This is a genomic window from Paraburkholderia sp. CHISQ3 (genome assembly GCF_030464945.1).
Lineage (GTDB): Bacteria > Pseudomonadota > Gammaproteobacteria > Burkholderiales > Burkholderiaceae > Paraburkholderia > Paraburkholderia megapolitana.
This window is the reverse complement of the sequence record NZ_JALPRG010000013.1, coordinates 172,622-230,292: the sequence shown is the minus strand read 5'-3', so window position 1 is coordinate 230,292 and position 57,671 is coordinate 172,622. Positions and strand designations below refer to the sequence as shown.

At 63.1% G+C, this 57,671-nt stretch carries 48 protein-coding genes, 1 tRNA gene and 1 pseudogene (2 of these 50 running past the window's edge); 17 read left to right on the top strand and 33 right to left on the bottom strand.

The genetic code is table 11. The features are described 5' to 3' along the window. Positions 1-840, bottom strand: partial view of an undecaprenyl-phosphate glucose phosphotransferase gene (locus M0D65_RS27695; RefSeq protein ID WP_266255418.1) — the 5' portion only. It extends 558 nt beyond the left edge of the window; the window shows 840 of its 1,398 coding nt (coding positions 1-840); its start codon is at positions 838-840; its stop codon lies beyond the left edge, outside the window. Between the two features lie 501 nt (positions 841-1,341). Here M0D65_RS27695 and M0D65_RS27690 point away from each other — a divergent pair. Then, positions 1,342-2,871 carry a mannose-1-phosphate guanylyltransferase/mannose-6-phosphate isomerase gene (locus tag M0D65_RS27690; RefSeq protein WP_266255417.1) on the top strand — a complete coding sequence of 510 codons (1,530 nt, stop codon included), beginning with the start codon at positions 1,342-1,344 and terminating at the stop codon, positions 2,869-2,871. A 443-nt stretch (positions 2,872-3,314) separates the two neighbouring features. Here the strand turns inward: M0D65_RS27690 and M0D65_RS27685 are convergent. Both M0D65_RS27685 and M0D65_RS27680 read right to left on the bottom strand, forming a co-directional pair. After that, positions 3,315-4,130, bottom strand: a pseudogene (locus M0D65_RS27685) (transposase); the annotation flags it as partial. Between the two features lie 608 nt (positions 4,131-4,738). After that, complete coding sequence (locus M0D65_RS27680) at positions 4,739-5,035, bottom strand: YciI-like protein (protein WP_266255416.1); 297 nt, start codon at positions 5,033-5,035, stop codon at positions 4,739-4,741. 200 nt (positions 5,036-5,235) lie between these two features. On the opposite strand from M0D65_RS27680, the gene M0D65_RS27675 reads away from it, so the two are divergent. Continuing rightward, on the top strand, positions 5,236-5,532 hold the full coding sequence (locus M0D65_RS27675) for a PsiF family protein (protein WP_091016710.1): 297 nt from the start codon (positions 5,236-5,238) through the stop codon (positions 5,530-5,532). A 297-nt stretch (positions 5,533-5,829) separates the two neighbouring features. Here the strand turns inward: M0D65_RS27675 and thrH are convergent, their stop codons facing one another. From thrH to M0D65_RS27660, 3 genes are read right to left on the bottom strand one after another with little or no spacing between them, the layout of a single operon-like run. Then, complete coding sequence (thrH, locus tag M0D65_RS27670) at positions 5,830-6,441, bottom strand: bifunctional phosphoserine phosphatase/homoserine phosphotransferase ThrH (RefSeq protein ID WP_266255415.1); 612 nt, start codon at positions 6,439-6,441, stop codon at positions 5,830-5,832. Next, complete coding sequence (locus tag M0D65_RS27665; protein WP_266255414.1) at positions 6,438-7,058, bottom strand: LysE family translocator; 621 nt, start codon at positions 7,056-7,058, stop codon at positions 6,438-6,440. The genes thrH and M0D65_RS27665 overlap by 4 nt, the downstream gene beginning before the upstream one ends. A 59-nt stretch (positions 7,059-7,117) precedes the next feature. Beyond that, positions 7,118-7,897: a 2OG-Fe dioxygenase family protein gene (locus M0D65_RS27660; RefSeq protein WP_301718948.1), complete on the bottom strand. Its 780-nt coding sequence runs from the start codon at positions 7,895-7,897 to the stop codon at positions 7,118-7,120. Positions 7,898-8,029: 132 nt separating this feature from the next. Between M0D65_RS27660 and M0D65_RS27655 the strand changes: the two genes are divergently transcribed. From M0D65_RS27655 to M0D65_RS27645, 3 genes are all read left to right on the top strand, one after another. Continuing rightward, complete coding sequence (locus tag M0D65_RS27655; RefSeq protein ID WP_091016703.1) at positions 8,030-8,914, top strand: LysR substrate-binding domain-containing protein; 885 nt, start codon at positions 8,030-8,032, stop codon at positions 8,912-8,914. Between the two features lie 194 nt (positions 8,915-9,108). Beyond that, complete coding sequence (locus M0D65_RS27650; RefSeq protein ID WP_266255413.1) at positions 9,109-9,549, top strand: hypothetical protein; 441 nt, start codon at positions 9,109-9,111, stop codon at positions 9,547-9,549. Positions 9,550-9,942: 393 nt separating this feature from the next. Beyond that, entirely contained in the window at positions 9,943-10,530 is a 588-nt protein-coding gene (locus tag M0D65_RS27645) for a YSC84-related protein (protein ID WP_266255412.1), read from the top strand. Between the two features lie 137 nt (positions 10,531-10,667). On the opposite strand, the gene M0D65_RS27640 is transcribed toward M0D65_RS27645, so the two are convergent. From M0D65_RS27640 to mltG, 11 genes are all read right to left on the bottom strand, one after another. After that, positions 10,668-11,735, bottom strand: coding sequence for a glycosyltransferase family 4 protein (locus M0D65_RS27640; protein WP_091016696.1), 1,068 nt, complete (start codon positions 11,733-11,735; stop codon positions 10,668-10,670). Between the two features lie 287 nt (positions 11,736-12,022). After that, a complete protein-coding gene (locus tag M0D65_RS27635; protein WP_266255411.1) occupies positions 12,023-13,189 on the bottom strand; it encodes an AAA family ATPase in 1,167 nt (388 codons plus the stop codon). Positions 13,190-13,241: 52 nt separating this feature from the next. Beyond that, complete coding sequence (otsA, locus tag M0D65_RS27630; RefSeq protein WP_266255410.1) at positions 13,242-14,636, bottom strand: alpha,alpha-trehalose-phosphate synthase (UDP-forming); 1,395 nt, start codon at positions 14,634-14,636, stop codon at positions 13,242-13,244. 155 nt (positions 14,637-14,791) lie between these two features. Next, positions 14,792-16,060, bottom strand: a complete 1,269-nt coding sequence (locus tag M0D65_RS27625) for a mechanosensitive ion channel family protein (protein WP_266255409.1) — start codon at positions 16,058-16,060, stop codon at positions 14,792-14,794. A gap of 77 nt (positions 16,061-16,137) precedes the next feature. Continuing rightward, positions 16,138-16,494, bottom strand: coding sequence for a Rap1a/Tai family immunity protein (locus tag M0D65_RS27620; protein ID WP_091016687.1), 357 nt, complete (start codon positions 16,492-16,494; stop codon positions 16,138-16,140). Positions 16,495-16,585: 91 nt separating this feature from the next. Further along, a complete protein-coding gene (locus tag M0D65_RS27615; protein ID WP_266255408.1) occupies positions 16,586-17,347 on the bottom strand; it encodes an ankyrin repeat domain-containing protein in 762 nt (253 codons plus the stop codon). 51 nt (positions 17,348-17,398) lie between these two features. Next, positions 17,399-18,181 (bottom strand): TatD family hydrolase, encoded by a 783-nt coding sequence (locus tag M0D65_RS27610; protein ID WP_266255407.1) that lies wholly within the window; start codon positions 18,179-18,181, stop codon positions 17,399-17,401. A gap of 58 nt (positions 18,182-18,239) precedes the next feature. Further along, a complete protein-coding gene (locus M0D65_RS27605) occupies positions 18,240-18,746 on the bottom strand; it encodes a GNAT family N-acetyltransferase (protein WP_266255405.1) in 507 nt (168 codons plus the stop codon). A gap of 43 nt (positions 18,747-18,789) precedes the next feature. After that, complete coding sequence (locus M0D65_RS27600; RefSeq protein WP_266255404.1) at positions 18,790-19,839, bottom strand: DNA polymerase III subunit delta'; 1,050 nt, start codon at positions 19,837-19,839, stop codon at positions 18,790-18,792. Between the two features lie 93 nt (positions 19,840-19,932). Then, positions 19,933-20,553, bottom strand: a complete 621-nt coding sequence (gene tmk, locus M0D65_RS27595; RefSeq protein WP_266255403.1) for a dTMP kinase — start codon at positions 20,551-20,553, stop codon at positions 19,933-19,935. Then, entirely contained in the window at positions 20,553-21,569 is a 1,017-nt protein-coding gene (gene mltG / locus M0D65_RS27590) for an endolytic transglycosylase MltG (RefSeq protein ID WP_266255402.1), read from the bottom strand. The genes tmk and mltG overlap by 1 nt, the downstream gene beginning before the upstream one ends. Positions 21,570-21,647: 78 nt before the next feature. Between mltG and M0D65_RS27585 the strand changes: the two genes are divergently transcribed. Continuing rightward, entirely contained in the window at positions 21,648-22,703 is a 1,056-nt protein-coding gene (locus M0D65_RS27585; RefSeq protein WP_266255401.1) for a folate-binding protein YgfZ, read from the top strand. A 48-nt stretch (positions 22,704-22,751) separates the two neighbouring features. Beyond that, the gene (locus tag M0D65_RS27580) at positions 22,752-23,564 is read left to right on the top strand and encodes an NRDE family protein (protein WP_266255400.1); all 813 of its coding nucleotides are present in this window, start codon (positions 22,752-22,754) and stop codon (positions 23,562-23,564) included. 36 nt (positions 23,565-23,600) lie between these two features. On the opposite strand, the gene M0D65_RS27575 is transcribed toward M0D65_RS27580, so the two are convergent. The 10 genes from M0D65_RS27575 to M0D65_RS27530 form a co-directional block, all read right to left on the bottom strand. Then, positions 23,601-24,569, bottom strand: coding sequence for an alpha/beta hydrolase (locus M0D65_RS27575; RefSeq protein ID WP_266255399.1), 969 nt, complete (start codon positions 24,567-24,569; stop codon positions 23,601-23,603). A 103-nt stretch (positions 24,570-24,672) separates the two neighbouring features. After that, the gene (locus M0D65_RS27570) at positions 24,673-25,542 is read right to left on the bottom strand and encodes an SDR family oxidoreductase (protein WP_091016667.1); all 870 of its coding nucleotides are present in this window, start codon (positions 25,540-25,542) and stop codon (positions 24,673-24,675) included. Between the two features lie 95 nt (positions 25,543-25,637). Next, the gene (locus M0D65_RS27565) at positions 25,638-26,636 is read right to left on the bottom strand and encodes an NADP-dependent oxidoreductase (protein WP_266255398.1); all 999 of its coding nucleotides are present in this window, start codon (positions 26,634-26,636) and stop codon (positions 25,638-25,640) included. A gap of 59 nt (positions 26,637-26,695) precedes the next feature. Next, positions 26,696-27,187: a PaaI family thioesterase gene (locus M0D65_RS27560; RefSeq protein ID WP_266255397.1), complete on the bottom strand. Its 492-nt coding sequence runs from the start codon at positions 27,185-27,187 to the stop codon at positions 26,696-26,698. A gap of 9 nt (positions 27,188-27,196) precedes the next feature. Continuing rightward, positions 27,197-27,499, bottom strand: a complete 303-nt coding sequence (locus tag M0D65_RS27555; protein WP_266255396.1) for a Dabb family protein — start codon at positions 27,497-27,499, stop codon at positions 27,197-27,199. Positions 27,500-27,655: 156 nt separating this feature from the next. Next, on the bottom strand, positions 27,656-29,623 hold the full coding sequence (locus tag M0D65_RS27550; protein WP_266255395.1) for a PAS domain S-box protein: 1,968 nt from the start codon (positions 29,621-29,623) through the stop codon (positions 27,656-27,658). A gap of 265 nt (positions 29,624-29,888) precedes the next feature. Further along, positions 29,889-31,067: an acetyl-CoA C-acyltransferase gene (locus tag M0D65_RS27545; protein WP_266255394.1), complete on the bottom strand. Its 1,179-nt coding sequence runs from the start codon at positions 31,065-31,067 to the stop codon at positions 29,889-29,891. A gap of 76 nt (positions 31,068-31,143) precedes the next feature. After that, on the bottom strand, positions 31,144-31,770 hold the full coding sequence (gene pncA / locus M0D65_RS27540) for a bifunctional nicotinamidase/pyrazinamidase (RefSeq protein ID WP_266255393.1): 627 nt from the start codon (positions 31,768-31,770) through the stop codon (positions 31,144-31,146). Positions 31,771-31,815: 45 nt separating this feature from the next. Continuing rightward, positions 31,816-33,900, bottom strand: coding sequence for a 3-hydroxyacyl-CoA dehydrogenase NAD-binding domain-containing protein (locus tag M0D65_RS27535; RefSeq protein ID WP_266255392.1), 2,085 nt, complete (start codon positions 33,898-33,900; stop codon positions 31,816-31,818). A 151-nt stretch (positions 33,901-34,051) separates the two neighbouring features. Continuing rightward, the gene (locus tag M0D65_RS27530) at positions 34,052-35,764 is read right to left on the bottom strand and encodes a 3-(methylthio)propionyl-CoA ligase (RefSeq protein ID WP_266255391.1); all 1,713 of its coding nucleotides are present in this window, start codon (positions 35,762-35,764) and stop codon (positions 34,052-34,054) included. A 176-nt stretch (positions 35,765-35,940) separates the two neighbouring features. Here M0D65_RS27530 and M0D65_RS27525 point away from each other — a divergent pair, with 176 nt between their 5' ends. The 5 genes from M0D65_RS27525 to M0D65_RS27505 all read left to right on the top strand — a co-directional run bounded on the left by M0D65_RS27525 (position 35,941) and on the right by M0D65_RS27505 (position 39,812). Continuing rightward, a complete protein-coding gene (locus M0D65_RS27525; RefSeq protein WP_266255390.1) occupies positions 35,941-37,497 on the top strand; it encodes a YdiU family protein in 1,557 nt (518 codons plus the stop codon). A 125-nt stretch (positions 37,498-37,622) separates the two neighbouring features. Next, a complete protein-coding gene (gene msrB, locus M0D65_RS27520) occupies positions 37,623-38,042 on the top strand; it encodes a peptide-methionine (R)-S-oxide reductase MsrB (RefSeq protein ID WP_091016647.1) in 420 nt (139 codons plus the stop codon). A gap of 133 nt (positions 38,043-38,175) precedes the next feature. Beyond that, positions 38,176-38,706 (top strand): septation protein A, encoded by a 531-nt coding sequence (locus tag M0D65_RS27515; RefSeq protein ID WP_091016645.1) that lies wholly within the window; start codon positions 38,176-38,178, stop codon positions 38,704-38,706. Between the two features lies 1 nt (position 38,707). After that, positions 38,708-39,022 carry a BolA family transcriptional regulator gene (locus M0D65_RS27510; protein ID WP_091016642.1) on the top strand — a complete coding sequence of 105 codons (315 nt, stop codon included), beginning with the start codon at positions 38,708-38,710 and terminating at the stop codon, positions 39,020-39,022. A 10-nt stretch (positions 39,023-39,032) separates the two neighbouring features. Continuing rightward, entirely contained in the window at positions 39,033-39,812 is a 780-nt protein-coding gene (locus M0D65_RS27505) for a peptidylprolyl isomerase (protein WP_266255389.1), read from the top strand. A 1,018-nt stretch (positions 39,813-40,830) separates the two neighbouring features. Here M0D65_RS27505 and purL read toward each other — a convergent pair. Further along, positions 40,831-44,916, bottom strand: coding sequence for a phosphoribosylformylglycinamidine synthase (purL, locus tag M0D65_RS27500; RefSeq protein WP_266255388.1), 4,086 nt, complete (start codon positions 44,914-44,916; stop codon positions 40,831-40,833). Between the two features lie 284 nt (positions 44,917-45,200). Further along, positions 45,201-47,378, bottom strand: coding sequence for a hypothetical protein (locus tag M0D65_RS27495; protein WP_266255387.1), 2,178 nt, complete (start codon positions 47,376-47,378; stop codon positions 45,201-45,203). 267 nt (positions 47,379-47,645) lie between these two features. Between M0D65_RS27495 and M0D65_RS27490 the strand changes: the two genes are divergently transcribed. From M0D65_RS27490 to pgi, 3 genes are all read left to right on the top strand, one after another. Continuing rightward, positions 47,646-48,947 (top strand): FAD-dependent oxidoreductase, encoded by a 1,302-nt coding sequence (locus tag M0D65_RS27490; protein WP_266255386.1) that lies wholly within the window; start codon positions 47,646-47,648, stop codon positions 48,945-48,947. 174 nt (positions 48,948-49,121) lie between these two features. Continuing rightward, positions 49,122-50,699, top strand: coding sequence for an NAD(P)H-hydrate dehydratase (locus tag M0D65_RS27485; RefSeq protein WP_266255385.1), 1,578 nt, complete (start codon positions 49,122-49,124; stop codon positions 50,697-50,699). A gap of 186 nt (positions 50,700-50,885) precedes the next feature. Next, entirely contained in the window at positions 50,886-52,511 is a 1,626-nt protein-coding gene (gene pgi / locus M0D65_RS27480) for a glucose-6-phosphate isomerase (RefSeq protein WP_266255384.1), read from the top strand. Positions 52,512-52,651: 140 nt separating this feature from the next. On the opposite strand, the gene M0D65_RS27475 is transcribed toward pgi, so the two are convergent. Further along, positions 52,652-53,338, bottom strand: a complete 687-nt coding sequence (locus M0D65_RS27475) for an ABC transporter ATP-binding protein (RefSeq protein ID WP_091016627.1) — start codon at positions 53,336-53,338, stop codon at positions 52,652-52,654. Positions 53,339-53,384: 46 nt separating this feature from the next. Between M0D65_RS27475 and M0D65_RS27470 the strand changes: the two genes are divergently transcribed. Together M0D65_RS27470 and M0D65_RS27465 are read left to right on the top strand one after the other, a co-directional pair. Then, positions 53,385-54,038 (top strand): arylesterase, encoded by a 654-nt coding sequence (locus M0D65_RS27470; RefSeq protein ID WP_266255383.1) that lies wholly within the window; start codon positions 53,385-53,387, stop codon positions 54,036-54,038. 119 nt (positions 54,039-54,157) lie between these two features. Next, a complete protein-coding gene (locus M0D65_RS27465; protein WP_266255382.1) occupies positions 54,158-54,499 on the top strand; it encodes a hypothetical protein in 342 nt (113 codons plus the stop codon). A 165-nt stretch (positions 54,500-54,664) separates the two neighbouring features. Here M0D65_RS27465 and M0D65_RS27460 read toward each other — a convergent pair whose 3' ends face one another. The 3 genes from M0D65_RS27460 to M0D65_RS27450 all read right to left on the bottom strand — a co-directional run. After that, positions 54,665-56,596, bottom strand: a complete 1,932-nt coding sequence (locus tag M0D65_RS27460) for a SurA N-terminal domain-containing protein (RefSeq protein ID WP_266255381.1) — start codon at positions 56,594-56,596, stop codon at positions 54,665-54,667. Between the two features lie 87 nt (positions 56,597-56,683). Continuing rightward, positions 56,684-56,760 (bottom strand) — tRNA-Asp (locus tag M0D65_RS27455). Between the two features lie 174 nt (positions 56,761-56,934). Further along, a protein-coding gene (locus M0D65_RS27450) for a TonB-dependent siderophore receptor (RefSeq protein ID WP_266255380.1) crosses the window boundary here: on the bottom strand, positions 56,935-57,671 show its end. Its footprint extends 1,414 nt past the window's final position; the window shows 737 of its 2,151 coding nt (coding positions 1,415-2,151); the start codon falls outside the window, past its right edge; its stop codon occupies positions 56,935-56,937.

Sequence of the window (57,671 nt, the reverse complement as noted above, 5' to 3'; positions counted from 1 at the left end):
CAGCCGGTCGAACACGCGCTTGGGCAACACGCGCAGATCGGTGATCGGCGACGCGGCCAGGTTGATCGCGGGCACGCCGAGCAGATCGACCATCGGTTGACTGAACAGCGTCAGACTGCGCACATCCGGGATGAAGCGGATGTTGACGAAGTCATGCCGGAACTCCATGACGAAACGATGAATCGCACGCTCCTTCGAAATCGGTAACGCAAGCCACAGTTCGCGAATCTCGTGGGTTCGCACCAGCCGGATCATCGCCGCGTAATCGCGCTCCACCGGCACGCCTTCGATCGCTTCCGCCGCATCCGGGTCCTCGTGATGATTGCGCGACCCTTCTTCGTCGAACACGACCACCGGGCTGAAACCCGCTTCCGGCCGGCTGCGAATCTGCTCGATCAAAAACTTCCCATACGGCGCACCGCCGACGATGGCCACCGCCTTCAGGTTGAAGCCCTCGCGGCGCAGGCTCTTCAACACCGTGTAGACGAGCACCTTCGTGATCACCAGCAGCAGCACCGTTGCCAGTGCCCAGTACGCGAGCCACAGCCGCGACAGCAACTCGGCACGGTGCAAGCTGAAGCTCATCAGAATGCCTGTGCCCTCCACCATCAGCCAGCCGCCCGTCACACGCCACAGCAGGTCGTACAGCGGCTTGCCGCGCCACGACTGGTAGATGCCTAGCGCCGGAAAGAACACGACCACCAGCAGGCAGTTGAACGTCAGCGTGACGCTCTGCATGTCGTTCAACCAGCCAAACTGCCCGCTGTGGAACGCCGCCGCGAGCCACGCGCCGAGTCCGACCATCGCGATGTCGATGATTCTCGATAACACGCTCAGCATGAGCCGTACCTCAGTTCGTCATTCAAGTTCCGTCACCTGGTTGCGTTGCACGGGAATCGTTGTCCGAATGAGTGAATACCCCTGTACAGGGTTAGATAAAGCGGCATTAAAATTCGCGCTGCAAGGCCGCAAAATATCTCAAAATGTATCGGTAATCCTTGCGCTATTTTTGTCGAATTTTGTTCGGCAATTTTTACCTTTTTACTGATGTTGCAGGGCGGAAACGGGGCTCTGTACGTCACTTCCTGTACGAATTTCCACCATCTGCGGAAACGCTTCCGGAACATGTTGCGTGGCCGCAAAAATTCCAGAAAATTTCCCCACTGGATTTCGTCGATTATTTTTTTCGATTCTATTTTTTATTGAAATAAAACCGTCGCACGTTTACCGGAATTGATCATTTCCTTATTCCATTTCCGATATGGAAATTTCTCATTCTTTTATTGACTATTTACGTCGTGATACAACTCGTCGCATTGACCCAGCCCCGAGGAGTACATCATGACCGCTCCGGTTACGGCGCCCGCCGCCGACACCCGGTTTTCGACTGTCACGTCCCAGAACGTCAAGCTGAAGGTCCATCCGGTGATTCTGGCCGGCGGCTCCGGCACACGCTTATGGCCCATGTCGCGCGAACAGTATCCGAAGCAGCTGATCGGCCTGCTCGGCGACGATTCGCTGCTGCAATCCACGACACGCCGGCTCGACGGACTCGAAGCAGGTCACCCGCTGGCGGACCAGTTGGTAGTGGTCAGCAATGAAGAACACCGCTTCACGACCGCCGAACAGCTGCGCACGAGCGGCAAGACGAGCCGGCTGATTCTCGAGCCTGTCGGCCGCGACACGGCGCCTGCGTTAACGGTGGCCGCCCTGTCGATCGTCGCGGAAGACAGCGACGGCATCATGGTCGTGATGCCCGCCGACCATGCCGTCACCGACATCGCCGGGTTTCATGCGGCCGTGGCCGCCGGCGTGCAGCATGCCTCGAACGGTCATGTCGCGACGATGGGCATCGTGCCGACGCACGCGGAAACCGGCTACGGCTATATCCGCATCGGCGAAGCGCTGACCGGGCCAGTCAATGCGCCCGGCGTCGCTGCGCACCGGCTCGATCGCTTCGTAGAGAAACCGCATCTCGAACTCGCGCAGCGCTATGTCGCCTCGAACGAGTACTGGTGGAACAGCGGCATCTTCATCATGCGCGCGTCGACCTGGCTCGCCGCGATCGCCCACTTCCAGCCCGCGATTCACGATGCATGCATCGCGGCCTATGCCGGCGGCAAAACGGACGGCGACTTCTTCCGGCTGCAACGCGATGCGTTCGTCGCCTCACCATCGAATTCGATCGACTACGCGGTGATGGAGCAGCTCGGCAACGATCAGTCGGTCTGCACCGGCGTGGTCGTGCCGCTGAACGCGGGCTGGTCGGATGTCGGCTCGTGGGATGCGATCTGGCAGATCCTGCCGAAGGACGAAGCAGACAATGTCGGCCGTGGACGTGTGATGTTCGAAGGCGCCAAATCGACCTTCGCGCATTCGGAAGGCCGGTTGATCGCCTGCGTCGGCACGCACAATCTCGTCGTGGTCGAAACCGCCGACGCGATTCTCGTCGCCGACAAGGCGAGCGTGCAGGACGTTAAAAAGATCGTTGGCCGGATTCGCAATGAAGCGGGCCCCGAAGCGGCGAACCATCGCAAGGTTCATCGCCCGTGGGGCCACTACGATTCCGTCGACACCGGCGAGCGCTTCCAGGTGAAGCGCATCGTCGTGAAACCCGGTGCGCGTCTGTCGCTGCAGATGCATCACCACCGCGCGGAACACTGGATCGTCGTGCGCGGTACGGCGCTCGTCACACGCGGTGAAGAGCGCTTCATTGTCTCCGAAAACGAATCGGCTTATATCCCGCTCGGTGTCACTCACCGACTCGAGAATCCCGGCAAGATGCCGCTGGAAATCATCGAGGTGCAATCCGGTTCATATCTCGGCGAAGACGACATCGTGCGCTTCGACGATACGTACGGACGGCAGTAAGTCACATACTCAACGGGTGGTGCGGTAGTGCGAATCCTGCGGCGGCTGCTCCTGCCGTCCGCGGGTTGCTGCTGTGCTCATCCCGCGTGGGAGACGAGTTCTGGGGCTTTCGGGAATCGATCGCCCGCGTTGTTGTTGTCTGCCTGCTCGGCGGCCGGTGTGCCGGTCGGGTAACGGCGTAGCGCGACCCTGCATGCGTGCGTGTATGCAGCGACATGGGCGTTGGCCGAATAACTGTTCACGGGTTCCGGCACGCTGCGGACAGCGGGCAGCGTGCGCGGCGCGCTTTGCACCGGTACTGCGTTGACGCTTTCGTGCCTGGCTTCGATCCTTGTTTCGATCTGCACTACCGCCGGCGCGGCTGCTGCGTTGTGCCCTGCCTCTTGCTGCGCTTCATGCCCTGCTGCGCTGATCGCTTCGTCGATGCCCGCAACGGCCGCGAGCGTGCGGCAATGACGATCGATCCAGTCGTCGGCCCAGCCGAGCGCGAACTCCTGCGCCGCATCGGCCTGCGCGAAACGCGGACCGATCAGACCGGAACGCTCGACGCGCTTGCCGTCCTTCATGATCTCCGCCCATGCCCGGAACATCGCATTGGGCACCTGCTCGAGCGCAACGTAGATCGTATAGCCGCGCCGGTCGACCACCTGCTTGCCGCGCGAGGTCATGTTCATCCACACCGGACGATGCTCGCAATCGAGCGACCGCTCCGCGCCGACATGCGCGCGGTCTTGCAGCAGTTCTTCATCGGTGGATTCGTCGGTTGCCGTGCCGGAGAGTTGTCGCGTGATGTCGGCGATCGGGTCGAGCGAACGCCACTCGTGCGCGGGGTGTGCCGCACGAGGCGAGGTTTGCCACGACTCGGGACTTCTCCAGAACACGCCACGCAAACCATCGTCACGCAGCGCGGGCGTGTGCGGCTGCGTGTCGGCAACTGGTTTGGGTGGTGCGACAGGTACGCCAGGTTCGGGCACATAGGCGAAGCTGCGCCCGACCTGCGATAGCAGACGGATCATCTCGGTCAACGTACCGTTGATCTGCCACTCTTCGAAACGGCGCCGGCACGTCGGACCCGACGGATAGCGGCCTGGCAGTTTCGACCAGGGCTCACCGGTTGTCAGGATCCAGAGGACCGCATTCGCAACGATGCGCGGTTCGGCTCGGGGTCGGCCACGTCTGTTAAGACGGATAGCCGGCTCATCAGAAACAAGCACAGCAAGCTGCGCCCATTCGTCATTGCTTAGCTCATCGAAAAACATGCGTTTCTCCACGCAGCCTGGCCTGGCCGCGGCGAGGGGCACTCGCGATTATTGATCTAGCGTCATTCGCGCTATGCCCCAGGTTGCACAATATGCTTTACGTTTTAGCCCGTTTGCGAAAATCAGCACAGCCTTAGTGCGGACTTTCCCATTGACGAAGCACAAAACATGGTCTCACTCGTGCATGGGAGAATTTGTGCACGAAGCATACCATCCCCAGGGTTTGCGTGAATATGACAGAGACAAGTGTTACTGAAAGAAACAAACTTGTCCTTTTCGCTGCGTCGTTTCCTTTGCTGCCTGGGCAGATGGGCTGGCAGTCCCGGCGGCTCCAGACACGGTGTGGCAGCGCATTGGCCGCCGGATGAGCGGATTGGCGCGCTGCGCGGCCGTTGGGCCGGTGCAACGGCACTTATTAACGGGCGCCGAGCTGTTGTGAACGGCTGGCGCGGTGAGTCTGGTTGATCCTGGCTGGATCCTGGTTATTGCCGGCGGCGGATGCAGCGGCATCGCTGGATCGATGCACGTTGCATCGTTTGGATTCCTGTGCGATTGCTCCGCCGCCCTTCGCCCATGCGCTTCGCACGACCGCTGGCGTTGATAGACCGCTAGCGCACCGGCGTCGCGGCCTGTTCGCCGACGACGGTTGTCCACGGACGCACGCGCCAGCGCGTGACGAGCCCCTCGCGTACATACGGATCGGCTTTCGCAAACGCCTCGGCGACCGCCGGCGACTCGCCGCTAAAGAGCAGTACCGCGCCATCGACGGGATCGGCCAGCGCCCCGGCCAGCAGCAGTTCGCCGCGCTCCGCCGCGGCCCACGCGAGCTGCAGGTGCGCCGCGCGGTAGGTAGCGCGTCGCTCGAGGTAGTCGGCGGCGAGGTCGTAGAACATCAGGTAGTGCATCGTCGGTCTCCTTTCCTTGGTTGGGGATGGGTAATCGCGCTGAGGGAATATCCTGCCTCGCCGCTGTCAACCAATGCAACTATTTAGCCGTTCTGGCAGACAGCTTTGCCATAATGGTCATCGCGCCAGGCTTGGGATGCCGGAGACGCCCTGCTCGTCGCAACGACTACCAATAACGTTCAATATCGTGGGAGTGTCAAATGAAAATCCAATCCGCTATCGCTGCCCTCGTCCTTGGCGGTCTGCTGACCAGCGCGCCTGCCTTTGCCCAGAATGCCCAGCAATCGAAGATGGCCACCTGCAACACGCAGGCCACCGGCAAGAAAGGCGATGATCGCAAGGCGTTCATGAAGAGCTGCCTGTCGAGCGCGCCCGTTGCCGCATCGGGTCCGATGAGCCAGCAGGACAAGATGAAGATGTGCAACACGCAGGCGACCGGCAAGAAGGGCGACGACCGCAAGGCGTTCATGAAGACCTGCCTCAGCAACAAGGGCTGAGCCACGACAGTATTGTTTCTGGGTCCGCTGGGCCGGCTGTCACGCTACACAGCCGGGCCGGCGGGCCTTCTTTGCGTTTCGGACCCGCAGTACGCGGCTCACTTCATCGTCCGTCAAGCCGCCATTTCTTACTAAATACTTTCAATCGCCTGCATACCCGCACCGCGGTGATCGAAACTTCCACAGAATCATCCCCTCGCCGCTCGTCCACCCTAGATCGCACCGATTCGCCGGGCTCAGATTGAGCTTGGGATGCACCCGGCAGTTCTCATCTACCTGGGATCGGCTCGACGGCGTCTAGCGCAGCATCTCCACGATCTCGTCAACATGTTCGACGACACAGATTCGGCTTGCTGCCATGGCGCGCGTGGATTCGGATGGCCGCACCAGAAAACCTCGCGTCGCAAGCTTCAGCATTTCCAGATCATTGAAGGCATCTCCTACCGCTACGACTTCGCTGCCAGCGTCGAGAAACGCCGCCACCACGTCTTCCTTGCCCCGACGGGATGGTGCGAATTCACAGCGCACGATGAATCCATCATCGTCGGTGACAAGGTGGTGACATAACGCCGTCGGCCGCCCGAGCAATCCCAGTACCGGATCCGCCAGCTCGTAAAAACAATCGGAAAGAATCCGCACGCTGTATTGCTCGCCAATCCTGGCGAGAAAGTCCGTCGACTCGGGAAATGGAGCGATCTCCGCCAGGATTTCCTGCGTCTGCGGCAGCGTCACACCGTGACTTCTGAGTGCAGAAATCCGCCTGGCCATTAACAAGCGATACTCCGGAACCTCCCGCGTAGTCTCGTGGAGCACATCGATACCTGTGCGTTGGGCGATATACGGCCACATCTCCGGAACCAGCACACCTTCAAGATCGATACACGCCACTTTCTCGAGTACTTCGCTCATTTGAATCCCACGGCAGTGAAGGCCAGCGACAGTCCCAACGCAATCAACGCTGTCCCGATGATCCGATCGACAATACGCTGCTTCTCCAGCATTGCCTGGCGCAAGACTTCGGATGAGAAAAAGATCGCTACGAGACTGAACCAGGCCAGATGGGCCAGCGACATGAAAGCGCCATAAGCAAAATCGATTGCTAGAGGACTACCCGGTTTGACGATCTGCGTGTACGAACTCACGACGAACAACATTGTCTTCGGGTTGAGCGCGTTGGTCAGAAACCCGTTGCGAAAGGCGACCCACATGCCCAGACGATGCCCTGTCGACAAGTCGAGCGTCAGACGCGACTTGTTCGTCAGCGACCTGTATCCAATGTAGATCAGATAGCCCGCACCGAGAAATTTCATGACCAGAAAGAGAACGGGCGAATGTGCGATAACGACGGCAATACCGAGCACCGTATAGAGCACGTGCAGTTGTACGCCGAGGGCAACACCAAGCGCCGAAATCAGTCCGGAGCGACGTCCATATGCGTAGCTGTTCCGGGTAATCATCGCGAAATCTGGCCCAGGGCTGATGACAGCGAGAATAGTGATCATTGCTACCGCGAGTAATTCGTTCATTGGAGTTCCAGGAAGAGGACGGCGGATGATCTCCGCCGGGATGGTTTCTCGAGCTACATCTATTTTTTGCAGAAGGTGACCACCAGCACGTCGCGATACGCGGGCTGGGCATCGTCCAGCCGCGCGATTGGCGTTACACCGTGCATCACGCGTTCGTCGTTGACGATCGCGGCGTCAAGCGGTGCCATCAACGTGTACGCGGACAAAGGTTGGCGGCCGCGATCGTAGATCTTTGTCTCACCGTTCACGATGTTGCTTCGGCTCACCATCATCATGAACACGAAGTTGACTCCATCGCGATGGATACCTTCTGGCGTCGGATTAGCCGTTGCCTGTGATGCATCGATTCGAAACTGGTGAACCTCGATGTGCCAGCCATAGAAGGGAGCAAGCCTGCCAAACAATTCACAGCAGAACGACAAAATTGCCGTAAGGACATCCCCCTGCGCGATGTCACTCGCGATCGGCGCAAAATCCCGGGCAACCCCGCCGTTCAGATGGTTGTAGTCGAGACTCTGATAGTGCGGCTGGTGCGATTCGCGAATGGCGCAACGCCCGGACGGGAGTGCGCTGAAGGTTGCGTGCCGCCGATAGCGATAGGTGCCGCCGTCGGCCATGTGGAGATCGGGTTCCAGTCGATTCCAGCTATCTTGAAATCGCTCCCAGCTCTCCAGAGTGGTTCCCGTTATTGCCTTCAGCAAACGTTCCGTTTTGGCTGCCGGCAGGAAGCAGAAATCCTTCCGTGCAATAAACTGACATAAATTCTCGGCTTCCCTCGCTGCCCGGTTAGCCTGGTCGCTTGACTGGGCATGAGATTCGTCCTGGTACGCGTGTTCCATTTGGTATCCTCGCTTTCTATAATCTTTGTTCGCCGGTTGCACGACCGGCAAATCATTGTCGAGGACTCCTGCGATTATAAAAATCGATTTGTGGTACATTGAATCGGTGATTTTTTCTCACACAAATAGAAAATGAAACTTCCCCCACTGACCTCTTTTCGGGTGTTCAATGTCGCCGCCCAGGCAGATAGTTTTGTCCAGGCGGCAGAGCAACTGCATGTCACGCATGGCGCCGTCAGCCGCCAGATCAAGCAACTGGAAGATGCACTCGGCACGGCGCTGTTTGAACGACGCAATCGTGCGGTGTTTCTTACCCCAGTCGGTCGCCTGTTGCTGACGACGACCCAGTCCGTCTTCGAGCAACTGGAAGGCACCGTTTATCGGATCAGGCAACAAACCAACCAGAGCGTGATCGTGTTGTCGTGCGAACCAACAATCGCGATGAAGTGGCTGATTCCGCGACTACCGGCATTCGAAGACGCCCATCCCGACATCCAGCTGCATCTGTCGGCGGCGGGAGGTCCTATTGATTTCCAGAAATCGGGAGTTGACGTAGCGCTGCGTCGCAATGATTTCAATTGGGGCAGCGAGATTCATTCGCTGAAAATTAGCGATGAATGGGTCGGGCCGGTGTGTCGAGCCGATCGGCAAGGCTTTTTGCGCGCAAACCCCGTACTGCTGCATACCAGGTCGCGGCCGCTTGCGTGGAAAAACTGGGAAAGCGCCGGTGGAGCGCCGATAAAGAAGGGCAAACGAGTGGACTACGAGCACTTCTATCTCTGCATTCAAGCTGCCATGGCAGGACTTGGCATGGCCATGGCATCGTACTTCATGGTGCAGGACGAATTGCGTGCGCAGCAGTTGGTTGCACCCCACGGCTTCAAAAGGGATCGCTCGGCTTACTACCTGCTCTCGCCCGACCCAATCACTCCTGAATCGAAGCTCGCGCGTCTGGCGAACTGGGTTCTGGGAGAAATGCAGGCGTGCTCTTCCCAGATTGGGAGCAAGGCAGGTTAGGCTTCGCGGCACGCAGTGCCATCCACCCAGCATCGATCGTGCCCGATCGGCGTTCCACTGCAGCGCGACATGCACACCGCCGCCCGATTTCTTCTATGATGGCTGCGGAGACGGCCCACCCCCACATAAAACATCATGCGCCATCGGGCCGCCGTCTTGTCGTTGATGCGAGCGCGCATTGAACGGAGGCAAGAATGGCATGGAGACAAAACCGCTGGTTCACGCGATGGCTGGTTGTCATCGTGTTCTGGGCCGTGCCGGTACTGATCGTTGCGGTCCGCGAGATCCACGAGGAGATGGCCTACAACGCCGTCGATCTCGAGCACGCGCTGACCACCTGGGACTTCACCGATGCGCAGCGCGCCGCGGGGGCACCCGCGCGCTGTCACGGCAAGCCCGACGAGGCACGTGCCGCGGGCTGCCCGGCCGACGTGCTGGTCGCCAACGCACCGCGTCAGCAGGAAGCCATCGACGAGTATTCGGTTCGCCGCAGCACGCTCGCCGGTTACCTGTGGCATGCGTTCGTCGGCTACTGGGTGGTACCCGCCGCAGTGCTGTTCGGCTTCGGTCTGGTGATTGCCGGCGTTCGCCGCGCACTGCGCCGACCCGCTGTAAAAAGCAGCACGCCGCATTGAAATGCGGTAATCGATGCCGGATCACGTTGCGAAAAACCTACGCGTGGGGAAGCTCGCCAGACTTTCAAAGTCTTTTCATCGAACGTGCAAATCACCCGCTTCCGGTAAAAAAAACCGGCACCGGCGGCGTTCGGGCAGGCCGTAGACGGGGCGTCGAAATCAGGGCGATAGCAGGCGAAATCGCTGCGAACTGCCAGTTGCCGCATCGCTTCGACGCATCCTCAATTCGGTCAAAGTTACGTTGCACGATTTGCGCATTTTCCCGCAAACGCCCGTCCGACAAGGCTTTTCGCCGGTCAGGCACGCGCATTGCTGCGCTTCTCATGTGTTATAACCCAATGGCCAACCGTCACCACTGATCAGGTTGCCCTGGAACCACGATGGAGAAAAAAGATGCAAAGACGAAACTTCATTCTGAAAACCACCGCTGCACTTGCTTTCGGAGGCCTTACGCTCGCGGGCTGCACCACGACGCCCAATAGCACGCCCACTGCCTCGGGCAATGCGTCGAAGCGCGACTCGATCAACGCCAGCGTCGACGGCGCGATTTCCAAGCTGTATTCGACGGTACCAGGCTCCCGCGAACTCGTCTCGAAGTCGCGTGGCATCCTCGTGTTCCCGTCAGTCCTTCAGGCAGGCCTGATCGTCGGTGGCCAGTATGGCGAAGGCTCGCTGCGCGTCGGCGGCAGCACGGTCGGCTACTACAGCACGGCGTCGGGCTCGTTCGGTTTGCAGGCCGGTGCGCAGTCGAAGGCAATCATCTTCCTGTTCATGACGCAGGACTCGCTCGACCGGTTCCGCAACTCGGACGGCTGGGCAGCCGGTGGCGATGCTTCCGTGGCGCTCGTGAAGATGGGTGCGAACGGCTCGATCGACACGACGACCGCGACGGCTCCCGTCGAAGTCTTCGTGATGACCAATGCCGGGCTGATGGGCGACATCTCGATCGCCGGTACGAAGGTGACGCGTCTGAACATCTGACGCGCTATCGTTCCAGTGTGTTCCGGCGGCAGCGTCGCCGGAGCACTGCCTCTACGGAGGGGCTGCTGCAAAGCAAAACGGCGTTACCGCAAGGCAACGCCGTTTTTTATGCGCGTTTTGTCTGTGCGCCAGCAGATCTAGTTCGACGACGTATCGATCACCTTGAACCGCGAACGCTTCTGCGCGCGAATCACCGACTGATACGCCTCGACGTATTGCTGCGCCATCCGGTGCGACGTGAAGCGTTCCTCGAAGCGCTGCCGCACACCTGCGCGCGGCACCTTGTGCAGGCGATTCACGGCGGCCACGGCGCCGATCTCGTCCTCGACGATGAAGCCCGACACGCCGTCGTCCAGCACTTCCGGCACCGAGCCGCGATTGAAGGCGATCACCGGTGTGCCACACGCCATCGCTTCGATCATCACGAGACCGAACGGCTCCGGCCAGTCGATCGGAAACAGCAGCGCGTGTGCGCCCGACAGAAACTCGGCCTTCTGGTTGTCGGCGATCTCACCGATATATTCGACATACGGAAGATCGAGCAGCGGCTTGATATCGCGTTCGAAATATTCGCGATCGGCCGCGTCGACCTTCGCGGCGATGCGGATCGGCATACCGCACCGGCCCGCGATGCGAATCGCCGTATCGACGCGTTTTTCCGGCGAAATACGGCCGAGGAACGCGAGGTACTTCTGCTCGACCGGCTGCGGCGTGTAGAGCGCCTCAGGCAGGCCGTGATAGACCGTGGTCAGCCATTTCGCCTGCGGCAGCGGATGGCGCTGCGCATTCGAAATCGAAATGACCGGCGCGGTGTTGAAGGTATCGAACACCGGCTGCTGCTCGGGCAGATCGAGGCGGCCATGCAATGTCGTCACGAACGGCGTGTCCTGCCGCTTGAAAACCGAAAACGAGTAGTAGTCCATGTGGAAATGCAGCACATCGAACTCGTCGGCCTGACGGCGCACCAGTTCCATCAACAGCATGTGCGGCGCCACGCGATCGCGAATACCGGGGTCGAGCCGCAACGCGCGCGGCCAAACGGCTTCGAGCTTCGCGCTCGTGACCGAATCGCCGCTGGCGAACAGCGTTACGTCGTGGCCGAGCTCGACCAGCGCCTCGGTGATGTACGACACGACGCGCTCGGTGCCGCCATACAGCTTGGGAGGGACCGATTCGGTCAGCGGGGCGATCTGGGCAATTCTCATTGAGTGTCTCCATGAATCTGATGGCCGCCCGTTCGGGGCGTGCCTCGTGCGCGCCAGGCGCTAATGTGCCAATCAGGCACCAGCGGCGGCGCCCGAGTATGCCAGCGCCGCGGCAACCGATCAATGCAGCCAGATGTGGCCAATGCCGATCGATCACGCCGGGCCTGTTGCAGGACAGGTACCTTCAGCTACGCCTCGTACCTGACGAGTATTGTCAATTGTGCACGCAAACGCGCGACGTATTGCATTTCCTGTGCGCTGTTACAGTCGCGAAACATCTGCGGCGCTCAGCGCGATGGCCACTTCCACGCGGGAATATCAAGCTCGTCGCTGTTGGCAATCCGCGTCGAACCGAGCTGCTTTTCGAGCATCACCGATTGGCTACCCGCCTCGCGTTCGAGTGCAGCGATCAGCCGTGTCGCGTGCGACACCACCAGTACCTGCGAACGCGTCGACGCATGCGCGATCAACCGCGCGAGCGCCGGCAGCAGGTCCGGATGCAGGCTCGTCTCCGGCTCGTTCAGGACCAGTAATTGCGGTGGACGCGGCGTCAGCAGCGCGGCGACCAGCAGCAGGTAGCGCAGCGTCCCGTCGGACAGTTCCGCGCCGCTCAGCGCACGCAACAGGCCATGCTGCCGCATCGTCACTTCGAAGCGGCCGCTGTGATTGACGATTTCGATGCGCGAGCCGGGAAATGCGTCTTCGATCGCGGCGTCGAGTGCGGTCGCTTCGCCGATTTCGGCGATCGTCTGTAGTGCGGCAGCAAGATCGGTGCCGTCGTCGCTGAGCACCGGCGTATGCGTGCCGATTTGCGGCAACCGCACGGGGGCCTCGGCGTCGGTGCGAAAGTGATCGTAGAACCGCCAAGAACGGATCTGCTCGCGCACAGCAATCATTTCGGGCGCGCTTCGCGGGTCGGAGAACTCGGTCATCATGCTGTCGAAGCTCGCCACGGGCTGCGGCACCGTCTGCCATTCGCCGTCGGCGTCGCGTGCGCGCAGCACCGCACCGTGCCGCTCGACCAGCAGCGCGGACGGCCGCAGCACCGGCCCGTTCCAGATGCACTCGCGCTTGATCACCGGGTCGAGCGAGAATTGCGAGCTCTCGGCGGGAACAGGCAGTCCGAGATCGATCGCGTAGCCGAAGGTGTCGCCGGCAAAGCCAAGCCGCAGGCTCACCGGTTCGTGGCGGCGCACGCCCGTGACCGGCTCTACGCCGGCCAGCATTCCGCGCGAGAAACGCTCGGGGCCTGCCCACAACGTGGACTGCAGACCGCCCTCGCGAGCGAGCGATGGAATCACGCCGCCGCGCGCCGTAACCGCAAGCAGCCTCAATGCACGATAGACGCTCGATTTACCGCTACCGTTCGGGCCCGTCACGACGTTCAGCTTGCCGAGCGGCATGATCAGCTCGCGCAGCGAGCGGTAGCCGGCGATGGCGAGTGTGGTCAGCATGCGCGGCCCATGATCGCCAGTGTGCGAATGAAAATGAACGTAGCGCCGCGCATCAACGTCCCTCGCCTGCCGGCACATTGCGCAGATCGCCCAGGAACGAATCGCGCCACACGCCGAGATCGTTCTTGCGCAATGCCGCCATGTTCACCTGATGGCGACGCTGACGCTCTTTCAGCGGCATCGACAGCGCCTGCTGCAGCGCTTCGCACATGCCCACCGCATCGTGCGGATTCACAAGCAGCGAGCCGGTCAGTTCGGCGGCCGCGCCGGCGAAGATCGACAGCACCAGCACGCCGGGATCGTCGGGGTTCTGCGCGGCGACATATTCCTTCGCGACAAGGTTCATGCCGTCGTGCAGCGGCGTCACGAAGCCGATCTGCGATTCGCGGAACAGCGACATCAGTTTCCAGCGGTCGTACCGCTGGTTCAGATAACGGATCGGCGTGTAGTCGAGCCCCGAGTAACGCCCGTTGATACGCCCCGCCTCGCCTTCGAGTTCCTGGCGAATCAGCTGATACGTTTCGACATCCGAACGCGTCGGCGGCGCGATCTGCACGAGCGTGACATTGCCGCGCCATTCGGGCGAGCGCTCGAGCAACTGTTCGAAGGCCCGGAAACGCTCGACTAGTCCCTTCGAATAATCGAGCCGGTCGACGCTCATGATCAGCTTGCGCCCTTCGAGGCTCTGCTTCAGATCCAGTACATGCTGACGGCTCTCGTAACGCTGCGCCTGCTCGGCGATCTCATCGGGAAACACGCCGATGCGATAGACGCCGGTGCGCAAATGGCGGCCGAACGCTTCCACGCGATCATCGGTGCTCACCGTGCCGCGCGCATGACGCGTGATGTAGTCGTGGAACGCGAGTTGATCGGTGGCGGTCTGGAAGCCCAGCAGATCGAAGCAGCACAGCGACTTCACCAGTTCCTCGTGCGGCGGAATGCTGAAGATGATCTGCGGTGCCGGAAACGGAATATGCAGAAAGAAGCCGATGCGATTCGTCACGCCTTCCGCGCGCAGCGCTTCGGCAAACGGGATCAGATGGTAGTCGTGAACCCAGATGATGTCGTCCGGTTCGAGCAGTTTGACCAACTTGTGCGCGAGCCATGCGTTGACGCGCCGATAGCCCGCGTATTCGTCGCGCTCGTAGCGCGCGAGGTCGTTGCGGTAGTGGAACACCGGCCACAGCGTCGCGTTCGAGAACCCACGGTAGTACTGATCGTAGTCCTTGCGCGTGAGACCGACGGTCGCGAACGTCACGCGTCCTTCGTGCACGATAGTGGGACCCGCATGCGCGACCGTTTCGCTGACGACGTCGCCGCTCCAGCCGAACCAGACCCCGCCGGCGTCCTTCAACGCGCCGAACACGCCGACGGCAAGGCCACCCGCCGAGCCCTTCGTTTCGGTCGGTGTGGCGACGCGGTTCGATACGACGATCAGTCGGCCCATGTGGTGTTTCCTCCGTGGTTCGGTCGATGCGCACACACGGCGTACGCATTCGGTGACGGGTGAGCGGCGCATATCGCCGGCGGCGCCGCTACTGCAATCAGCGCTACTGCAATCGCCGCTTCAGCGACGATGGAGAGCACCAGCAGCGGCCATGCTCAGTTCGACCGGCTCGCCGCTGGATCGTTTGCGATTTCGTCCGGCGGCCGGCTCGCAGCCGATGCGGCGCGCGGGTCGCGAGTTCCGCCGCGAGTTCCACCCCGATTCGCCACCGGATCGGCTTCGGTGCGCGCGGCGGTACTTGAAGCAGGTGCCCGCGCATGACCGGGCAACCAGTCGAGCGCACCCTCCGCGGCTCCGAGTTCCGCCGACACCTCCGCACGCGAATGCGGCAGATACTGCGGATAGTGCGTCTGCACGAACGCGAGCAACCCTTCGCGCACGCGGCAACGCAAATCCCAGCTGAGCCCCGAATCCGCGGAGCTGACAAGCACGCGCAGTTGCATCGAACGTTCGGTTGCGTCGGTGACCTGCAGCACCTGTACACGTCCGTCCCACTCGAGCGCGCCCTCGACGAGACGCCCGAGTTCCTCGCGCAATGGTGCGAGCGGCATCCGGTAATCGACATACAGAAAGACCGTGCCGATGATCTGCGCGCTGTTGCGCGTCCAGTTCGCAAACGGATTCTCGATGAACCATTGCAGCGGCACGATCAGCCGGCGCTGGTCCCACAGCCGCACCGACACATAGGTGCCGGTGATTTCCTCAATGCGCCCCCACTCGCCCTGGATCACGACGACGTCTTCGAGGCGGATCGGTTGAGAGAGCGCGATCTGCAGCCCGGCGATCAGGTTGCCGAGTACCGGCCGCGCCGCGATACCGGCGATCAAACCGGCCACGCCCGCCGACGCCAGCAGGCTCGCGCCGATCTGGCGCACGCCCGGAAACGTCATTAGCGCGCCGCCCACGCCGACGATCACGATCACCACCATCACCGAGCGCGCCAGCACGCGCGCCTGGGTGTGGATCCGGCGTGCCTCGAGGTTGTCCGCGGTGTCGAGCGGGTGCGCCTGGATGATCGCTTCGCCGATCGCGGCCGCCGAGCGCATCGACAGCCAGGTCAGCGCGCCGATCAGCACGACGCCCGCCATGTTGCGCAGCACGCCGACGAGCGGCAGCGTATCGGGCGCTTCCCACCAGATGAATTCGAGGCCGACGATCGCGAGCACCACGAGTGCGGGCCGGTTGATGTAGCGCAGGATCACGCTCATCAACGGATACGGTCGGGCGATCCGCACGAGAATCCGCGCTCCGATGCGATGGACCGCAAATGCGAGCGCGAGAACGACGATGGACACGACGACCGCGCCCGGCCAGGTGTGCAGCGGGGCATCGGCGATGCGCGTGATGTCGTCGGTGGTGAGCATGAAGCGCGTTTTCCTCGGGTCGTGGGTTGTTGTGGGTGGCGCCGCGTGGACGCCCAACCCCGCTGCGCCACCCGCGCTCAGCTACCCGTCTTGCAGGGGAATGCCTTGCCGAGCCCCAGTGAAATCGCAGTGCTCGCGTTATAGCCCGCGACGTTGGGATTTTCCGCGATGTAACGGCGCACCGCGTCCGTCAGTTGCTGCGAACGCGCGTCGGCGGGCAGGCAGAAGTACTGGCCGACCCGCGGGCCGGTCGTGCCGCCAATCGCATCGATGGTGTTGAAGACGCCGTCGGCCGCGCCTTCGATGTAGGCCGCGCACGCGCTGCGTGACGCGATATCGGTTTTCGTGCACAGCCTGTTGAGGTCGCTCGCGGTAAACGCGGCTGCCGACAAGGGTATGGCCAGCGCGCTCGCGCAAATCAAAGCCCGCAGCATGGTGATCCTTTATGTGAGCAAGCGGTTATCGGGCGATCTCGTGTCGCATCCGGCGGCGCGTTCCGGCCTGAGACCGGACGCGCCGCAACCGTTATTTTGCACCGTTTTGCGGGGCTGCCGGTGGCTGGCTCTGCATTTGCTGGAGCCGTGCCGTCAGTCCTTCGACGACATCGGGTGCCTTGTAGTGCTTCGCGAAGTCGAGTGCGGTGAGACCGAGCTGGTTCTTCACGGTCAGATCGGCGCCGTTATCGAGCAGCAGCTTGACCGTCGATACGTGATTGGCGCGTGCGGCCATCATCAGCGGCGTAGTGCCGTTCGGCGAGCCGGCGTCGACGTACGCCGAGTGGTCGAGCAGCAGCTTCACGATATCGTCATTACCGTTCGATGCCGCGTAGTGCAGCGGCGCCCAGCCCTTCTTGTTGACTTCGGCGTCTTTTGAAATCAGCAGGTTGACGAGGTTGATGTCGCCGTTCAGTGACGCCAGCATCATCGCGTTTTCGCCGGCCTTGTCCTCGATCTCGATGTTGGTCTTCGGATTGGCGATCAGTGCGGCAGCGACCTTGTCGGATTTCTCGCGTGCAGCGAGGACGAGCAGCGGCATGCCTTGATCGTCGGTCATGTTCGGGTCCATGCCATTGGCGAGCTGCTTCGTCACTTCCTTCACGTCATCGAACTTGACGGCCTTGATCATCGTGTCGGCGGGCGCGGCCTGCACCGGCAACGCACCGCAAGCCGCCCACGCGAGCCCGCCGGCCAGCGCGAGCCGGGCTGCCCCGCGTTTGAACGCGGACAGGCGGATGAAAGGAGCGACGGAGGCTGAACGAATGACGATCTGACTGGAGTTATTTCTCATATTCTAGTTTAGGTATCTTCCCTATCCTGTTGATAATATTGAATATCAAGATCACCGCGCCGGGATCTTGAAGAGCCGGAAGAAGTTCGCTGTGGTCGCCGCGGCGAGTGCGATTTCCGGCATCTCACGCTGTTGCGCGATGAAGCGTCCGACATGGCTGACGTACGCAGGTTCATTCGGCTTGCCGCGATACGGCACAGGAGCCAGGTACGGCGAGTCGGTTTCGATCAGCAGACGCTCGAGCGGCACGCGGCGCGCGACGTCCTGAACCTCGGTCGCGCTCTTGAAAGTGACGATGCCCGACAGCGAAATGTGGAAATTCTGCGCGAGCGCCCGTTCGGCGACCGGCCATGCTTCGGTGAAGCAATGCATCACGCCGCCCGGCACGTCGGCGCGTTCCTCGGCCATGATGCTCAGCGTGTCGTCGGCGGAGGCGCGTGTGTGGACGATCAGCGGTTTGCCGGTGGCATGCGCGGCGCGGATATGGGTGCGGAAACGCTCGCGCTGCCATTCCATGTCGGCAATCGTGCGGCCTTCTAGCCGGTAGTAGTCGAGCCCGGTCTCGCCGATCGCGACGACCTTCGGGTGCCCGGCCAGCTCGACGAGCCCGGCCACGTCGGGCTCCTGCGCATCCTCGTGATCCGGATGCACGCCGACCGACGCATAGACGTTGTCATAGGTGCGCGCAATCTCGAGCACGGACGGCAGCGTTTCGAGGTCGACCGACACGCACAGCGCGTGCGTGACCGAATGCATGCGCATGTTCTCGAGCACCTGCGGCAGGCGCTCGGCGAGACCTTCGAAATTGATGTGGCAATGCGAGTCGACAAACATGGGGGTGTCCTGCAATGAATCGGGAAAAGTGCTTGCCTAGGCGGCGTTGAATTGACGTTCAGGCAACAACCCGGTGCCCGAGGATCACCAGGTCGCGCTCCACGCCATCCAGCACCGCGACGCGCGGCAACGTACCCCACACGTCGAAGCCGAAGCCGCGGAAGAGTCGCAGGCTCGGTTCATTGTGGCCGAAAATGAAACCGAGCACCGTGTCGATGCCGAGCCCAGGCGCGGCTGCCAGCGAAGCCGCCAGCAACTGTTTGCCGAGCCCCTTGCCGCGCGCGTCTTCGTGCAGATAGATGCTGACTTCGGCGCTGCGCGAATAGGCCGGGCGCCCGTAGAAGTTCGAAAAACTGAGCCACGCGATGATCTGCCCGCCGTCCTCGACGACCCACAGCGGCCGCTTGTCCGGGCCGTGCTCGCGAAACCACGCGAGCCGGCTCTCGACACTGACCGGTTCGAGATCGGCGGTCACGTTTCGCGACGGCACCGTCGAGTTGTAGATGGCGACGATGGCGGGCAGATCGTCGAGCGTGGCATCGCGGTAGGGAAGATTCGTGGTCATGGAGGAAATCGGCTAGCGGGGTTAGGCAAACGGTGGACGAGAGTCAGGCAAACAACGCGCGATAACCCAGGAACAGTTCCTCGAACACGAGACGCGCATTGAGCGGATGGTTCTCGACCGCGCGCTGCCGCGTCACGGTGCGGATAAAGCGCGCGAACGTGCTCGCATCGACCTGCGCCGCACAGCGCTCCAGCGCCGCCGCGGCCTCCGGGAAATAGCGCGGCGTGCCGGCCGTGCGCTGCGCCAGCAGGTCGTATAGCCACCTCTGCAACCAGCCGAGCACGAGCGGCACCGGCAGCTTTTGCAGCGCCTCGCCGACCGCGAACGCATCGCATGCGGCGCCGCTTGCCAGTTGCTTGAGCGTCCAGTCGCGCAACGCGCGGTTTTCGTCGGCGGCGAGCGCCAGCGCGGCCAGCGGTGCGCCGCCTGCCTGCGCGAGCAGCGCGGGCGCGTCGTCGACACCTTGCGCGGCGAGCCACCTGGTGGCGACATCGGCGGCGGGCGTGGCGAGCGGCCATTGCCGGCAACGGCTGATGATGGTCGGCAGCAACCGGTCGATGCGCGCCGACACCATCAGGAACACGACACCCGACGGCGGTTCTTCGAGCGTCTTCAGCAATGCGTTGGCTGCCGCGACATTGAGCGCTTCGGCGGGATACAGCACGACCACGCGGGCCCCGCCGCGATGTGAGCCGACGCCGCAAAAGTCGAGCAGCGCCCGCACCTGTTCGATCTTGATTTCCTTGCTTGGCGCGCGGCTCTTCTTGCCGTCATCGTCGCCTTTGTCGGCCTTGCTGGCCTGATCGGCTTTGTCGTCAGCACTGGTGACAAAACCCGATTCGGCCGCCAGCGCCTCCGGCAGCACGATCCGGTAATCGGGGTGATTGCCCTGCACAAACCAGTTGCACGCCGCGCACGCGCCACACGGCTCGCCGTTGGCAAGCGGCGCTTCGCAGAGCATGCCCTGCGCGAGATGTTGCGCAAAACGCAGCTTGCCGATCCCCGTCTGCCCATAGAGAAGCAACGCATGCGGCCAGTGCGCGCGCAGCTGTTGCATTCGGTTCCAGTCGTCGGCTTGCCACGGATAAATCATCGTTCTCTTTTGATTCAATAGGTTACGAGGTGGATGTGATGTATTGGCTGAGTTATTTCAACATCCATGACAACAACTTATATCAGTTAAAAATCATAGCGTTGCGACCAATTTCTCAAGTTGACTCTGAATTTGCAGGATGCTCTGCGTCGAATCGACGATGGCAAACCGGTATGGCGCCTCTTCGGCACGGCGCAGGTATTCTGCCCGCGTCCGCGTGAAGAACGCATCCGACTCGCTCTCGAACCGGTCCGGCTCGCGCGCCGCGCTGCGACGCTCGCTCGCGGTTCCCGGCGGTACGTCGAACAGCACCGTCAGATCGGGCTGGAAACCGCCCTGCACCCAGCGCTCGAGCGCTTCGAGCTTGTCGCGCGGCAAACCGCGGCCGCCGCCCTGGTAGGCGAACGTCGCATCGGTGAAACGGTCGGACAGCACCCAGTCGCCGCGCGCGAGCGCCGGCTCGATCACCTGCGCCAGATGCTCGCGGCGTGCCGCGAACATCAGCAGCGCTTCGGTTTCGAGATCCATGGTCCGGTGCAACAGGATTTCGCGCAGCGATTCGCCGAGCTTCGTGCCGCCCGGCTCGCGTGTCATGACGACTTCGCGCCCGGTGGGCGCAACCTTCGCATCGAGCCGCTCGCGGAACCAGGCAAGGTGCGTCGTCTTGCCCGCCCCATCGATGCCTTCGAACGTGATGAATTTGCCCCGCGCCATCATTGACCTCGGATGTACTTGTCGACGGCCTTGTTGTGATCGCCGAGCGTGTCAGAAAAAATGCTTAAGCCGCTGCCGTCGCCGCGGGAGACGAAGTAAAGCGCGTTGGTCTGCGCCGGGTTCAGCGCCGCCTGAAGCGACGCTACCCCCGGCAGCGAGATCGGTGTCGGCGGCAAGCCGGCACGGGTGTACGTATTGTAAGGAGTGTCGGTCTGCAGATCGCGCTTGTGCAGACGCCCCGCGTAGCTGTCGCCGAGCCCGTAGATCACAGTGGGATCGGTCTGCAGCGGCATGCCGAGCCGCAGACGGTTCGCGAACACCGCGGCAACGAGCGCACGGTCGGACGCCTTGCCGGTTTCCTTTTCGACGATCGATGCCATCGTCAGCGCATCATAGGCGCTCTTGTACGGCAGCCCCGGCGCACGGGCAGCCCACGCCTCGTCGAGACGCACCTGCATCAGCCGGTACGCGCGGCGGTACACGTCGAGGTCGCTCGTGTTCTTGTCGAACAGATACGTGTCCGGGAAGAACAGCCCTTCCGCATTCCCGGTCGGCGCTTCCTGCGCGCCGATCGCCTTCAGCAGATCGGCGTCGGTCATGCCCGCCGTGTCGTGCTTCAGCGCCGGATTCGCGTCGATTTCGGAGCGCATGTGGCGAAACGTCCAGCCCTCGATGATCGTCGCCACATACTCGTTGACGTCGCCACGAGCCAGCTTCTGCAGCACGTCATACGGCGTCACGCCGCTCTTGAACTCGTAGTTGCCCGACTTGAGCTGGCTCTGCAGACCGAGCAGGCGTGTCATCCACACGAACGGTTCGGTCGCGACCGGCACGCCGCCGCGCCGCAATTGCAGCGTCACGCTGCGCAGGCTGCTGTGCGGCTTGATCGTCACGTCGAGCTGCTGAGGGGTCAGTACGAGTGGGGTCTGGGACCAGTAATATCCGCCGGCTGCTGCGGCAGCGGCCAGCACGACGAGCGCCGTGCCGGCAACGAGACATTTTTTCAGGAGGGACATGCAAAACGTGGCTGGGGAGGACCCCATATAATACTTGCTTGCCCCAGCTAAAGTCACAACTGACTGCGCCACCCATCCATGACCGCCCCGCTCGCACCCGCTCCCGCCCATTCTGTGCCGCCCGTTGCCGCCGCCGTGCTGCCGGTGCTGCCGCGCCCCGGTGGCGCGCAATTCGAGGCCGTGCTCAAGAGCGGCGCGTATATGCCGCTCACGCAGTTCGGCGTGATCTCCGTGGCCGGCGACGATGCGGCGACGTTCCTGCACGGCCAGCTCACGAGCGATACCCAGCATCTCGATGCCGCCAACGCGCGCCTCGCCGGCTACTGCTCGCCCAAGGGTCGACTGCTCGCGTCGTTTCTCGTGTGGCGCGACAGTGAGGCGATCCGCCTGCTGGTATCGAAGGATGTCCAGGCCGCGGTGCAGAAACGGCTCTCGATGTTCGTGCTGCGCGCCAAGGCGAAGCTCAGCGATGCCAGCGCCGACCTGCTCGCAGTCGGTCTGGCCGGCGACGTGCGTGCGGCGCTCGGCGGCATCTTCGATGTGATTCCCGACGGCGTGCATGTGAAAGTCGACGGGCCGGTCGGCTCGCTGATCCGCGTGCCCGATGCCGAAGGGCGGCTGCGCTATCTGTGGATCGGGCCGCGGGCCGAAGTCGAAGCGCAACTGCCGGCGCTCGACAGCAAGCTCGTGCGCGTGTCGCCGGCCGTGTGGGACTGGCTCGATATCCGCGCCGGCGAGCCGCGCATCACCGGGCCGGTCACCGAGCAGTTCGTGCCGCAGATGGTCAATTTCGACGTGCTCGGCGGCGTGAATTTCCGCAAGGGCTGCTATCCGGGCCAGGAGATCGTCGCGCGCAGCCAGTATCGCGGCACGATCAAGCGGCGTACCGCGCTCGCGAATGTGGCGGGCGAAACGTCATCTGTGGCGGCGGGCACGGAGCTGTTCCATTCCGCCGATCCGGGCCAGCCATGCGGGATGGTCGTCAACGTGGCGTCCGCGCCGGCGGGCGGCGTCGACGTGCTGGCCGAGATCAAGCTCGTGGCGCTCGAAGGCGGCTCGGTGCATCTCGGTGCCGCTGACGGCCCCGCGCTGCGCTTCCTGCCGCTGCCGTACGCGTGGCCGACGGAAGTCTGACGCGTTGATCGCGGGCGGTCGGCCCGCTGCTCCCGGAGACTTCGACCGATGTGCCTGATTGTGTTCGACTGGCGTCCCGACGCAACCGACGGCGCGCTCTTCACGCTCGCGGCAAACCGCGACGAATTCTTCCGCCGCCCGGCCGAACCGATGCAATGGTGGAGCGATGCGCCGGGGTTACTCGCGGGACGCGATCTCGCTGGCGGCGGTACCTGGCTCGGCATGACCCGCGACGGCCGCTTCGCCGCCCTCACCAACTACCGCGCGCCGCACGAGATGCGGCCCGATGCGCCGACCCGCGGAGCGCTCGTCAGTCGTTTTCTGAGCGACGCGGCCGAAACACCGCTCGATTATCTGCAGCAGGTCGCGCAGTCCGGCAGTCTGTATAACGGCTTCAATCTGCTGGTCGGCGACTGGACCCGGCGCGAACTCGCGTGGTACTGCAACCGCGCGGATGCCGCACCGGCCTTACTCGTAGCCGGCACGCACGGCATCTCGAATGCGGTGCTCGATACCGCCTGGCCGAAGCTCGTGCGCAAGCGCGCGGAACTCGGGGCATTGCTAGCAAAAGATCCTGCAACACCGCTCGAACAGTTGATCGATCTGATGCGCGATCCGCGCCTCGCACGCGATGACGAATTGCCCGCTACCGGTCTGTCGCTCGAACGGGAACGTGCGTTGTCGGCGGCTTTTATCGAGGGGACCGAATATGGAACGCGTGGTACGACCGCGCTGCGTGTCGTCGCTCGACGCGAGCAGATCAGCGTGACCGCGGCCGAGCGCAGCGATGACGACGGTTCGCACCGCATCGTGCGACCGGGTGACTTCGAGCGTAGCTTCGCGTTTAACGTCGAACGCTAGCGCAGAGGTTCGCGCCAGATGGCCCGCTGCGTGGGCTCAGTCGCTGCCGAACGTTCCAAACGCGCGCCGTAGCGCGCCTGTCGCATCCGCATGCGCACGCGCGACGTCCGGCACGAAGCCGCCCATCTTGAAGAACTCGTGGATCATCCCGGCGTAGCATTCGAGCGTGACTTCGTTGCCCGCCGCGCGCAGTTTCTCCGCATAGGCCACGCCTTCGTCGCAAAGCGGATCGTATTGCGCCACCGCAATCCAGGCCGGCGCGACACCGCCGAACCCTGGCGCCCCGCGCGTGCCGTCGAGCGGCGCGAAACGCCAGTCGTCGCGATCGCTCGGGTCGCGTACGTACTGCTCGAAGAACCACTGGATCGTCTTGCCCGACAACAGGAAGCCGTCGGCCAGCCGCGCATGCGAGGCGGTCTGTTGATGGGCGCCCGTACCCGGGTAGACGAGCAGTTGCAACGCGAGTGCGATGCCGGCATCGCGGGCCAGCACCGCGCACACTGTGGCGAGCGTCCCGCCCGCGCTGTCGCCGCCCACCGCAAGCCGCGCGGCGTCGATGCCGTACGAGGCGGCGTTGGCGTGCAGCCATGCGAGCGCATCGAATGCATCGTTCACGGCTACCGGAAACCTGTGCTCGGGCGCGAGCCGGTAATCGACCGACAGCACCGCACATTGCGCATCGCGCGCGAACATGCGGCACAGCGCATCGTGCGTGTCGACGCTGCCGACCGTGAAGCCGCCGCCATGAAAATAGACGAGCGCGGGGATAGGGTCCGCCCAGCCCGGTTCGACCGGTTGATAGAGCCGTGCGCGGATCGACGCACCGTCGCGCGTCGGCACGATGCAGTCTTCGACCGCATACATCGGCGCGCTCGCGATCTCGAGAATCGGTGCGCTCTTCTCATACGATGCGCGCGCCTGCTGCGCGGACAACGTATGGTACGGCGGGCGCCCGGCACGCTCGATCAGTTCGAGCACCTGGGCGATCTTCGGATTCAGCGGCATGGGGTGGTGAAACGGCGCGCTCGCGCCGCGCAGTGGAATGAGCGCCGTATGATGCCACGGCGCGCAGGCAGCACGCAGGTAGTGCCTGCGCGGCGCGCTCCGTCTATTCGCTGGCTTTTACTTCGGGCTTCAACGACATCGGATCGATCGGGTTGCGCAACTGTTCGATGTCTTCGTGCCGCATCCGTACCGTGTCCATGATCGGCGGATGCGTGACGATATAGAAGCGGCCCTCGTCGATTGCTTCGAACGTGATGTTCGCGACATCGGCAGCGTTCAGTTTGCCGGACTCGACCGCGCGATGCAGCTGCTTGGCGGCCGCGACCTGCGAGCGGGTCGGCGCGGCGTCGTTGCGCAATCCGTCGGGACGGCTGCGCTCCGCATTCGCGATGCCGGTCGGCACGAAGGCCGGACACAGCAGCGAGCAACCGACCGGCCCGCCCACGAGCTTCAGATCGTGATACAGCGTCTCGGTCAACGACACGACCGCGTGCTTCGACGCGTTATAGACACCCATCGACGGCGGCGATAGCAGCCCCGCCACCGAAGCCGTGTTGACGATATGCGCCGGTTCGTTCTGTCGCAGCATGATCGGCGTGAACACGCGTACACCGTGCGCGACGCCCATCACGTTGACGCCGAACACCCACGCCCAGTCGTTCGCGCTGCTTTCCCAGACGAAGCCAACCGAGCCGACCCCGGCATTGTTGAACAACAGATGAACCTTGCCGAACGCATCGAGCGCGGCGAGCGCCAGTGCTTCCACCTGCGCGGGATCGGTGACGTCGGTGGGCACGCCGATCGCGTCGGCGCCGGTTGCACGCAACGCATCGACGGTCTGAGCAAGCGCCTTGCCGTCGACATCCGCGAGCACGAGCTTCATGCCGAGCGCCGCGCCCTTCTCCGCAAACGCACGACCGAACCCGCTTGCCGCGCCGGTGATCACGGCGACCTTGCCGTCGAACTGAAACATGTCGTCTCCCAGAGAAATCGTTCTTGTCTTTCGTATTCGATGTGGCGGCCTGGCATCATCCCTGCATCAACCGGGCCGCTACACCGCTGTCACAGTCACACGAGCTTGACGAGCTGCTTGCCGAAATTCTTGCCCTTCAGCAGCCCCATAAATGCTTCCGGCGCATTCTCGAGTCCGTCAGCGATCGTCTCGCGATAATGCAGCTTCTTCTGCGCGACCAGCATACCGAGTTGCCCGAGCGCCTCCGGCCACACTTCCATGTGCTCCGAAACGATAAAGCCCTGCACGAGCAGGCGCTGCGTGAGCAGCAACGCCGGATACTTCAGCGGCAACGGTTCGCCGTCGTAGCCCGCGATCATCCCGCACAGTGCGATGCGGCCAAACGCATTCATCCGTGCAAGTACAGCGTCGAGCACTTCGCCGCCGACGTTCTCGAAGTAACCGTCGACGCCGTCGGGTGTGACCGCCTTCAGGTCCTTGTACAGGTTGCCGGCCTTGTAATCGACGCACGCATCGAAGCCGAGCGAGTCGACCACATAGCTGCACTTGTCGGCGCCGCCCGCGATGCCGACCGCGCGGCAGCCGGCCAGTTTGGCGAGCTGCCCGACCACGCTGCCCACCGCACCGCTCGCCGCGCTGACAACGACCGTTTCCCCGGCCTTCGGCGCGATGATCCGGTTCAGGCCGTACCACGCGGTGACACCTGGCATGCCGACCGCACCGAGATAGGCGGACAGCGGCACGTGAGTGTCGTCGACCTTTTGCAGACCCTTGCCGTCCGACGTGCCGTATTCCTGCCAGCCGAACATGCCGACGACCTTGTTGCCGACAGCAAACTTCGGGTGCTTCGATTCGACGATCTCGCCGACCGTTCCGCCGATCATCACTTCATCGAGCGGTTGCGGCGCCGCGTACGACTTGCTGTCGTTCATCCGGCCGCGCATATACGGATCGAGCGACAGGTAGTGATTGCGCACGCGCACTTCGCCGTCGGCGAGCGGCGCGAGCGGTGTCTCGACGAGCTTGAAGTTATCGGGCGTGACGCCGCCTTGCGGACGGGATGCAAGCAGGATCTGCCGGTTGATCTGGGTCATGACGAATCTCTTTGATAAAAATGGGCACAGCACCTATTGAACGAACCGACGCGATGGCTCTAACCGTCGCTCGGGCCAGGTGTGGCGGACGGGTCGCTGCGCAGACGTTGCAGCTTGACGTCACGGCCGACCGCAAGCCGCCGCATGTACTTGAACGTGCCGAGCGCCTTCGCGACGAAATGGCCTTCGCTGTCGCGGATCTCGCCTTCGCAGTAAGCCATCGTCGTCGAGCGGTGCAGCACGCGTGCGTGCGCGCGCAGTTCGCCGCGGCCCGGTTGCATGAAATTGACCTTCATTTCGACGGTGACGACGCCTACGCCGTCGTCCGCGAGCGAACGTGCGGCCATCGCGAGTGCGACGTCGGCGAGCGTCATCGTGACGCCGCCGTGCGCGACGTCCCAGGTGTTCATGTGGTCGTGTGCCAGCGGCAGCATCACTTCGCTTGCACCGTCCGCCGCACTGACGAGACGCAGGCCGAGATGATCGACGAACGGGCTTTCGAGTATCGGCTGCGCGGTGCTTGCAGCAGCGGATTTACGCGGTGAGGTCATTGCGCTGCGTCACACTTCGAAGTCGACACATTCGCGCGTCTCGCGCACCGCACCGACGAATGCCTTGACCGTTTCATGCAACGGATGAACCTGGTAAGCATCGAGTGCGGCCTTGTCCGTGAAGTCGGAAACCAGCACGACGTCATAGGTCGAATCGAGACCCGGCGCGGCGACGCCGGCTTCCAGATGCAGAATGCCGGGCACGATGTTGCGGCAACCTTCGAGCCGTTCCTTCAGCTTCAGCGCATTTTCCGCACGGCTTGCACCTTCGGCATGTTCTTTCAGCTTCCACATCACAATATGGCGTATCACGGTGTTCCTCGTCGTTCGGTAAATGGGTCGATAAGTGGTTCTATCGATGCAGCAGGCTATGAGCGCGTAAGCCTATCAAAATAACGGCGGCGACGTACGGCGGGAGGGCATGTTTGCACTGCCTGTCCAGTCCGCGTAATTGCATGTAATCGCCACTCAACCAGCTTCACGCGGTGTCGCAGCCAGCGCAATAAATTCGTCGAGCAGCGTCATATCGACGGGCTTCACGAGATGCACGTCGAAGCCGGCCTCGCGCGTGCGCTCGCGATCGCTGCTCTGACCGAAACCTGTCATCGCGGCAAAGCGCGTGCCGCGCAACTCGGGCAGCGCGCGTAGCATGCGCAGCACCGTGAAACCGTCGATGCCAGGCATCGCGAGGTCGATCAGCGCAATGTTCGGCGTCAACCGGCGCGCAGCCTCGACTGCATGTTCGCCGCGATAGACCACCTGCGCCCGATGCCCCTTCATTTCGAACAGCATCGCGAGGCTGTCCGCCGAATCGCGATTGTCGTCGACGATCAGCACACGCAAGCCCGGCGTGCCATACCGGGGCTCGCTCGTCTTGTCGTCCATCGACAGAGGCGCGAGTTCCGGATGCGCCGGCAGACGCACCGTGAATACACTGCCTTTCCCCAGTCCGGCGCTCGCCGCGAAAATCGAACCGTGATGCAACTCGATCAACGAGCGGCACAGCGTAAGCCCGATCCCCAGACCGCTTTCGCCGGTGTTCTGCGCCACCGGCACCTGCGTGAACAGACTGAAGATCGTATCCAGTGCGTCTTGCGGAATGCCGCAACCGGCATCGGAAACGCGCAGCACGGCCATGCGGTTTTCGATCGACATATGGATGCCGATGCAACTTCCCTCCGGCGAGAATTTGGATGCGTTGTGCAACAGGTTCTGCACCACCTGGACGAGCCGCGTCATGTCACCGCTCACGACAATCGAAGTACGCTCCATCTGCAGATCGATACTCTGCTGGCGCGCATCGATAAACGGCTGAGCGGCTTCGACACTGCGCACCAATACGTCGCGCAGTTCGACCGGTGCGATTCGCAGCTCGACCTTCCCCGACGTGATCCGACCGACGTCGAGGAGATCCTCGACGAGCCTCGTCAGATGCGTGATCTGGCGATCCATCGTGTCGCGGCAACGGCGCACCGTCTCGCTCACGCCTTCTTCGAGTTGCATCGCCGCGAGCGCATTGCGGACCGGCGCGAGCGGATTGCGCAGTTCGTGCGCGAGCATGGCGAGGAATTTCTTCATCCGCTGGCTCGCCTGCTCTACCTCTTCCAGGCGCTTGCGCTCGCTCATGTCGCGCGTGACTTTCGCGAAGCCGCGCAACTCGCGCGCCTCGTCGTAGATCGCGGTGATCGTTACGTTGGCCCAGAAGGTCGTACCGTCCTTGCGGACACGCCAGCCTTCGTCCTCGGCGCGGCCCTGTTCGCGCGCAAGCGTGAGTTCGCGCAACGGCTTGCCAGTCGCCACGTCTTCGGCGGCGTAGAACACCGAGAAATGCTGACCGACGATTTCATCGCGCCGATAACCGTTGATATGCGCTGCGCCGGCGTTCCAGCTCATCACGCGACCGTCGGGGTCGAGCATGAAGATCGCGTAATCGCTCACCCCTTCGACCAGCAACCGGAAGCGTTCCTCACTGCGGCGCAACGCCTCGTCGGCCTCGCGCTGCGTGGTCAGATCGCGCGTGACCTTGGCAAAGCCGACCACCGTGCCGCCTGGCCCGCGCCGCGCCGTGATGATCACGTTCGCCCAGAACAACGTGCCGTCCTTGCGCACGCGCCAGCCTTCGTCCTCGAAGCGGCCGAGCAGCCGCGCCTGCTCGAGTTCATAGGCGGGCCAGCCGCGCTCGACCGCTTCCGCGGTATAGAAGCGCGAAAAATGCGAGCCGAGTATTTCGTGTTCCGTATAGCCCTTCAGCTTCATCGCCCCGGCGTTCCAGCTGATGACACGGCCCGTGGCATCGAGCATGAAGACCGCGTAGTCCTCGATTGCCTGAACCAGCGCGCGAAAGCTCTCCTCGGTCGGCACGGCGATCGGGCTGACCTGCGCACCGGGGATCGGACCGACGTCGCCGGACAGGCGGGAGGGATTGGACGGATTCATGGAGTGTCGACACGACGCGCGGGGGGAACGCGGCAAGCATACACCGTGCAAACCGTTGCGCGCACACCCTTGGTGGGCCAGCGTTGCCGGTTGTTTCGATACGCTGGAGCCGCGCCTGCGGTGCGCCCCGGCAGCATCGCGTTCGAGCGGGTTCGATCACGCATTGAACGGCAAACCGTTCGCAGGCGGCGTCAGCGACCAGGTCGGCACCGGCTGTCCGGTGTCCTGGCCCGCAGTACCGCCGCATCGCAACACGCGAACGACTTCAGACGACTTCGAAGAGCCCCGCCGCGCCCTGCCCGCCACCGATACACATCGTCACGACGACAAACTTCGCACCGCGCCGCTTGCCTTCGATCAACGCATGACCGGTCAGCCGCGCGCCGGACACGCCGTACGGGTGACCGACCGCGATTGCGCCGCCGTTGACGTTGAGTCGTTCGTTGGGAATGCCCAGCTTGTCGCGGCAATAGAGCACCTGCACCGCGAACGCTTCGTTCAGCTCCCACAGGTCGATGTCCTCGACCTTGAGACCCGCCTGCTTGAGCAGCTTCGGCACCGCGAACACCGGGCCGATGCCCATTTCGTCGGGCTCGCACCCCGCCACGGCGAAGCCGCGGAAAATGCCGAGCGGTTGCAGCCCTTCGCGCTCCGCGACCGTCGCATTCATCACCACGCACGCCGACGCGCCGTCGGAAAACTGGCTGGCATTGCCTGCCGTAATCACGCCGCCGGGCAGCGCCGTACGGATCTTCGATACGCCTTCGAGCGTCGTGTCGGCGCGAATGCCTTCGTCGGCGGAGATCGTCACTTCCTTCGTGAACAGCTGGCCGCTCGCCTTGTCCGCGACGCCGGCGAGCACCGTCATCGGCACGATTTCGGCGGCAAAGCGGCCAGCTTCGAGCGCGGCCGCCGCGCGCTGCTGCGATTGCACGCCATATTCGTCCTGACGTTCCTTCGCAATCGAGTAACGCTTCGCGACCGTTTCCGCCGTCTGCAGCATCGACCAGTAGACTTCCGGCTTGTTCTTCGCGAGCCATCCTTCGGCCATCATGTGACGGTTCATCTCGTTCTGCACACACGAGATCGATTCGACGCCGCCGGCGACGAACACATCGCCTTCGCCCGCGATCACACGTTGCGCAGCCAGTGCGATGGTTTGCAGCCCCGACGAGCAGAAGCGGTTCACCGTCATGCCCGGCACACTGACCGGCAGCCCGGCGCGCAGTGCGATCTGCCGTGCGATGTTCGCGCCGGTCGCACCTTCGGGATTCGCGCAACCCATGATCACGTCTTCGACGCGGGCCGGGTCGATCTTCGCGCGCTCGACCGCAGCCTGCGTGGCGTGCCCGCCGAGCGTCGCGCCGTGCGTCATGTTGAAGGCGCCGCGCCACGATTTGGCAAGACCCGTGCGGGCGGTCGAAACGATTACGGCGTCAGTCATGGTGTCTCCTGCTTCCAATGTGAAATGAGGTTCGTCGCGCGTCCTGCTGGTTGAACAGCGAGACGCAGCGGCACAATCAGCGCAGCACTTCGGCAGCCTGTACGCGGGCCACGCCCGCTGCATCGAGCTGTCGCCATGCGGCGTCGAGCGAACCGTTAAGATCGATCGCGCGCGACGCGTCTTCGATCAGTGCAACGTCGAATCCGGCTGCGCGTGCATCGAGTGCGGACCACGCGACGCAATAGTCAGTGGCGAGTCCACAGCACCAGACACGCTGCGCGCCAATCTCGCGCAGATAGCCGGCCAGACCCGTCGAGGTGGTGCGATCCGCTTCGACAAATGCCGAGTAACTGTCGACCTCCGCGCGCAGTCCCTTGCGAATTACCAGTTGCGCATGCGGTATGTCGAGATCGCGATGCAGTGCGGCGCCCGGTGTGTCCTGCACGCAGTGCACCGGCCACAGTACCTGGTTGCCATACGGCAGCGCGATGCTATCGAACGGCTGGCGGCCCGCGTGATTCGCGGCAAACGAACGATGCGCGGCCGGGTGCCAGTCCTGCGTCAGCACCACATGCGCGAAGCTGCGTGCGAGCTCGTTCACGACCGGTACGATCTCGTCGCCGTGCGCGACGGCAAGCGCGCCGCCCGGCATGAAATCGTTCTGCACGTCGATTACCAGCAGCACGTCGCCTGCACCCTTCATCGCTGCACCTCGTTCGCCAAATTCGCGCGCCGTTCTCAGTTGCTTTTAGCTATTGAAACCGCGTCCCTGCGCCGCCAGATCGGCGATGCTCTTCGCGATCTGCCAGCCGTCGCCGTTCGCCTGCGCCGCATAGCGCCCGATGGCACGCTCGACGTTGTAGAGGCCAACAGTGTCCGCGTACAGCATCGGGCCGCCGCGCCACAGCGGGAAGCCGTAGCCGGTCAGGTACACCATGTCGATATCCGATGCCTTCGAGGCAATCCCTTCTTCAAGGATCTTCGCGCCTTCGTTGGAGAGCGCGTACACCAGACGTTCGACGATTTCCGCGTCGGAAATCTTGCGGCGCGTCGCACCGGTTTCCTGCGAGTAGCCAACGATCATCTCGTCGACGAGCTTCGACGGGTATGCGGTGCGGTCGCCCGCCTTGTAGTCGTACCAGCCGCCGCCGGTCTTCTGCCCGAAGCGGCCCGTCTCGCACAGGCGATCGGCGATCTTCGAATAGTGCAGGTCAGGATGTTCCTGATAGCGGCGCTTGCGGATCGCCCAACCGATGTCGTTACCGGCGAGATCGCTCATCCGGAACGGGCCCATCGCGAAGCCGAACTTCTCGATGGCCTTGTCGATCTGGGCAGGCAGCGCGCCTTCTTCGAGCATGAAGAGCGCCTGGCGGATGTACTGCTCGATCATGCGATTACCGATGAAGCCGTCGCACACGCCGGACACCACTGCGGTCTTGCGAATTTTCTTCGCGACCTGCATCACGGTGGCGAGCACGTCTTTCGCCGTGTCCTTGCCGCGCACGACTTCGAGCAGCTTCATCACGTTGGCCGGGCTGAAGAAGTGCATGCCGACCACGTCCTGCGGACGCTTCGTGAACGCGGCGATCTTGTTCAGATCGAGCGTCGAGGTATTCGAGGCGAGGATCGCCCCGGGCTTCGCGACTTCGTCCAGCCGCTTGAACACCTGCTCTTTCACGCCGAGTTCTTCGAACACGGCTTCGATGATCAGGTCGGCGTCTTTCAGATCGTCGTAGGACAGTGTCGGCGTGATCAGCGCCATGCGCTGTTCGAGCGCTTCGGGTTTCAGCTTGCCCTTCTTGACCGTGCCTTCGTAGTTCTTGCGGATCGTCGCGATACCGCGATCGAGCGCGTCCTGCTTCGTTTCGAGCAACGTAACGGGCAGGCCCGCATTGACGAAGTTCATCGCAATGCCGCCGCCCATCGTGCCCGCGCCGATCACGGCGATCTTGCGAAGCTCGCGCACGGGTGTGCTCGACGGTACGTCGGGAATCTTGCTCGCCGCGCGTTCGCCGAAGAATGCATGGCGCAACGCATGACTTTCCGGCGTCTGCACGAGCGCGATAAAGCACTCGCGTTCGAATGCGAGACCCTTGTCGAAGCCGTTTTTCACGCCGGCTTCGACTGCGTCGATACATTTATGCGGAGCGGGGAAATTCTTGGCGATGCCCGCGACGCTATTGCGTGCGAACTGGATGAAGCCTTCCGCGTTCGGATGCTCGATCTTGCGGTCGCGCACCTTCGGATGCGGACCCGCCTGCGCGCCGACCTTGCGGGCAAACGCCAATGCCGCTTCGGCCAGATCGCCCTGGACGACTTCATCGAAGAGCCCGCTGCTGGCGAGCTTCTCCGACAGCACCGGCGCACCGGACACGATCATGTTGAGCGCGGCTTCGAGCCCGATCGCGCGCGGCAGACGTTGCGTGCCGCCGGCGCCCGGCAGGATGCCGAGTTTCACTTCAGGAAGCGCGATCTGCGCGCCGGGTGCAGCGATGCGGTAATGCGCGCCAAGCGCGAGTTCCAGACCGCCGCCCATCGCAACGCTGTGAATCGCCGCGACGACCGGCTTCGCGCTGCCCTCGACCGCCTTGATGACGGTGGCGAGCGTCGGTTCCTGAGTCGCTTTCGGGGTGTTGAATTCAGTGATGTCGGCACCGCCGGAGAACGCCTTGCCGGCGCCCGTCAGCACGATGGCCACGATGGCCGGATCGTTCTGTGCCCGCTCGAGCCCTTCGACGATACCAGCCCGGGTCGTCAGACCGAGCCCGTTGACCGGGGGATTGTTGAGCGTAATGACGGCGACGCCGTCATGAGTCGTATAGTCCACTGCCATCTGTCTGCCTCCATGCCTCGATGCGAACCGGAGAAAGACGCGACGCGCTGTCGCGCCCCAACCGGATCATTGTCCGTCATTCGCGGGCCAGCAGGCAGGATACACAAAAAAGCACGCTCGTTCAATTCGAGCGCGCTTACAGTCGGATTTATTATCGCGGTGCAGGGTTTGCCCTAGGTTTGTCGGTCTCCTCATCGGTGAGCGGACAATTGTCGACGGCCAGCGCCGACGGCAGCACGTAGTCGCGGAACAGCTCGCGCAGCTTCAGCTTTTGCAGCTTGCCGGTCGCGGTGTGCGGCAGTTCGTCGACGAACGCGACATCGTCGGGGATCCACCACTTCGCCACCTTGCCGTCGTAGAACGCGATCAGTTCGTCGCGTGTCACGTTCATGTCCGGGCGCCGTACGACGACAAGTAGCGGCCGCTCGGTCCACTTCGGATGCGAGCACGCGATGCAGGCCGCCTCCGCCACCGCCGGATGCGCAATCGCGACGTTCTCGATATCGATCGAGCTGATCCATTCGCCACCGGACTTGATCACATCCTTGCTGCGGTCGGTGATCTGCAGGAAGCCGTCGCGATCGATTGTCGCGACGTCGCCGGTCGGAAACCAGCCGTTGATCAACGGCGAATCGTCCTTGCGAAAATACCGGTCGATTACCCACGGGCCGCGCACGTGCAGGTCGCCGAACGCAACGCCGTCCCACGGCAGGTCGCGCCCGTCTTCGCCGACGATCTTCATGTCGACGCCGTAGATCACATGCCCCTGCTTCTCGCGCAGCTTGCGTTGTGCTTCGGGCGGACGCTGCGACTGTTCCCACGTAAGCTTCGCGAGCGTGCCGAGCGGCGACATCTCCGTCATCCCCCAGGCGTGGATCACCTCGACGTTGTAGACGTCCTCGAACGTACGCAGCATCGCAGGCGGACACGCCGAGCCGCCAATCACCGTGCGCTGCAGCGTCGAAAACCGCCGGCCCGCTTCCTTCACGTAATTCAGCAAACCGAGCCACACGGTCGGCACGCCGGCGGAATACGTGACCCGTTCCGCTTCCATCAGTTCGAACAACGACTTGCCGTCGAGGTCCTTGCCCGGAAACACCAGCTTCGCGCCGGTCAGCGCCGTCGCGTGCGGGATGCCCCATGCGTTGACGTGAAACATCGGCACGACCGGCAGCACCGCATCGCGCCCGGACAGGCCCATCGCGTCGGGCAGCGAGGCGCCGTACGCATGCAGCACAGTGGAGCGATGCGAGTACAGCGCGCCCTTCGGATTGCCGGTGGTGCCCGAGGTGTAGCAGAGGTAGGAGGCAGCGCGCTCGTCGAGTTGCGGCCACGTGTACTCGCCGTCCTGGGCAGCGAGCAGCGTTTCATAGCTGAGCACCGGCGTTTTCATCGACGACAGATGCTCTGCAATACACGCTTCATCGCCCAGCGCGATCCAGCCGCGCACTTTTGGACAATGCGGTGCCAGCCCATCGACGAGCGGCGCAAAGGTCATGTCGAACAGCACGTAGCTGTCGTCCGCATGATTGATGATGAACGCGATCTGCTCGGGAAAGAGCCGCGGATTGATCGTGTGACACACGGCGCCGAAACCGGTCGGACCGTAATACGCCTCGAGATGCCGGTAGCCGTTCCATGCGAGCGTGCCGACCCGTTCGCCCGGTTGCACACCGAGTGCGATCAGCGCCTGCGCGAGTTGCTTCGCGCGTCGTTCGCAGTCGCGCCAGGTGTAGCGATGCACGTCGCCTTCGATGCGCCGCGAGACTATCTCCGTGTCGCCGAAATGCCGCGCGGCGTGCGCGATCAGCGACGACACGGTGAGCGGCACATCCATCATTTGTCCCAGCAACGGCGTCGTCATATGCGGGCGTCTCCTCGCCATGTTGTCGATTGAAGTATCGGGCCCGAGCCACACGATTCGCTACGCAGCCGCGCTCGCGGCACACCGGCAATCCCCGTCCGTATGCGCAGCGAATCGGCGTCCTGCGGGCCGGCAGGCGCCGCCTTACAATATCGGCTAACCCAGAGGCGCTCAACATGTCGTTTTCCCCAAGCAGTTCCACCCTGTCGGCATCGATGCAAGCCATTGCCGACGGGCTTGGCAGCCCGCGCGACGGCGCCTTCGCGCAGCTTGGCAGCCGCTTTCTCACGCGCCTGCCGGCGGCGCCGCTGCCGGCACCGTATGTCGTCGGATTTTCCGCGGATACCGCCGCGCTGCTCGGCCTCGAACCATCCGTCGCGGACGAACCGGACTTCGCCGAGCTTTTCTCCGGCAACACGACGCGCGACTGGCCGGGCGACGCGCTGCCTTATGCGTCGGTGTATTCCGGTCATCAGTTTGGCGTGTGGGCCGGCCAGCTCGGCGATGGCCGCGCGCTCGGGCTCGGCGAGATCGAACATGCGGGCCGGCGCTACGAGTTGCAGTTGAAGGGCGGCGGCCGCACGCCCTATTCGCGCATGGGCGACGGCCGCGCCGTGCTGCGCTCGTCGATACGCGAATACCTGTGCTCGGAGGCGATGCACCACCTCGGCATCCCGACAACACGCGCGCTCTGCGTGATCGGCTCCGACCAGCCGGTGCGTCGCGAGGAAATGGAAACGGCGGCTGTCGTCACACGCGTGGCACCGAGCTTCGTGCGCTTCGGCCATTTCGAGCATTTCTACTCGAATGACGATACCGATGCATTGCGCATGCTCGCCGATCATGTGATCGACCGCTTCCATCCGCATTGCCGTGAAGCCGACGACCCGTACCTCGCGCTGCTGAACAAAGCCGTGCATTCCACCGCCGATCTGCTCGCGCAATGGCAGGCCGTCGGCTTCTGCCACGGCGTGATGAATACCGACAACATGTCGATTCTCGGCCTGACGATCGACTACGGCCCATTCGGTTTTCTCGACGGTTTCGATGCGAACTACATCTGCAACCATTCGGACACGCAAGGTCGTTACGCGTATCAGCGGCAACCGCAAGTCGCGTACTGGAACCTGTTCTGCCTCGCTCAAGGGTTGCTGCCGCTGCTCGGCGGCCCGCACGACGAAGCCGTGCGCGGCGAGCGCGCGATCGAGGACGCGCAGCGCGTGCTGGAAGGTTTCAAGACGCAGTTTGCGCCCGCACTCGAAGCGCGGATGCGCGCCAAGCTCGGCCTCGAAAACGAACGCCCCGGCGACGACGCGCTTGCGAACCGCCTGTTCTCAATCATGCAGGCGAACCGCGCGGACTTCACGCTGACGTTCCGCCACCTCGCGCGGATCTCGAAGCACGATGCAAGCGGCGACACTTCGGCGCGCGACCTGTTTCTCGACCGCCCGGCATTCGATGCATGGGCGAACGACTATCGCGCGCGGCTGTCCGAAGAAACACGCGACGATGCGACGCGCGCCATTGCAATGAACCGCGTGAACCCCAGATTCATCCTGCGCAACCATCTCGCCGAAACGGCGATCCGGCATGCGAAGGAAAAGGACTTTTCGGAAGTCGAGCGGCTGGCAGCTGTACTGCGCCGCCCGTTCGACGAACAGCCGGAGCACGACGCGTATGCGGCGCTGCCACCGGACTGGGCGAGTACGCTGGAAGTCAGTTGCTCGTCGTAAGGCGCAAGTGCCGAGCCGTAGCACAGCCGTAGTACAGCATGACCGCGAACCTCACGAATATCGCGCGGAGTTGCCGGCAACGAGCCGGCCCGCGCTCTTCACCGTAGCTGGAGACAAGACCGACCATGAATCCGGACGATACTAAAGCCGACACCTACCCCGTCGAGAAAGACGACGCCGAATGGCGTAAGCAACTATCCGACGTCGAATACGAAGTGACGCGCCACGCGGCCACCGAGCGCCCGTTCACGGGCCGCTACTGGGACCACTGGGACCGCGGCATCTACGACTGCGTCGCCTGCGGCACGCCGCTCTTCGAATCGGACACGAAATTCGATGCTGGTTGCGGCTGGCCGAGCTATTTCAAACCGATCAACGGCGAGGTGATCGAAGAGAAGACCGACCGCGCGCATGGGATGCTGCGCATCGAAGTCCGCTGCAAGAACTGCGGCTCGCATCTGGGCCACGTGTTCGAAGACGGTCCGGCGCCGACGGGGCTGCGCTACTGCATCAATTCGGCTGCGCTACAATTCGACCCCAAGTAACGCGACCCGATACGCATGCCCTGCTGATTGATGGACTAGCGGGGCGCGCCGGACGGCGGTGTGCCGGACTGCGAGCCGATCGCCGTCCGCGCCCTTCACTCTTCGTTCATTCTCCGTTTTTCCCGACCCGACAATGAAATTTCTGTTCGATCTGTTCCCGATCATCCTGTTCTTCGTCGCGTTCAAGATATGGGGCATCTTCACCGCGACCGCGGTCGCGATCGTCGCCACACTCGTGCAGATTGCATGGGTGGCTTTCCGGCACCGCAAGGTCGACCCGATGCTGTGGGTAAGCCTCGGCGTCGTGACGGTGTTCGGCGGTGCGACGCTCGTGTTGCACAACGACACCTTCATCAAGTGGAAGCCGACCGTGCTGTACTGGGCGTTCTCCGTCGCGCTGATAGTTTCGCAACTGGCGTTCGGCAAGAACCTGATCGAAGCGATGATGGGCAAGCAGATTACGTTGCCGCATCGCGTGTGGGGGCAGTTGAACATCGTGTGGGCGATCTTCTTCGTGCTGCTCGGCATCGTGAACCTGTTTGTCGCCTATCACTTCACCACCGATGCCTGGGTGAATTTCAAGCTGTTCGGCGCGACCGGGTGCCTCGTGGTGTTTATCGTCGGACAGAGCCTGTGGCTCGCGAAGTACATGAAGGAAGAATGAAATGAATGAGACGAGCGAGGCGTTCCTGAACGCCGGTGCGGCCGAACGCATCGCGTTGATCGAAGCGCGCCTCGGTGCGGCGCTCGCGCCAGTTGTGTCGCTCGAGGTGCGCGACGACAGCGCGCAGCATGCGGGCCACGCGGGTGCATCGGCGGGCGGCCATTACAGCGTGACGATCGTCGCGGCTGCGTTTGCTGGACGCGCGCGCGTTGCGCGCCATCGCATGGTGTATGATGCGCTGGCCGACGCCATGCAGCGCGGCATTCATGCACTTGCCATCACGGCCTACACGCCAGAAGAATTCAATTCCCGTTAGGAAACTTCCGATGACCTTGAACAAAACCCGCGTCTGGGTATTGCTGGCTGCGTTTGCAGCTGCACCTGCGTTTGCGCAGAACATCGCCGTTGTGAACGGCACACCGATTCCGAAATCACGAGCCGACGCGATGATTGCGCAGCTCGGGAAACAGGGTCAGCAGGACACGCCGCAGCTGGAAGCCGCTGTGCGCACTGAACTGATCAACCGCGAAGTCCTGATGCAGGAAGCGGTTCGTCGCGGCATCCCGGCGCGTGCCGATGTGAAGGCGGAAGTTGCCGTGGCGCAGCAGACCGTCGTGCTGCGCGCGCTGATCGAAGATTTCGTGAAGAACAACCAGCCGACCGACGCCGAGATCACAGCGAAGTACAACACGCTCGTGAAGAATGCCGGTGGCAAGGAATATCACCTGCACCACATCCTCGTCGACAACGAGCAGCAGGCGAAGGACCTGATCGCGAAGATCAAGGGTGGTGCGAGTTTCGAGGCGCTGGCGAAGCAGTATTCGAAGGACCCGGGATCGGGCAAGAACGGCGGCGACCTGGACTGGTCCGACCCGAAGGCATATGTGCCGGAATTCGCGGCTGCGGCGACGAAGCTGCAGAAAGGTCAGATGACCGATACGCCGGTGCATACGCAGTATGGCTGGCACATCATTCGACTGGATGACACGCGGGCCGTTACGCCGCCGCCGCTGGATCAGGTCAAGCAGCAGGTCGTGCAGCAGATCCAGCAGGAGAAGTTGCAGGCGTTTGAGGAAGGTTTGCGGAAGAACGCAAAGATTCAATAGTGTTGATTGGCCGTCGGCCTGGTTGGTGTTCTGCCTAGGCTGGCGGCTTTTGCCTGTGCGGGCTGCTGTCTCTTGCCTGTGCAGGCGGCTTCTTGTTAGGGCCTCTCTTTTGCCTGTGCAGGCGGCTTCGATTTAGCGCCTCGCGGCGCAGGCGTTGCCCCTGTGCGGGGCGGCACCTTCTTTCTTTGCCGCGGCAAAGAAAGAAGGCAAAGAAAGCCGCTCGAGACGTTACCGAGTCCTTTCCGTGTGTAGCCTTCATGGCCCGCACCTAAGTGTCGCCCTCGCAACGACACGGTAGTGGTCCGAAACGAGATCACACCTCGCACCGCCAACGGCAGTGACAAAGCGCTCATCCGTTCCGGCGAGCTTCGCCGCCGATGGGCATAACGCCATTCGTTGCGCGCGATCCTTCTTCCGCAACGCTGCTCCCCCACCTCCGCTTTCTGCTTCTCGTTCTCGCTTACGCTCTATCAGCTGTTTTCGCGGTTGCGTTCTTCGGGCCTTCATCTCCGTCCGGCTATCGCCGTCCCACGTGGTCATCCGACTGCGATTTCGCTTCTGCCGTCGCTGCAGTTTTGTCAACTGCGCTCCTCAGTTTTCCTCTGCGATCCACCACCACCTTCCCATGTGGTCATCCGACCGCGAGCACGCAGTGCGAGCGGGATGAATGACTGCCTGGTCACTACCGCAGAAGGTGCGAGGGATGATCTCGTCTCGGACCACTGCCGTTTCAGTGCGAGGACGACACTTAGGTGCGGGCCACGAAGGCGGCACGCGGAAAGGACTCGGTAACGTCTCGAGCGGCTTTCTTTGCCTTCTTTCTTTGCCGCGGCAAAGAAAGAAGGTGCCGCCCCGCACAGGGGCAACGCCTGCGCCGCGAGGCGCCAAATCGCAGCCGCCCGCATAGGCAAAAGAGAGGCGCTAACAAGAAGCCGCCTGCACAGGCAAAAACCAAAACCGCAAAATCAAGGCCGCCGCCCCAGGCAAAAGCCAGCAGCCTGCACAGGCAAAAAACCCTTTACGATACCCACCGCCGCGCATTCTGAAACACCCGCATCCAGGGGCTACCATCAAGCCCCTTCCACTCGGACGGCGCCCAACTCATCTGCACCGAACGGTGCACCCGCTCCATATGCGGCATCAACACCGCAAAGCGCCCATCCGCAGTCGTCACCGACGTAATCCCCTGCGGCGAACCATTCGGATTGAACGGATACTGTTCGGTCGCCTGCCCGCGATGATCGACAAACCGCATCGACACGGCAACCTGCTTCGCATCGCCCTGCTGCGAAAAGTCGGCGAATCCCTCACCGTGCGCAATGGCCACCGGAATCCGCGAGCCTTCCATCCCTGCGAAGAAAATCGACGGCGATGCCTGCACTTCGACCAGCGATGAACGCGCCTCGAACTTCTCCGACTTGTTGCGAGTGAACTTCGGCCACGCCTCGGCGCCCGGAATCATCGATGCAAGGCTGCTCATCATCTGGCAACCGTTGCAGATGCCCAGCGCAAACGTGTCCTTGCGACTGAAAAATGCAGCAAACATATCAGCCAGTTGCGCATTGAAACGGATCGTCTTCGCCCAGCCTTCACCGGCACCCAGTACGTCGCCGTACGAGAAGCCACCGCACGCAATCGCTCCCGTGAAATCGGCCAGCGTTGCGCGCCCGGCCAGCAGGTCGCTCATATGCACGTCGTACGCGTCGAAACCGGCGCGGTCGAATGCATACGCGGTTTCGAGGTGCGAATTCACGCCCTGCTCGCGCAGGATCGCCACGCGCGGACGTGCACCCTTACCAATGAACGGTGCCGCCACATCCGTGGCCGGATCGAAACTCAGTTGCGGCGTCATGCCCGGATCGGAGGCATCGAGCAGTCCGTCGTATTCCGCATCGGCACACGCCGGGTTGTCGCGCAGACGCGAGATGCGCCAGCTCACTTCGCTCCACGCACGTTGTAGCTCGACGCGTGGCGCATCGTAGATCTTCTTCGCGTCGCGATAAATCTCGATCGTGTCGCGGTCGTTCAGCTTGCCGATCACATGCGAACACGCCGACAGCCCATGTTCGCGCAACGCAGCCAGCACCGCGTCGCGATCGCCGGCACGCACCTGGATCACTGCACCAAGCTCTTCGCTGAACAGCGCGCGGATCGTGCGATCCTCACGGCGGCCGCTCGTCTGCTTCGTCCAGTCTTTCGCGTCGCCGTAGTCCGATTCGTGATCCGGATCGAGCGTCAGCATGTCGACGTTCAACGACACGCCCACGTGTCCCGCAAACGCCATTTCGCAGACGGTCGCCCACAGGCCGCCGTCCGAACGATCGTGATACGCGAGCAGTTTGCCATCGAGGTTCAGCGCCTGGATCGCCGCGAAGAAGCGCTTCAGGTCTTCGGGATCGTCGACGTCGGGCACCGTATCGCCGACCTGCTGCGTCACCTGCGCGAGAATGCTGCCGCCCATGCGCAGCTTGCCGCGACCGAGGTCGATTGCAATCAGCACGCTGTCGCCTGCTGCATCGGCACGCTGCAGTTGCGGCGTCAGGTGGCGGCGCACGTCTTCAACCGGTGCGAACGCCGAAATGATCAGCGACACCGGCGCGACCACTTCCTTCGCAACGCCGCGGTCGTCCCACTTCGTGCGCATCGACAGCGAATCCTTGCCGACCGGAATGCTGATACCGAGCGCCGGGCACAGTTCCATGCCGATCGCTTTCACGGTGTCGTAAAGCGCAGCGTCTTCGCCCGGGCTGCCGCAAGCGGCCATCCAGTTCGCCGACAGCTTCAGTTTGTCCAGCGATGCGATCGGCGCCGCCGCGATATTCGTGATCGCCTCGCCGACCGCCATGCGGCCCGATGCGGGCGCATTGATGACTGCGAGCGGTGTGCGCTCGGCCATCGTCATCGCTTCGCCGCGGAAACCGGCGTAGTCCATCGTCGTGATCGCGCAATCGGCAACCGGCACCTGCCACGGGCCGACCATCTGGTCGCGCGCGGTCGTGCCGCCTACCGAGCGGTCGCCGATCGTGATCAGAAACGACTTGTTAGCCACCGTCGGATGACGCAGCACGCTCATCGCGACCTCGGGCAGCGCGACGGTCGTGACGTCGACCGGTTGCAGCGTTGCACTAACTCGCGTGACATCGCGATGCATGCGCGGCGCCTTGCCGAGCAGCACTTCCATCGGCATATCGACCGGCTGGTGCGCGTCGTCGTCGTGTAGCTCCGTGTCGATCAGTTTCAGCTGGCGTTCTTCGGTCGCAACGCCGATCACCGCGAACGGGCAGCGCTCGCGTTCGCACAGCGCTTCGAATGCGGGCAGATCGGCCGGCGCGATGGCGATGACGTAACGCTCCTGCGCTTCGTTCGACCAGATTTCGCGCGGCGACAAGCCACTCTCTTCGAGCTGGATCTTGCGCAGTTCGAACCGCGCGCCCTTGTCCGCGCCGTCGACCAGTTCCGGGAACGCGTTCGACAGACCGCCCGCGCCCACGTCGTGAATGCTCAGGATCGGATTGCGTTCACCGAGTTGCCAGCACGCGTTGATCACTTCCTGCGCGCGCCGTTCGATTTCCGGGTTGCCGCGCTGCACGGAGTCGAAGTCGAGTTCGGCGGTGTTGGTGCCGGTCGCCATCGAGCTTGCCGCGCCGCCGCCCATACCGATCCGCATGCCGGGCCCGCCGATCTGAATGAGCAGCGTGCCGTCGGGCAGATCGTGCTTGTGCGTGTGCTGATCGGAGATGTTGCCGATGCCGCCGGCGATCATGATTGGCTTGTGATAACCGCGCACGAGGCCCGCCACGTTCTGTTCGTACGCGCGGAAATAGCCGCCGAGGTTCGGCCGACCGAATTCGTTGTTGAACGCGGCGCCGCCGAGCGGCCCGTCGATCATGATCTGCAGCGGCGAGGCAATCCGGTCCGGCCGGCCGTACGCTTCGCCCTGTTCGTCCGGACGACGATGTACGAGCGGCTGCACGGCATCGCGGGCGTTTTCCCACGTTTCGCGTGCGTCGGGTAGATCGAGATTCGATACCGTGAAGCCGGCGAGCCCCGCTTTCGGGCGCGCACCGCGTCCCGTCGCACCCTCGTCGCGGATTTCGCCGCCCGCGCCGGTCGACGCGCCGGGGAACGGCGAGATCGCAGTTGGGTGGTTGTGGGTTTCGACCTTCATCAGTGTGTGCGTCAGTTCGACGTGGCGGCCGTAATGCTCGGCCAGCTCATTCACCTGCGCCCCCGCCTGCCCAGGCTGGCGCGGAAACCAGCGCTCGGCCATACCGCCCGCCATGATCGCGGAGTTGTCCGAATACGCGACGATCGTGCCTTCCGGATGCAGCTTCTCGGTATTGCGGATCATGTTGAACAGCGAGATGTCCTGCGCCTCGCCGTCGATCGTCCATTGCGCGTTGAATATCTTGTGGCGGCAATGCTCGCTGTTCGCCTGCGCGAACATCATCAGTTCCACGTCGGTCGGATTACGGCCGAGCTTCGTGAATGCGTCGACCAGGTAGTCGATTTCGTCGTCGGCGAGCGCGAGGCCCAGTTCGGTGTTCGCCGTTTCGAGTGCGCCACGTCCGGCGCTCAGGATATCGACGGTTTGCAGCGGCCGCGCCGGCAGTTCGTCGAACAGATGCAACGCGTGATCGCGCGACGGCGCGACGCTTTCGGTCATCCGGTCGTGCAGCGCCGCCGCCACCGCGGCGCGCGCTTCATCGGACAAGGTCTTCTTGCCGCCGAGCAGCCCCGTTTTCAGCGTCACCGTGTACTCGATGCCGCGCTCGATGCGCCGCACCTGCGCGAGACCGCAGTGACGGGCGATTTCGGTCGCCTTGCTGGCCCACGGCGACACCGTGCCGAAGCGCGGCACGACGAGAAACGTTTCGGTCGTACCGCGTTCGTTCGCGGCTTCGAACGGATCGCCGTAGTGCATCAGCGCTTCGATTTTCGCGCTGTCTTCGGCTGTCAGCGGCGTCTGTGCATTGACGAAATGCAGGTACTGGCCGCGCACGCCGGTGATACCGGCGTCAATGCCGGTCAGCGTGTCGAGCAGGCGGGTTTGACGGAAATCGGAAAGGGCCGAAGCACCGGGGAAACACGAGAAGTGGGCCATGGACTTGACGTTGGGTCGCGCAGTTGCGTCGCTTAGTTGCGTCGACAAGTCGCGCTTGCGGCGACCTGAGGCGGAAAGGAAGTTCGAGATTATACCCCGGGAAGACCCGCCCACGGCCGGTGGCGTGGCTTTCCGGCAGGGATCGGGGACGGTCCCTGAGACAACCCCGTCTCCCCTGGAATCCGCGCACTGCGCATACGTCCGCGCCGCCGAAGCCCGCGTTCGGGACGTTCAGCGAAAGGGACGCCGAAGTCCAGACAGCGCCCTTCTCTACCTGCTACCGGTCAGCCCAGACGCTTGATTGCCAGCAGATAACCATGGCTTGCCGCATACAGCGACGGTTTGTACCAGGACGGAAGGCTGGCTGCAACGACCCGCCATACCGAAAGATGCTCGGGATGAATGTCCTCCACCACCAGATGACCGCCGCGCTTCAGCTTCGGTAGACCAATCAGCAAGCTGGCCAGATTCGCATTGGGCGTGTGCAGGCCATCGTCGATGATCAGATCGAATTCCGCCGGTAACCTGCGGCCCAATGCAGCCATGGTGTCGAGCTCGGTCTGGTCGACGAAGTACGTCTCGATCCTGTCCTCCTGAAACAGGATACGTTCGTCGATATCGGCGCCAAAGATCCTCGCATTGGGCAGAAAATCCCGGAACGCGCGCAGCGACGCTCCCGGCCTTCCCTGCGCACTCATGTTGGAGACCACGTCCTCGTTATTGGTCCCCATGCCGATTTCAAGTACATGCGTCACGGCAAGCGGTTCGCGCAGCACATGCCCGTAAAGAAAGTGATAGTTGTGGGGGTTGGCCTTGTCGCTGCCGTAGTGATCGAACAGCGTCTTCAGTTGCTGCGCGGCCGTATGCGCGACCGCAGAGGTGAGCGCGGCCTCTACCGGCAACGCATGAAGCTCGTGCTGACTGAGTTCGGAAATGAGCGTGGCCAGCAACGGAAAACTCTGGTTAGCCGACTTCAGCGCAAGCGCGGCCACCGCCGATGCCGTGCCGGCCGAGTTGACGGAGAAAACCGGCAATGCGGCGATGATGTCTTGATCGGTCATAGGCTCAATGGATGGAAGAACGTCACGGGTTAGGGGCTTGTGTGCAGGGTCTTGCGTTGTATGCACGTCGGGCGCCGCGTCCGCGGCACCGGACCGTAGGCTACCCCGATCCTGGGCGGCCATCATCAGGGCTCTGAGTTCGGTGGCCATACCGTAGTAATGGACCATCAGGCTCGAGTCCTGCTGGAAAAACCACGGTGTGTTCAGACTGACAAGATCCAGTCCGGCGTCGAGATTCCAGCCAAGCTCGTTCGTGAGGATATCGGCGACGACGGTCTGGTCCCCGCCGCTCGCATACGTGCTCGACTTGTCCGGCACGGCACAGATCGACTCGAATATCCGCGCGACCAGTTCGAGGTTGCGGCTGGTCCGCCGAAACCCAAGCGCGCCAGCGTTGATGATCCATGACCCGATGTCGTGCGCGGCGACAATGTCGTGGCCCTCCAGCAGAGGTTCCAGTTGCTTGGCCTGGTTGACAAAGAGAATGTCGGCGTCGACCCATAGCACCCACTCATGGTGTGGCAAATACTTGTTCAGAAGCCACATCTTGAGCCAGGTTCCGGTGAGCCCCGGCCCGGCTTCAGCCGGTGTCTCGCGGTGCACGTAGAGCGTATAGCCGTGCCGTTTGCAGTAGCGCAGAAAGTTCGATTCCGCAATCGCGCCGAACTGGCGGATATTCGGCGTGTAATACATCACGATCGCCACGGGTCGTCCAGGGTCCTGGACGCTGAAGCCGCCCTGCTCAACACCGGCATACGTCGGGAATTCCAGCAGAGGCGCACCGTTTTGTTGCCAGTCGTTCACGTGTTCGAAAAGTGCCGCGCGAAAGCGCGGATGCGTTCCCGCGTACAGCTCGATGTCCGACAGTACCAGGGTCCATATGTTCGCGTGCCCATTCCACGCCGGGTGACGGCGCACGTTACACATCACAGCGCAGTAGCATCCGGCGAGCTGTGCATAGGGCGGCAGATAATCGATGCCGGCGTAAAGATCCAGCTCGCGCTCAAGTCCGGTCGTGATCTTGGCTCGTGCAACGAAGCCCGTGATCAGCGCGCGGATCGCCGCCGTGTTGCGCCAGACCTGAACGGCCGTCTGCCTGTCGTAGCCTTCTCCATCGATCCCCGGCAGAACATGGTCGCGTCCTTCGGCCATGTTTTCGATCGAATGCATGCCGAAAATCACGCAATCTTCAGTGAGGCAGGCAAGCAGCGCATCTTCGGACAAACGCCGCAGGTGATGCAGAATCAGCTCGTACTTGTAGAGAATCCGGTGCGCGACACTCTGCAGGCCGGCGTACGACACCGCTTCATGCTCATACCCCATCTGCGAACAGTAGTGCCGATGGTTGATCAGGGCCTGTGGCTCGTCGTACTCAAAAATGCTAAGGCAAAGAGTCGTCATTTTGCAGAGCGGTAAATATTCGCGAGAAGTTCGTTTGAAGTGGGCCGGGCGCCTTCGGCCGACGCAAGAGCGTACGGCAATCCGACTGGCAGCGGGTCCTGCGCCAGCTTAGCGTATTTTGGCGCCCCAATCGTCGAACGCCCCCGCGTTTGACTGCTATCATTCGGCCTTTCACCAGCCCGGCGCAACGGCTTGCCGCATGCCCGGCCTGTCACGCAATACGGGGAGCGCCGGACGTCTCGCGTCGTGCCGGTCAATTGCACACACATGGATGTCATCGTCATTGGCGGCGGGATCGTCGGCGTCGCCACCGCCTATCAACTGCGCGCAGCCGGGCATCGGGTGTGCGTGGTCGAACGCCACGCGACCGTCGCCCAGGGCGCGACCTACGGACACGGCGGCACCGTGCTGCCGACGCCGCTCGACGTCTGGTTCGGCCCCACCTTCATGGCGCATCGCCAGGACGCGAAGAACGGCGTGATCCGCAAGACCGGCTTCAACGGCGCGGCACGCGACTTCATCCGTCAGTTGAACACGCTGCAAGAGCCTGACGCTTTCGCCCGGCAATATTCGCGGCTGCGGCCGCTCGTCGAGTCGGCCCGCGATGCGATGGCCGACATGGAAGCGCGCTTCGGGCTCGAATTCGAGCAATCGACCGGTCAGCTTTATCTCGTCCGCACAGCGCAGGAATGGGAGCGCGCGCAGTCCGCGCTCGATCTGCTGCGCCGCTTCGAAGTGCCGCATCACGTGTTGAGCGCCGGCGAATGCGCGGCGCTCGAACACTCGGTACCGACCGAGCCCGCTTTTGCCGGTGGCGTGCTGTTCGAGACCGAGCGCACGGCAAATTGCCCGTTGTTCGCAAAGCTCATCAAGCAGACGCTCGATGCCCAGGGCGGTGTCCAGTTCCAGCTCGGCCGCGAGGTTGCGGCGATCCGGGTCGACGGCGAGCGGGCTGCCGTCGAACTCGTGCCGCGCGTCGGCGAACCGCTGCGCTCGCGCGAAGTCGACGTGATCAGCGCCGATGCGGTCGTGGTGGCCGCGGGGGTCGGCAGTCTGCCGTTGCTCGAACGGCTTGGACTGCGTCTGCCGCTGCATCCGCTGCGGCTCCATACGCTGGTCGCACCGATCGCACATGAGGAATGCGCGCCGCACATCACGGTGATCGATGCCGTGAAGCGCATTACGGTCACGCGGAACAATCACCGGCTGCGCATTGCCGGCGGTGCGGTTCTGCAAGCTATTGGCCAGACCGACAAGCCACTCGGTGAGCCGCTGACGAAAGAAGCACTCGCGCTGCTTGGGCAGGCCACTCACGACTGGATTCCGGGCGCGGCCAAGATTTCCGCCGCGATGCCGTGGGAAGGCGTGAAGCTGCTGTCGCCGGACGGCTTGCCGGTGGTCGGCAACGCGTTGCATCCGCGGCTTTTTGTGAACCTCGGGCATGGCCCGGCTGGCTGGGGGCTCGCGTGCGGGTCCGCGCGGCTCGTCGCGGACCTCGTGTCGGGAACGGTGCCGGATCTGCCGCCCGATACGGTCGCGGCTTTGGGTGCGGAGCGCTTTGGGCGCTGAATCGGGTGATGCGGTCTGGATTGTCGGAGCCCGTGAGCGGCCTGGGCTGCTGAGCCTGTCGAATCCGGGAGGACGCCCGCACCGCCACACCACCATCGCGACGTAGCGGCAACCCAAGCCCATTCGCACTACCATGAGCGGATTCACCGACCTTCCCCGGCTTCCGCTCACACCATGACCGACGCGTCGTCCGATTTCTCCGCGCTGCTACCTACCGTCGACCAGCCCGTGCCGCTGCTGAGCCTCGCCGACCTGCGCACGCTGGAACGCGCAGCGGCAGCCCAGTTGCCGCCTCACACGCTGATGGCACGCGCCGGCGCAGCCGCCGCCCGCTTCCTGCTCGAGCAGATCGGCCGCAAAGGTTCCGTCGATGCCGCGTACCCCGTGTGGATCGTGGCCGGCCCGGGCAACAACGGCGGCGACGCACTCGTGGTCGCGACGCACTTGCGCAAGGCGGGCATTGCCGTCGAGGTGTGCATGCCGGTCGAAGTCAAACCCGACGACACCCGCTGGGCACTCGACAACGCACGCGCCGCAGGCGTGCCGATCGCGGCGGCACCGCCGGCAACCTTCGCGCGCTATGGCTGGCTCGTCGACGGGATGTTCGGGATTGGGCTCACGCGTCCGCTCGACGGTGTGTTCGCCGGACTTGCCGAACGTCTGTCCGAACGCGCGCGCAGCACCGGACGCGTGCTCGCACTCGATGTACCGAGCGGACTCGACAGCGACACCGGCAATCCGATCGACGGCAGCACCGCGGTGCGCGCGACCCACACGGTCACCTTTATCGGCGCGAAGCCCGGGCTCTTCATGGCTTCGGGCCGCGATCTGGCGGGCGCGGTCAGCGTTGCGCAAATCGGAATCGACGCAGCCGCGCACGGTGGCAACACAACCCCGACGCTGAACGCGCCCGCCCTCTTCGCCGCGCATCTACCGCCACGCGATTTCTCCACGCATAAAGGCACGTTCGGCAGTCTCGCGGTGGTCGGCGGCGATACGGGAATGTGCGGTGCGCCGATACTCGCCGCGCGGGCCGCGCTCCATGCCGGCGCGGGCAAAGTGCATGTGGCATTCCTCGGGACCGGCGCACCGGCCTACGACCCGCCTCACCCCGAATTGATGCTGCACGCGCTCGACAACCTGCCGCTCGATGAAATGGACGCACTGGCGGTAGGCTGCGGCATGGGCACACGCGAACCTGCCGCACACGTGCTGCATAACGTACTGCGTCTCGACGTGCCGAAGCTGCTCGATGCCGACGCGCTGAACCTGCTCGCGAGTGATGCATCGCTGGCCGCCGAGGTCGCAGCATGCGGCGCCCGCGGCGATCCTTGCGTGCTCACGCCGCACCCGCTCGAAGCCGCACGACTGCTCGCGAGCGATACACGCCATGTGCAGCACGACCGGCTCGCCGCAGCGCGCGAACTCGCCACGCGGTTCGCGAGCGTTATCGTGCTGAAAGGAACCGGCACGGTGATCGCAGCTCCCGACGGCCGCATCGCGATCAACCCGACCGGCAACGCGGCGCTCGCCACCGGCGGCACCGGCGACGTACTCGGCGGCCTGATCGGCGCGCTGCTCGCGCAGCGCCTGCCGCGTTACGAAGCGGCGCTCGCGGGCGTCTACCTGCACGGCCTCGCCGCCGATACACTGACTGCCCGTGGCGACGGCCCCGCCGGTCTAACCGCCGGCGAACTGGCGCCGATGGTACGCACGCTGCTGAACCGCCTGTTCTATCCGCCACGCGATTGATCGCACTATGTGAACCGCGACGTTCCGTCTGCCCGCTGTCACTCAACGCCGCTATACTGAACAACTGCGCCGGCCGGATTGCCCGAAGCGCGCCGCGTCGGCTAGCGGCACACCGGCGCCGCACCTTGGGCGGTGCGTTCACCCCGCCGCCTTTCATCCTGCCTCTTCGTTAGACGGACAGTTACGATGCCGAACTCGCTCCCCGCCTGGTCCTCGCTGCAAACCCATTACGAACAGATCCGCAATCAACGCCTGCGCGACTGGTTCGCTCCCGAGAACGATCCTGCGCCGACCCGCGCCGAACGCTTTACGTTCGCGGGCGGCGGTCTTGCCGTCGACTTTTCGAAGAACCGCATCACTGCCGAAACGCTAAAACTGCTCGTGCAACTCGCACGTGAAGCCGGCGTCGAGAAACGCCGCGACGCGATGTTTGCAGGCGAGATCGTCAATCCGACCGAAGGCCGCGCGGCGCTGCATACCGCGCTGCGCGCGACCGATCCGCAAGCGCCCTTTCACGCCGAAATCAAGGCCGAGCGCGCGAAGATGGCGGCGTTCGCCGACCAGTTGCGCAGCGGCGCGTGGACCGGCTACACCGGCAAGCGCATTCGTCACGTGGTGAACATCGGCATCGGCGGCTCGGATCTTGGGCCGAAGATGGTCGCGCATGCGTTACAGCATCTGTCGACACCCGATATTTCGACGCACTTTGTGTCGAACGTCGACGGCGCCGATCTGTATCGCGTGCTGCAGCATCTCGATCCGGAAGAAACGCTCGCGATCATCGTATCGAAGACCTTCACGACGCTCGAAACGATGACCAATGCGCGCTCGATGCGCGACTGGCTCGTGCAGGGCGGCTGCCCCGAAGGCGAACTCGCGAAACACTTCGTCGGTGTGTCGGCGAACCCGACCGAAGTCGTCAAGTTCGGTATCGCGAAGGAAAACGTGTTCGAGATGTGGGACTGGGTTGGCGGGCGTTACTCGCTGTGGTCGTCAGTTGGGTTGTCGATCATGATCGCGATCGGACCGCAGCAGTTCGACGAACTGCTGCTCGGCGCCAACGACATGGACCGGCATTTCCGCGAAGCGCCGCTCGAGCACAACCTGCCGGTGCTGCTCGGCATGATCGGCATCTGGTATCGCAACTTCTTCGGCTCGCAAAGCTATCTCGTCGCACCGTATTCGGAGGCGCTGCATTTCCTGCCGTCGTATCTGCAGCAGCTCGAGATGGAAAGCAATGGCAAGTCGGCGCGGCTCGACGGTGTGACGGTCGACTACCCGACCGCGGCTGTCACCTGGGGCGAACCGGGTACCAACGGCCAGCATGCGTTCTTCCAGATGCTGCACCAGGGCCCGACGATCGTGCCGATCGATTTCATCGCGTTGCTCACGTCGGAACACCCGCTGCCTGGCCATCATTCGAAGCTGCTGGCAAACTGTTTCGCGCAAAGCGAAGCACTGATGCTCGGCCGTACCGTCGAAGAAGCAACCAAGGTCGCCGGTCCTGACAAGCCGGAACTCGTGCCTCACCTGGTGTTCCCGGGCAACCGGCCGACGACGACTATCCTCGTCGAGGCGCTCACTGCGCGTTCGCTCGGTGCGCTGATCGCGCTGTACGAACACAAGGTGCTCGTGCAGGCGTCGGTATGGAACATCAATCCGTTCGATCAATGGGGTGTCGAGCTGGGCAAGATCCTCGGCAAGGTCGTCGATGCCGATCTGGTCGCGCCGGCTGCCGAGGTGGGCAAGCACGACTCGTCGACCTCTGCGCTGATCGCACGGGCACGCGTCGCGTTGAAGTCGCCGAAGTAAGGATGATGGCAAAGACAAGCGGCTACTGAGTCGCTTCGCTTTACCTGCTGGAATACGGTCCGCCAATGCGCGGGCCGTTTTTTTGAACGTAAGCGATGCGCGGCGAACGCGCCGCTATTCAGCCGAGATTCAAACGAAACTCAGGCGAGACGCCCCGCCTCGATCGTCACCGTGCTATCGCAACGCCGCGCCAGTTCGACGTCGTGCGTGACGAGCACGAGCGTTGCACCATTCGCGCGATTCATCTCGAACATCAGGTCGATCACCGCATGCCCGGTTGCCGCATCGAGGCTGCCGGTCGGCTCGTCGGCAAACAGGATGGCCGGATGCGTGACGAACGCGCGCGCAAGCGCCACACGCTGCTGTTCGCCGCCCGACAGCAGCTTCGGATAGTGCCCGGTCCGCTTGCCGAGCCCGACCTGCTCGAGCAGCGCTCTGGCGCGCGATGCGGTATCGCGCGACGTCATCCCGCCCTGCAATTCGAGCGGCAGCGTGACGTTTTCGAGCGCCGTAAGATGTGGCATCAGTTGAAACGACTGGAAGACAAAGCCGACCGAACCATTGCGCAGCGCGGCTCGTTCGTCCTCGCCGAGCCCGGTCAACTCCTGGCCCAGCAACCGAACCGACCCGGAACTTGCGCTGTCCAATCCCGCTAGCAGCCCCAGCAACGTAGACTTGCCCGAGCCGGACGCACCGACGATCGCCACACTGCTGCCGGATTCGATCGAAAGATCGATATCATCGAGGATCGTCAGTTCGCCCGTTGCATCCTGAACCCTCTTGCACAAGCCCCGTACTTCAATGACTGGATCAGTTTTCTTTTGCATGGTGAAGCGTAGGTTGAGAGCGTGCTTCGTTGCACTGGGCGTAGCAGTGGGAACCGTCGCTGCGGGTGTTACGGTGATTGCGCTCACGCCTGCGGCGTATGCCGCCGATACAGCAGCAGCAGCGGCAACTGCGGCAGCACCAGCCATCGTCGTACTCGGCGACAGCATCTCCGCCGAATACGGTCTGCCGCGCGACAGCGGCTGGGTCGCACTACTGCGCCGACGTCTTGCCGATGAGCGCATCGATTATAGCGTTGCCAATGCAAGCATCAGCGGCGACACCACCGCAGGCGGACTCGCGCGCATGCCCGCGTTGATGCAGCGACTCAAACCGTCCATCGTCATCGTCGAACTCGGCGCGAACGACGCACTGCGCGGCATCCCGCTCGCCACCACCGAAAACAACCTGCGCTCGATCGTCCAGCTCGCGCAGCAGGGCCACGCGAAGGTCGTACTGGTCGGCATGTACGTACCGCCCAACTACGGCCCCGACTACACCCAAAAGTTCCACGCTATCTACGACGACCTCGCGAAGCAGATGCACGCTCCGCTGGTGCCGTTTCTCCTTGCCGGCATCGAAAGCAAGCCGGACATGTTCCAGGCCGACCAGATGCATCCCACCGTTCAGGCACAGCCCGTGCTACTGAACAACGTGTGGCCAGCCCTCAAGCCGCTGCTTCGCACAGGTGCGTCGCGCTGACAAGCGCGCCCGCGTCCTGTTGCGAAAGACGGGGAACACCACCGATATCGGTTATTCCGACACTATCGCGTGACCTTGAAAATCCGGCTCATTCTTGAGCGATCTTGGAAGGAGATAGCGTGAAATATTTATCACTTATCGCGTTGACCGTTGCCGTTTCCGCGTGCGCCGCGCAGCCGGAGGCGAATGTGCAATCCGTCGGACAAAGCCAGCAGCCCCCGGGCGCGGTCGCTCAATGCATCGCGAAGAAATGGGCCGATTCGACGCAACAGCAGGTCGTGTCGCAAAACGAACTCGCCAACGATCAGGCCGTCGACGTGTACGTTCCGGGACAACAACCGCCGAATGGCGCAGCCGCTGTCGTGCGTCCGGGGCGCACGGGCCAGGGCTCGTGGGTCGGTTTCCGGGCCGGCAGCGGCGCCAGCAGCGACGCCGCGGGCAGCATCAGCGCGTGCCTGTAACAACGTCGTCTGATGAATGCAACGGGTAACGTGAGGTCGTGTCTATGTAAATTCGACACGGTGTCGCTGCAGCGCGGTCATCTTGCAGTTATCTGTTAGCAACGGCCAGCCGGCAAAAAAAAGCCCCGCGAAAGCGGGGCTTTTTTCGTGTCTCAGCAAAACGCGTTACTCGCTGTCGGCCTGCGAACTGTCGAGGTTGCCGTACGTCTTCACCTTCGAGCGCGCCTTGACCGCTTCGATATACGCTTCCACTTCCGACTGCGCATCGACCTGCCCGATCTGCTGCTGGGCGGCGGCGAGACGCGGACCGTCGACAGGCGTGCCCGGCAACACCGCATTCACACGATAGATCGCATAGCCAGCGTCGCCGAGATCGACACCGACATAAGCCGGCAGCTTCTGCGCATCGACCTTGTAGATCGCGCTCAGTGCGGCGGGCGGAACGCCTTGTGCGTCGTTGCGCGAAACCTTGAGCGCCGACGAGAACCCGGCCGTCGACTTCGACTTCTCCAGTTCGGCGAGCTTCGCCGCCCCGTCCTTGCGAGCCAGGTCCGCCGACTGCAAGGCGATAACCTTCTTGCTCACGGCATCCTTGATCGCAGCAAGCGCCGGTACCGCAGCGGCCTTGTAGTCCGTGACATGCGCGGCGATCAACGTGCTGTTGCCGGTATCGATAGCCTGCGTGTTGTTGCGTGCCGTCGTCGCGTCGTTTGCAAATACCGCAGCGAGGAACTTCGCGTTGTTCAGCGGATTATCGGGCGGCAGCGCCGGGTTCGGCTGCGGCGTAACCGTCGCGGTCTGCACCTGCAGCTTGTACTTGTCGGCGGCCGGTTGCAGGCTCTTCGCCTGTTCGTAGACGGTCGACGTGAAGCCTTCCGCGTCGTCGGCAAACGTCTTCGCTGCCTGTTGCGCCTTCACGTCCTTCACGATCGAGTCTTTCACTTCGTCGAACGACTTCGTGACCGCCGGCTTCACGTCGGTCACCTTGACGATGTGATAACCGAAGTCGGTTTGCACGATGTCGCTGACCTCGTCCTTCTTCAGCTTGAACACCGCGTCGTCGAATGCCTGGCCGCCGGCGATCATGCCGCGCGTGAAGTAGCCGAGATCGCCGCCCTTCGATGCCGAGCCCGGGTCCTGCGAATTCTGCTGGGCGATCTGCGCGAACTGGTCGGGGTGAGCCTTGACCTGCGCGAGCACGGCCTCCGCCTTCTCTTTCGCTTTCGCCTTGTCGGCAGCGCTGGCGTCTTTCGGCGCCGAGATCAGGATGTGGCTCGCGCGCACTTCGCCTTCGGTGCGATAGTGCGCGACGTTGTCGTCGTAATACTTCTTCAGATCCGCATCGCTCGGTTGCGCGGCGTTAGCGAGCGATGCCGGCGAGAGCACCAGGTACTGGATCGTCGCAGTAGCCGGCGTAGCGAAGTCGTTGCGGTGCGCATCGTAGTACGCCTGCAACTGCGCATCGGTAGGCTGCACCTTCGCGGCGTAGTCTTGCGCGTGGAATGCGAGGCCCTGCACTTCACGCTGCTGGTCGGCCAGCGAGGTCAGATGCTGCACGAGCGTCTTCGACGTGAACGCGCTCGACACGATGCTCGACGGCAGTTGTTGCGAAGCGAGGCTGTAACGCACGCGCTCGTCGTACTGCTCGGGCGTCATGCCCTGCATCGCCAGTAATTGTTTATAACGATTGACGTCGATCGAACCGTCGGGATTTTTCAGCGACGAGATGATCGGATCGTTCAGCAGGACGCGCCGCACGGCGTCGTCGGAAGCGGTCAGATGCGAACGTTGTGTTTCGTCGGCCAGCACGCGCTGCTGGATCAGCCCGTCGAGCACATCGCGACGACGCTCCGGCGTATCGAGCACTTTCGGGTCGAACTGCGCACCGAGTGCCTGACGTGCCTGATCGAGCTGCTGACGCATCGCGTTGTCGTAGTCGGCGCGGGGAATCTTGTGCCCGTTGACGCTCGCGACGTTCGCGCTCTCGTCAAAGAAGCCGCGGAAGCCCTGAATGCCCACGAAGCCCAGTCCCGGCAGAATGACCAGGATGAGCATGAACATCATCAGGCGTTGGTGATTGCGGAAAAAATCGAGCATGCGTGCAGGTGCCAAAAACAGAACGCCCGATATTACAACAGCGGGCAATAAAAAAGGCGAACCGGAGTTCGCCTTTCAACAGTGTGCTGGCGGAGTGGACGGGACTCGAACCCGCGACCCCCGGCGTGACAGGCCGGTATTCTAACCAACTGAACTACCACTCCTCGAACCCATGTGCCAAAGCGGAACCGGTGCATTTCCACGCGATCCCCGGATTTGGCCCCGCGGGCATGACAAAACCCGCAGCAAACCGCGATTCTAGCCGAAACCGTCACAAAACTACAATCTACGGATCGGGCGAGGCAGGCTTTCAGCCTCGCCACGCCCCGCAACCGGCATCAATAAACGAAATGCCCCTGCGCGTAGACCATACGCGGCGCGCCGACCATGCGCCCTGCGTTGCCGTCGACATTGCGCGTGTAATAGCGCTTGTCGGCGATGTTGTTGATGCCGAGCGTCAGGCTGCTGCCCTTCCAGCCAGGAATCTTCCAATCGGCCTGCACGTCCCACACTCTGAAACCCGGAATCCGGCCGATGCGTGCATCGGGCGTTTCCGCAACGGTGTTGGCCGTATCGGAATACTGCGCACTCTGATGTGTGCTCGATACGTTGAAGGTCCATCCGTGCGTCGCATAGCGCACGCCCAGCGTATCGGTGAAACGCGAGTAGAACGGCACATCGAGACCTGACGTCGCACCCGACTCCTGGATCGCCTTCGTATAGGTGAAATTCGCGTACAGGTCGAGACCGCGCAATACGCTGTCTTCGGCGAACGCGTAGTCGATCGCGGTTTCCACACCTTGGTGGCGCGTCGCGCCGATGTTCTGGAACGTGACCGGCACGATACCCGGGACCTGGATGATCTGGTTATCGAAGCGCATGTTGAAAGCGCTCAGTTCTGCATGGATCCGTTTGCTCGTCCAGCGCGCGCCGACTTCATAGGTCTTCGCCAGTTCGGGACGCAGCGGGTTGGTGGCCGATTGCGAGTTCAACTGTATGTTCTGCACCGGACCGAACGACGTGCTGTAGTCGGTGAACAGCGTCAGCGACGAATTCCACAGGTACGACAGGTTCA

Bases quoted from the DNA above. Each gene is read 5' to 3' on its own strand.
- M0D65_RS27690 (WP_266255417.1), top strand. From the start codon at position 1,342: ATGACCGCTCCGGTTACGGCGCCCGCCGCCGACACCCGGTTTTCGACT.
- M0D65_RS27680 (WP_266255416.1), bottom strand. From the start codon at position 5,035: ATGCACTACCTGATGTTCTACGACCTCGCCGCCGACTACCTCGAGCGA.
- M0D65_RS27675 (WP_091016710.1), top strand. From the start codon at position 5,236: ATGAAAATCCAATCCGCTATCGCTGCCCTCGTCCTTGGCGGTCTGCTG.
- thrH (WP_266255415.1), bottom strand. From the start codon at position 6,441: ATGAGCGAAGTACTCGAGAAAGTGGCGTGTATCGATCTTGAAGGTGTG.
- M0D65_RS27665 (WP_266255414.1), bottom strand. From the start codon at position 7,058: ATGAACGAATTACTCGCGGTAGCAATGATCACTATTCTCGCTGTCATC.
- M0D65_RS27660 (WP_301718948.1), bottom strand. From the start codon at position 7,897: ATGGAACACGCGTACCAGGACGAATCTCATGCCCAGTCAAGCGACCAG.
- M0D65_RS27655 (WP_091016703.1), top strand. From the start codon at position 8,030: ATGAAACTTCCCCCACTGACCTCTTTTCGGGTGTTCAATGTCGCCGCC.
- M0D65_RS27650 (WP_266255413.1), top strand. From the start codon at position 9,109: ATGGCATGGAGACAAAACCGCTGGTTCACGCGATGGCTGGTTGTCATC.
- M0D65_RS27645 (WP_266255412.1), top strand. From the start codon at position 9,943: ATGCAAAGACGAAACTTCATTCTGAAAACCACCGCTGCACTTGCTTTC.
- M0D65_RS27640 (WP_091016696.1), bottom strand. From the start codon at position 11,735: ATGAGAATTGCCCAGATCGCCCCGCTGACCGAATCGGTCCCTCCCAAG.
- M0D65_RS27635 (WP_266255411.1), bottom strand. From the start codon at position 13,189: ATGCTGACCACACTCGCCATCGCCGGCTACCGCTCGCTGCGCGAGCTG.
- otsA (WP_266255410.1), bottom strand. From the start codon at position 14,636: ATGGGCCGACTGATCGTCGTATCGAACCGCGTCGCCACACCGACCGAA.
- M0D65_RS27625 (WP_266255409.1), bottom strand. From the start codon at position 16,060: ATGCTCACCACCGACGACATCACGCGCATCGCCGATGCCCCGCTGCAC.
- M0D65_RS27620 (WP_091016687.1), bottom strand. From the start codon at position 16,494: ATGCTGCGGGCTTTGATTTGCGCGAGCGCGCTGGCCATACCCTTGTCG.
- M0D65_RS27615 (WP_266255408.1), bottom strand. From the start codon at position 17,347: ATGAGAAATAACTCCAGTCAGATCGTCATTCGTTCAGCCTCCGTCGCT.
- M0D65_RS27610 (WP_266255407.1), bottom strand. From the start codon at position 18,181: ATGTTTGTCGACTCGCATTGCCACATCAATTTCGAAGGTCTCGCCGAG.
- M0D65_RS27605 (WP_266255405.1), bottom strand. From the start codon at position 18,746: ATGACCACGAATCTTCCCTACCGCGATGCCACGCTCGACGATCTGCCC.
- M0D65_RS27600 (WP_266255404.1), bottom strand. From the start codon at position 19,839: ATGATTTATCCGTGGCAAGCCGACGACTGGAACCGAATGCAACAGCTG.
- tmk (WP_266255403.1), bottom strand. From the start codon at position 20,553: ATGGCGCGGGGCAAATTCATCACGTTCGAAGGCATCGATGGGGCGGGC.
- mltG (WP_266255402.1), bottom strand. From the start codon at position 21,569: ATGTCCCTCCTGAAAAAATGTCTCGTTGCCGGCACGGCGCTCGTCGTG.
- M0D65_RS27585 (WP_266255401.1), top strand. From the start codon at position 21,648: ATGACCGCCCCGCTCGCACCCGCTCCCGCCCATTCTGTGCCGCCCGTT.
- M0D65_RS27580 (WP_266255400.1), top strand. From the start codon at position 22,752: ATGTGCCTGATTGTGTTCGACTGGCGTCCCGACGCAACCGACGGCGCG.
- M0D65_RS27575 (WP_266255399.1), bottom strand. From the start codon at position 24,569: ATGCCGCTGAATCCGAAGATCGCCCAGGTGCTCGAACTGATCGAGCGT.
- M0D65_RS27570 (WP_091016667.1), bottom strand. From the start codon at position 25,542: ATGTTTCAGTTCGACGGCAAGGTCGCCGTGATCACCGGCGCGGCAAGC.
- M0D65_RS27565 (WP_266255398.1), bottom strand. From the start codon at position 26,636: ATGACCCAGATCAACCGGCAGATCCTGCTTGCATCCCGTCCGCAAGGC.
- M0D65_RS27560 (WP_266255397.1), bottom strand. From the start codon at position 27,187: ATGACCTCACCGCGTAAATCCGCTGCTGCAAGCACCGCGCAGCCGATA.
- M0D65_RS27550 (WP_266255395.1), bottom strand. From the start codon at position 29,623: ATGAATCCGTCCAATCCCTCCCGCCTGTCCGGCGACGTCGGTCCGATC.
- M0D65_RS27545 (WP_266255394.1), bottom strand. From the start codon at position 31,067: ATGACTGACGCCGTAATCGTTTCGACCGCCCGCACGGGTCTTGCCAAA.
- pncA (WP_266255393.1), bottom strand. From the start codon at position 31,770: ATGAAGGGTGCAGGCGACGTGCTGCTGGTAATCGACGTGCAGAACGAT.
- M0D65_RS27535 (WP_266255392.1), bottom strand. From the start codon at position 33,900: ATGGCAGTGGACTATACGACTCATGACGGCGTCGCCGTCATTACGCTC.
- M0D65_RS27530 (WP_266255391.1), bottom strand. From the start codon at position 35,764: ATGACGACGCCGTTGCTGGGACAAATGATGGATGTGCCGCTCACCGTG.
- M0D65_RS27525 (WP_266255390.1), top strand. From the start codon at position 35,941: ATGTCGTTTTCCCCAAGCAGTTCCACCCTGTCGGCATCGATGCAAGCC.
- msrB (WP_091016647.1), top strand. From the start codon at position 37,623: ATGAATCCGGACGATACTAAAGCCGACACCTACCCCGTCGAGAAAGAC.
- M0D65_RS27515 (WP_091016645.1), top strand. From the start codon at position 38,176: ATGAAATTTCTGTTCGATCTGTTCCCGATCATCCTGTTCTTCGTCGCG.
- M0D65_RS27510 (WP_091016642.1), top strand. From the start codon at position 38,708: ATGAATGAGACGAGCGAGGCGTTCCTGAACGCCGGTGCGGCCGAACGC.
- M0D65_RS27505 (WP_266255389.1), top strand. From the start codon at position 39,033: ATGACCTTGAACAAAACCCGCGTCTGGGTATTGCTGGCTGCGTTTGCA.
- purL (WP_266255388.1), bottom strand. From the start codon at position 44,916: ATGGCCCACTTCTCGTGTTTCCCCGGTGCTTCGGCCCTTTCCGATTTC.
- M0D65_RS27495 (WP_266255387.1), bottom strand. From the start codon at position 47,378: ATGACGACTCTTTGCCTTAGCATTTTTGAGTACGACGAGCCACAGGCC.
- M0D65_RS27490 (WP_266255386.1), top strand. From the start codon at position 47,646: ATGGATGTCATCGTCATTGGCGGCGGGATCGTCGGCGTCGCCACCGCC.
- M0D65_RS27485 (WP_266255385.1), top strand. From the start codon at position 49,122: ATGACCGACGCGTCGTCCGATTTCTCCGCGCTGCTACCTACCGTCGAC.
- pgi (WP_266255384.1), top strand. From the start codon at position 50,886: ATGCCGAACTCGCTCCCCGCCTGGTCCTCGCTGCAAACCCATTACGAA.
- M0D65_RS27475 (WP_091016627.1), bottom strand. From the start codon at position 53,338: ATGCAAAAGAAAACTGATCCAGTCATTGAAGTACGGGGCTTGTGCAAG.
- M0D65_RS27460 (WP_266255381.1), bottom strand. From the start codon at position 56,596: ATGCTCGATTTTTTCCGCAATCACCAACGCCTGATGATGTTCATGCTC.